This is a genomic window from Vibrio jasicida CAIM 1864 = LMG 25398, assembly GCF_000400365.1.
Classification (GTDB): Bacteria; Pseudomonadota; Gammaproteobacteria; order Enterobacterales; family Vibrionaceae; genus Vibrio; species Vibrio jasicida.
Map to the genome: position 1 here is coordinate 57,672 of NZ_BAOG01000036.1, position 56,221 is coordinate 113,892.

A 56,221-nucleotide genomic window follows, 5' to 3' on the forward strand; every position below is an offset into this window, starting at 1 on the left:
GTTGCAAACCCATTGGTGAACATTCACCTTCAAGGCCGCTTCGATGATTACCCGAAACGCCGTGGTGTGACTCGTGTGAAAGAAATGCTGAATGCGAACATCAACGTGTGTTTTGGTCACGATGATGTCTTCGATCCTTGGTACCCACTAGGCACTGCAAACATGCTACAAGTGCTGCATATGGGTCTGCACGTGTGTCAGGTGATGGGTTACGACCAAATCAACAACTCACTGGATCTGATCAGCACGAATTCAGCACGTACACTGAACATTCAAGACAAGCACGGCATTGAAACAGGTAAGCCAGGTAGTTTACTGATTCTTCCTGCAGAAAATGGTTTTGACGCAGTACGTCGTCAAGTGCCAGTTCGTTACTCTGTTCGTCACGGTAAAGTGATTGCAGAAACACAGCCTGCGACAACACACATTCACCTTGGTGAGCAAGAGCAAGTGACTTACAAACGCTAATCACTGAGCTTTTAAACAAAAAAAGGGTCTGATTGAATCAGACCCTTTTTTTATTTCTTCACGCGCTGTGTTAGGTGTCTACGGCAACTAATGACATTCCTTAGCAACGAAGGCGTATTCCCTAAATAAACAACCTTGCCATCTTCATCAACAATGGCAGGTACAACCTTTAAGCCTTTCATATCTGCGCCGTATTCCACCAACTTACGTTCTAGCTCATATAAATCCTGCATATCTCGGACTCAATTTATAATTATCAATTTTCGCGTGAATGCTATCCCTCTAAAGAGATATCAATACTGATCTGGATCATGAAAGATAGATCCTAATTATGGTGGGCTCAAACTTGAGACACTTCATGGTTTGAATGTGTTTTTGAATGTGAAATTTTGTGAATTGCATTCAAATTAAATTTCATAATATAGACAATTTGCGTAATAAATATTTGCACTCCTTCGTAACAAACACTAAAGTTAAGGAGTTAGTTGAGCTTTATACTAAAATGCCGCAAATCGCCCAAACACAGATTTAACACTAACAACGTCAAAATTAGTGCTTATAAAATAAAGAATAAAATAAAACCTAGGGTCAGCAGCAATGTTGACCCTTTTCTTTGCCTCCATCAAATCGAGCCAAACAGAAAAATTTTGAGCCTTATAGCAAACAAAACTTTTGCGTGATAACTGTCGGTTATCAGCGAGATAAGTAGATTCCTAATCAAACAGCGTTCAATAATAGCTTCGAACCAAACATCTCGGAGTGAAATACATGAACATTTTCAACAAAACTACATTGGTCGCGGCGCTATCTCTTCCCCTACTTGCAGGATGCGTGACTCCGGGAGAAGATGATCCAAACGCATTAACAAAACAAGGCGCTGCAGGTGGTGCACTTTTAGGTCTGACGATGGGCGCTTTGACGGGGGATGCTGAGCTTGCCGTGAAAGGCGCAGTTGCGGGTGGTGTCGCCGGTGGTGTCGCAGGTGCGGGCGCGGATATTCACAATAACCGTGACAACATTCGCCACGACAGCCGCAATGACGCGATTAGTGGTATTAACGGTGGTCAGAACACAGCAGCAACCAATGCCCCGCAACAGTGGCAAGAGATCGATAACTTTGTAGGTGATTGGAACGTAAATATCCAGAACCACAATCGCGACTTCAAAGGCTTAGAAGGTTTGTCGGCACACGGCTCGCTAGCAAAAACAACAGAAGCAAATGTTAAGGTGACCAACTCGCAAGGTGTTGACCTTAATGCCGCGTTCACGTTCGATCCACAAGCAGGCTACCAATTGACGCTGACCAATGAAGCAAAAGATGTATCGGTTGCTTTTGCTGGCGAACAACAATCACAAAACCATCGCTACAACTTCTACCCGATGAACATTAACGACGTCATTTACCAAGGTATTCCGACGGGTGATGTGCGTGTCGAGCTAGGTTTTGCAGGTCCAAACGTTTGGACCATCGATAGCTACGCTTACATCGACGGAGCAGAACAAAAAGTACAAACGTTCCGATTCACTCGCACCCTGTAAAACAACAAGGCTTTCTTCGCAACATCTCAATAACAACGCCTCATTTGGCAATTTAATAAAGGCTTAGGCATACTCTGTCTAAGCCTTTATTTTTTAGAAGAAATCCATGTCTCAACTCAACCTAGCAGAGCTCAGCCAATTTGAGCCCCAGTTCCTACAGTTTATGCTGCAAGAGATGCAAACTGATGCCGCTCACGACCTCAGTCACGTACAACGCGTAGTCAAAACCGCTCGTCAGCTAACAGAACAAGAAGGCGCAGATTTAGCCGTTGTATTACCTGCTGCGTATCTGCACGATTGCTTTACTTACCCAAAAGATCACCCGAACCGCAAACAAAGCTCAACGATTGCGGCAACCAAAGCGATTTCGTTTCTAGAAAGCATCGACTACCCTGCTCAGTACCATGACGCTATCGCCCACGCGATCGAATCTCACAGCTTTAGCGCCAACATTACACCAAATACGTTGGAAGCTCAGGTCGTCCAAGACGCAGACCGCTTAGACGCGCTTGGCGCAATTGGTGTGACACGTTGTATTCAAGTGAGCACGTTATTTGATGCCGCCTTATATAACGAACAAGACATGTTTGCAGAGCATCGAGAATTGGAAGATAAACGATTCACCATCGATCACTTCCAAACCAAATTGTTTAAAATTGTTGAGACAATGAACACCAAAGCAGCATATGAAGAAGGTTTGAAGCGTAAAGCGTTTATGCAGTCTTACCTAGAGCAGTTGCGCCAAGAAGTAGAAGGTTAATATGTCGGAAAGTCACGACCTAATTAAAGAGCTCAAACGCCAACTCAAGCAATCTGGCTTGCACTATGTCGATGTCGCGCAGCACTTGGAACTGAGCGAGGGCTCCGTAAAACGCTTATTGGCAGAAGGCAGTCAAATCAGCCTCGACCGCTTGGAGCGTATCTGTCAGCTGATTGGGTTAGAAATGGCAGAGCTATTTAAACTGGCAGCAGCACACAACAAAGGGCTGGAGTCGCTCACGCTAGAACAAGAAAAACAGCTGGTTGATGATAAAGGCTTATTGTTGGTTGCGGTTTGTGTGGTCAATGGTTATCGCTTCGAACAAATCATCGAGCAATACACCTTTGATGAGTTAGAGCTGATACAAAAGCTCGCCCAACTCGACCGCCTCAATATCATCGACTTGCTGCCAGGTAACAAGATTCGTCTGCGTATATCCCCGACTTTCAAGTGGCACACAGGTGGCCCTATTCAGCGTTTCTTCCAGCAACAAGTTCAAGAAGCTTTCTTCCAGAGCTATTTCTCTGCTGAAGATGAAAAGCTAGTGATGGCAACGGGCTTAATGAGCTTGCCAACCAACAAGAAGATGCAGCAAAAGCTACAAAAGGTCATTGATGAGTTTTATCAGATCTGTCAGAGCGACGATTCACTGGATATGAACGAGAAGCACGGTACCTCTCTGGTGATTGCGATGCGTCGTTGGACATTCCCGTTGTTTAACCCTTGGGAACGCAAATAGGTACTACCTGATGCTCGATAAACTCAAAAGCCTATCGGTCAAGACGAGACCTATTCTCCCTTTCTTCATACTCATCGCGTTTAGTGGTTTTGCGGTGTTCATTGCCACACTCTTGCAACTTTCTGATGTTGTTAAGGAGTCTTATCTTATTCCGAGTGGCGTAACTGCGTTGTGGGCGCTTGCCGCTTGGGTGATGATCTCAAGCTTTCAGCATGTTCCTGAACTTACACCAAGCCTCGGTTTTTTCAAACGAATGAAAGCTCGCTTGGTGCGTCTGTTCTTTTATTTGGTGACATTAGGCTTTATTGGACTCTCTGGTTTCATTCTGTTTGTCACATTGAGAATGCTCAGCGTCTGGTTTCGACACTAAGCTCATCTCGTAACGCATGAGAGCACCAATCAGTGCGATATCACAAAATCATGAAACCAAAAGTATCGCAAAGTGTTACTTTTGGTTTCTCATAACGTAACTCTTTTCTTCACACTCGCTTCCTAAAACGCAACCTTTAAAGTGCTCCCATCTCAACGCGATTTTTGCAATTACGGAGCCAGCATGTTTCTCACTAAACGATTCTTCCCCTATTTCGTGACTCAGTGCCTTGGTGCACTGAACGACAATATCTACAAGAATGTTCTCTTGTTGATGGTAACCTACAGCCAAATTGACTCACTACCGATGTCGGTTGACCTTTTTGTTAACCTTGCAGCGGGCTTATTTATTCTTCCCTTTTTTCTATTTTCTGCCCACGCTGGTGCGATTGCCGACAACATGGACAAAGCCAAGTTAATCCGCCGCTTAAAACTTATTGAATTAGTGATCATGAGTTGTGCAGCGACGGCTATCATGACGCAGAGTGCCATTCTAATGCTGGTTCTACTCTTCATGACTGGTACTCAATCGGCTTACTTCGGCCCTGTGAAATACGCTCTACTTCCTCAAGCGCTAAAATCTGATGAGCTAGTGAAAGGCAACGCTTGGGTTGAGATTGGGACTTTCCTTTCTATCCTGATTGGTACATTAAGCGCAGGTCTATTGCTTGCGATTCCAAATGGTATGCTTATCGCCTCTTGCATTGTGATTACGCTGTCACTACTGGGCTTTTTAAGCAGCGCAAACATCCCTTCTCTGCCAAGTAAGAAAAGTGACCAAGTAAAATTCGAACCTGTTACTGGTTTGAAGAAAACACTCAAACTGGCACAAAAACAACGCGGTATTTGGATGTCGATTCTAGCGATTAGTTGGTTCTGGTTTATGGGTGCGACTTACCTGACTCAATTCCCCAATTTTGCTCGTGAACACCTATTTGCAGACAGCACTGTGGTTTCTCTGTTGTTGGCTCTGTTCTCAGTTGGTATCGCGACAGGCTCATGGTTATGTGAAAAGCTGTCTTTCAATCAAGTTGAACTGGGTATTCTGCCATTTGGTATTTTGGGCTTAACGATTTTCAGTGTCGACCTACTATGGGCAGTACCTGCAATCGAATCTTTCCCAAGTCAGTATTACGACGTACAAAGCTTTGTTGCCCAATCTTCACATATTCGAGTAATGATCGACTTGTTCTTGGTTGGTGTGAGCGGAGGCGTATTTATTGTTCCCCTTTATGCGTTTATCCAATCGCGCTCAGAAGAGGGCGAATGTGCTCAATCTATTGCGGCAAACAACATCATGAACGCACTGTTTATGGTCGCTTCCGCTGCTGTTTCTATCTTGGTGTTAAGTGTTTTAGAGTTCTCTATTGTTGAGCTATTTGCCATTTTGGCAGTCGGTAACTTCATCGTGGCTATCTACGTTTACCGTCAAGTACCTGAGTTTACTCAGCGCTTTGTTAGCTACTTGCTAAGCCACTGTCTGTACCGAGTTTCGGTAACCGGTCGCCAGCATATCCCAGAGCAAGGCGCTGCGCTGATTGTGGCAAACCATGTGAGCTATGTAGACGCTTTGATTCTAATGGGCACATCAACCCGTCCTGTTCGATTCGTGATGGACAAATCAATCAGTGAGCTGCCTGTTCTTAAGCACGTTTTTCGTCATGCTGGCGTTATCCCAATCTGCTCTCCACGCAAATGCGCAGAGACTTACAAAAGAGCTTTCGAACAGATTGAGCAAGCTCTTAATAACGACGAGGTAGTTTGTATCTTCCCTGAAGGTCGTTTGACCTCAAATGGTGAACTGGGCGAGTTCCGACCGGGTGTTGAGAAGATTCTAAAACGTACACCGGTTCCAGTGATTCCAATGGCGTTAAAAGGCTTATGGGGCTCTTTCTTCAGCCACAAGAATGGACACGCGTTAACGAAGCGCCCTACTCGCTTTTGGTCTCGTATCGAAGTCAATATTGGTGAGCTATTGCAACCAACCACGTTAGATCGTCATTTGTTACAAAAAGAAGTGCAAGATTTGCTAATTCGCTGACAGTAGTCTCATGGATAATTTAGTAGGATAAAATCAACATCATAAATCTAGGAGGCATTATGAAAATCATCATCTTACATGGTCTTTATATGCATGGGCTGGTCATGCAGCCTCTTAGCCAAAAGCTGAGAAAACTGGGCTACGAGACCCAAGTATTGAGTTACAACACGGTTTCAATTAACGAAGAGTCGCTGTTCGATTCCATCGACAAAGCGCTTAATCCGCTGACTGCTAATGTGTTGGTGGGTCATAGCCTAGGTGGTTTGATGATTAAACGATACCTCGCGAGCAGAAAACCATCGACAAGTCTGGTGTCCCACGTTGTGGCAATTGGCTCGCCACTGAAAGGCGCATCTATCGTCACTCGCATTCAAGATTTGGGATTCGGTGCGATGCTTGGTAATTCACCGTATCACGGCCTTAACAAGCACGAAGATGTTTGGACTTTCCCACAAAAGCTCGGCAGCATCGCAGGCACAATGGGCATTGGCGCTAGGCCGATTCTAATGCATAAAGACAACACTATGTCTGATGGCACAGTGACCGTTGATGAAACACGTTTAGAAGGCATGCAAGATCATATAGAGACGAAACAGACTCACACTAGCCTTATCTACAACACCTATGTACCTGCGCAGATTGATCACTTTATCAAAACTGATCACTTCAGCCGATAGCGCACTTTTCCATCAAGTAGTTGCAATCTACTTTTCAAGCCAAGGCGTTCGCAGTACTATCTCTACTCCGACCACTCATTTGAGTGTCGGAGTTTTTTACTTCTAACCATATTGGTTGGATTCAATGTTCTCAGGGCGGGGCGAAATTCCCCACCGGCGGTATACTCTTTTGAGTGAGCCCGCGAGCGCTCGATTCGTCGAGGTCAGCAGATCTGGTGAGATGCCAGAGCCGACGGTTATAGTCCGGATGAAAGAGAATAAGAAAACATCAGCGGTTTCCTCAACGTTCTGTGTTGATGAACACTGGTGCACTTCTTTTTGGATCGCATTTTTATTGCGCGGGTTGTGCCGTCTTACAGTCGGTGGCTCAGTGCATACATAAAATGTGACGATCCCTCATACCGCCCTGATTCTGGTGATATTTAGGAGTTAACCATGAATCAGTCATCACTACTTGCCGAATTTGGCGACCCAATTACTCGCGTTGAAAACGCACTTATCGCATTAAAAGAAGGCCGTGGCGTGCTTCTTCTTGACGATGAAGATCGTGAAAACGAAGGCGACATCATTTATTCCGTAGAGCACCTGACTAATGAGCAAATGGCTCTGATGATCCGCGAGTGCAGCGGCATTGTGTGCCTATGCCTGACAGACGCTCAAGCAGACAAATTGGAACTGCCACCAATGGTTGTGAACAACAACAGCGCAAACCAAACGGCTTTCACGGTTTCTATTGAAGCGAAGCAAGGCGTAACAACTGGCGTTTCTGCCGCTGACCGTGTAACAACCATCAAAACAGCAGCAAACCCAAATGCAAAACCAGATGACTTAGCTCGTCCTGGTCATGTATTCCCTCTACGTGCTCGTCCTGGTGGCGTAATGACTCGTCGTGGCCACACAGAAGGCACTATCGATCTGATGCAAATGGCCGGTTTGCAGCCTGCAGGCGTGCTATGTGAGGTGACAAACCCAGATGGCACTATGGCAAAAGCACCAGAGATCGTCACGTTTGGTCGTTTACACAACATGCCAGTACTCACTATCGAAGACATGGTTACGTACCGTAATCAATTTGATTTGAAGCTAGCGTAATCAACACGCATTTGCCCTAGTCAAAAGCCGCTGAACTCAGCGGCTTTTTTTGATCGATTTGATTCCTTTGCGAGTAGCTATACTTAGTAAAAACAAAAGGAATCAACACCATGAAGGGAATCACTCGCAGCGCACTTGCCACAACACTACTCTCCGCTAGCTGTTTGGCTTTTGCATCGAGCTGTCCAGATATCTTGCAAGGAAAGCAAAGGCTTCTCAATTCAACGGAAGAAATAGAGCTTTGTGACGCCTTCAAAGGCAAAACGCTACTGGTCGTGAACACCGCAAGCCAGTGTGGCTTTACCCCTCAATTCGAGCAATTAGAGCAGTTGCATCAAACTTACAAAGACCAAAACTTTGCCGTTGTGGGCTTTCCAAGTAACGACTTTCGTCAAGACCGTGGCAGTGAAGAAAAAACCGCTAAAATTTGCTATCTCGACTACGGTGTTACCTTCCCTATGATGGCGCGAACCTCTGTTCTTGGCGAGGATGCAAACCCAGTATTTGCCGAGATCAGTACTCAAGCGGGCATTACTCCGAAATGGAACTTCTACAAGTTCTTGATCAACAAAGAAGGTAAAGTCGTTGCGACCTTCCCAAGTTCAACCTCTCCAACAAGTACTACGCTTACTAACATGATTGAACAGCAACTGTAAGGAAGGCTGCTATGACGACCACACGTACGACAATGCTGCAATTGGGTTATTTAGGACTGCTGCCCTTTCTGTTCAGCTTGGTTCTCATCGTTACAGAAAGGACTTTGTTTAACTTATCTGGGGAGCAGTTTTTTATTGCTTACAGTGCGGTGATTTTGAGTTTTCTTTCCGGGGTACTTTGGGGCAACGCCATTGATCATTTCTACCATCGATTGAGTCGAAATGCCTTGGTGCTAAGTAACTTATTCGTATTGCTTGCTTGGGGAGCATTGCTGCAAGGTAACAAGCATTATGTCACCGCGACTCTGTTATTGGCAGCTGGCTACATTGCCGTTTGGTACGCGGAAAAGCTGATTCGAAGAGTAGAAAAAGAAGCGGAGCCAAAAGGTTATCAGATGATGCGAGGCAAGCTCACGACAGGTGTGGTACTTATGCATGGGTTGGTTTTAATCGTTTAAACTGGTCTGTCCACCTACCAGATCACAAAATTAACCAAGTTATATAAAACAATGTTCATTTCGTGAAGTGCGCGTAATTTTGAACACCGTTTTGTTTTAATTATGAATGGATGGTCATATAAGTATCTCAAAAGCATTCACAAAGGATATGAATATGTTTTTTCGTAAACTTCTTTTTAGTACCGCAGTTATCAATGCAACAGCAGGTTGTGTGTCTTATCAAGCACAACAGGCTGCGGTCAATACGGTGAATACCACTGGAGTGGTTCTTAACAACGTAGTGAAAACCACCATCGCTCAGCCTTGTAACGTTGCCGTCACTGTTGCCAGCTTGTTTTATCCAAATGCGATCTTTATGACTGATATGCCAACCGCAGCTTGTACGGCTGTTCTCCGCTAACGCAAAATGAACATAAAAAATGGCGACCTCGATGGTCGCCATTTTTATTTTTCTCAAAAACTATAGTGTCAGTAGGTAATTCACTAACTCGTTGTATTCATCATAAGTACGAATCTCATTAGGGATAACGATGTACTTATCGTTGACCAATACACCTGGAACACCCGTTAATGTGCTTTGTTTGAACTGCTTATCAAAGCCCTTCTGCATTGAGTTAACGGCAAAGCTGTTGTAAGCCGCATCAAACTTCTTCGCATCGACGCCGTTATCAACGAAAATCTGCTTGAGTTCAGATTCATCTTTTGGCGCTTGGCGCTTTTGATGAATTTGAGCAAACATCGCCGGTACCATCGTCTTCTCTACGCCCAAAGACACCATTGTTGCGTATGACTTAGCCATTGGAACGGCCATATCGCTGCCCATAAAAGCAACATGAACTTTCTCAAAACTTGCATCTTTCGGTAATGCTGGCTTCATGTTGTCAATCACTGCTTCAAACTTGTAACAATGGGGGCAATAAAAAGAGAAGAATTCCGTCACTGTCGGTTTGCTGGCCTTGTCTACATCTAAGACCTTGTAGTGCTTACCTTCTTCAAATTGTGCTGCGTGGGCAGTAAATGCCAATAAAAGGGTGCTGCATAGCGCGAGTAGCTTTTTCATGTTTGATTCCTTTAGGCACACCTGTGCCATTCTCATTAATAAATAAAACGCCAGTTGGGCTGGTCAATGATTGAGGCTGGAATCAAACAATTGGAGGACGGTAAGGCTTATAAATAACGAGCACCGCTTTCGGTGTGAGCGCTTTGTCGATCAAAGCAAGACGATGAGGGAGTTGTATCTGTTCATCTTGCAAAAGGTTCGTGGGAATTTTAACGAGGCATGAAGAGGTACAACTGGTATGTGGTTGCTGTCCTTTCTCTAAGACATGCACATCTTGATGAGACTCAACACAATCCGTTCGTTCAGTACCTAATGGATGATGAAAGTCATCAGAAGCCGTTTGTAACGTATGATGTTCAATCGGTGCCGTAGCCGCACGTACACTTGACGCAAAACCAGTTAGCAGCATGGCCAACAAGCAAAGCATTGTCATCATTAATGTACGATTAAAACTCAACATACAACTTCTTTAAAATATGGTGAATACTCATCATACAGAATCCACTCTTTCATACAAGTTATCCGATGAGTAACACCCTCATAAACCAGAAGATTCTTACTTTCGTTACCGACTACGATTCCAATAAAACTTGAAATCACTATGAAACCTGAGTAATAGTTAGATCAGTTTTTGTACAAACAAGGAAAGATTAATGCTTAAAAAGAGATTCTTTAAAACAAAAGATGAAGTCGAAGTCACGTTCGAGCTAGACAAAAATCAGTGGGAGTCGATTCAAATTGCAGGCGATTTCAACAACTGGCAACCAGAACCAATGAAGCTCGTGAAGAAAAGTGGCCAATTTAAATTTAAAACGCGCTTGCCGACGGAACAAAATATCCAGTTCCGTTATCTATTTGACGAAGCTGAATGGGAAAACGATCCGCAAGCAGACGCATACGTGCCTAATGGCTTTGGTAGCGACAATAGCGTCGTTTGTACCCAAGAGCAGCCAGCTTAATCACTAAATACACAAACTAAGGTGCACTAGTGCACCTTTTTTATTGCCTAATTTTCATAAAGTTACCACCAATTGTTGTTATATGGAAACAGTGTTTTACCTAAAGCGATATATATCAACAAACACCATTTCCTTAATATATCCACATCGCAGCGAAACAGGTGTTCTTGACTAAAAGCTGCTCTCAAACGAAAGCAATTCTTAAAAAATTAAGGAAACAAAAGATGAAAAAACTGATTGTAATCACAGGTGCAAGTTCTGGTATTGGTGAAGCTATCGCACGCCGTCTAAGCGATGAAGGTCACCCACTTCTTCTTCTTGCTCGTCGTGTAGAGCGCTTAGAAGCACTAAACCTGCCAAACACGCTATGTGAAAAAGTAGACGTTACTGAAAAAGCTTCATTTGAAGCGGCAATTGCTAAAGCAGAAGAGAAATTTGGCCCTGCTGACGCACTAGTAAACAACGCAGGCGTGATGCTACTTGGTCAAATTGACACACAAGATGCATCAGAGTGGAAACGTATGTTCGACGTGAACGTACTTGGTTTGCTAAACGGCATGCAGTCTGTGCTAGCACCAATGAAAGCGCGTAACAGCGGTACTATCATCAACATCAGCTCAATCGCAGGTAAAAAGACGTTCCCAGACCATGCGGCTTACTGTGGTACTAAATTCGCGGTTCACGCAATTTCTGAAAACGTTCGTGAAGAAGTAGCAGCATCAAACGTTCGCGTAACAACAATCGCACCAGGCGCTGTAGAAACTGAACTGCTTTCTCACACTACATCGCAAGAAATCAAAGATGGTTACGGTGCATGGAAAGAAGACATGGGCGGCGTGCTAGCTGCTGATGACATCGCACGTGCGGTTCTGTTTGCTTACCAACAACCACAAAACGTTTGTATCCGTGAGATCGCTCTAGCACCAACTAAGCAACAGCCTTAATCTGTGCAATTTTAAGACGAACAAATTCAAAAAGCGGCTCAATGCCGCTTTTCTTGTTGCTGTAATCAAACGGACCCAAACGGCATTATTTCCTCGGTTTAATCGTTCGATAAGCCACATCAGTTAGGTAGTCATTGAGACGATGTGATGCCGCGACCGCTTCCTCGCCATCAGTATGGCTGACAGCACGTAAAACTGCAGCATGAAGAGAAGATGCTTCAACCAAATCTGAGTCTTGGTTTTTAAATGCAAACCAAAAGCGGCGGGATAAGCCTTGTAGTGGTGCCATTGCTAGCTGCAGATACTCATTACATGCAGCTTTGACGAGCAAGGTATGGATTTCTTTAAGTAAAGACGCGTAAAGCAGATCATCTTTGTTTTCTGCACAAGCTTCTAACTGCTCAGCCAACATTAACATCTGCTGTTTCTCTTCAACACTTGCTCGCGAGGCAGCGTAGTTGACACATAAGGCTTCAATGTCGCGACGGACTTCTAAGATCTTTAGTTGGCTCTCGACAGAGATTGCTGGGATTTGAATTCCACGTCGCGGGTGGATCTCAACCATACATTCATAAGCCAATCTTTGTAACGCTTCTCGAACTGGCGTTCGCCCAAGTTCTAATTCTTCTGCCAACTGTTTTTCACTGACCATACTCCCTGGTTCTAATTCGCGGAAGATGATCATTTTTTCAAGTTTGCTGTATGCAACTTCTGTCTTATTGACTGAATTTACGGTCATTCTCGTTCCTATTCCATTGATCAATCTTTTAGTGAGCAATCTCACGATAAGAAGTTTTGCCATTGTACCAAAAAAAGAAATCCGAATATATTAAAAACATACAACTGATATATCAGATGAACATCAGTAATCTATTAGTGAGGTAAGAATGAAATCTTGGAACATTATCCGTCGTTATGAACACACTCCTGACCTACCTGTTTTGGCTGAAGTAGAAGTGTTAGTTATTGGCGGAGGTCCTGCTGGTGTTGCCGCAGCTGAAACGGCAGGTCGTCTAGGTAAGAACACTTGGCTGATTGAGAAATACGGTTTTTGCGGTGGTGCTGCCGTCGCGGGCTTATCTGGCACTATCTGCGGTATGTACATGGCATCAGATGATGAAAATGCACAACCAGAACAAGTGGTATTCGGTTTTACAGAACGTTTTCGTCAAGCATTAGAAAACAAAGGTGGCGTCACTGCTCCACAGCGTTACGGTAAAACGTACACAGTGACTCACGATCCTTTGATGTGGCGTGAAGTTGCTGATGATTTCCTAGAGCAAGCAAATGTCAAAACTCTATTCCATACGTCAGTCACTGGCGTGATCATGGAAGGCGATGCATTTAAAGGCGTGATCATCGAATCAAACGCAGGTCAAAGTATCATCTTAAGTCAACAGATCATCGACGCTTCTGGTGATGCTGCTGTGGTAGCTCGTGCGGGTATGGATTATTACTTTGGCGACAATGGTCGTATTCAAAACCCAACCATGTTCTTCCGTTTTGGCGGTGTCGATATGGACACTTATCTCGACTACTACGGCAACGACACGATCTGCCCTACAAAAGTCACCGAAAATATTCTTGCAGCCAACCAGAGCGGTGAATACCAGTTGCCACGTCATAAGATTTGGATTTTTCCGACCACACGCGCGAATGAGCTGATGGTTAATGCGACACGCCTTGCAGGTCAAGATGGACGCATGCTGAACGTCATTGATCCTGAAGATTTCACAGAAGCCGAAGTGTTCGGTCGTCGCCAAGTTCGTGAATACGCCCGTTTCTTGAATAATTTTGTTCCTGGTTGTGAACAGGCATTCGTTGTCGACACCGGTGTAGAAGTCGGCATTCGTCAAACGCGTTCTATTGTTGGTATCGAAACGCTAACTAATGAAGACGTTGTTAACTGTCGCAAGCGTGAAGACGGTATTTGCCGTACCCCTTGGCCTATCGAATTGCACTCCGGCGACAAACCAAAACTGCACTGGCTAATTAACGATTACTACGACATCCCATTCCACACGCTAGTGCCAGTGGTTGGTGAAAATATCATTGTTGCTGGTCGATGCTTGAGCGCCGAACACGAAGCCCTTGCTTCTGCTCGCGTCACCGCGCAATGCTTTGAGCTTGGTCATGCAGCGGGCATTGCTGCTGCACAAGCGATTGATACAAATACGGCGATTCGTGACCTAAATGTCGCGGAGATTCGCGCCACCATGATTAAAAATGGCTCACGCCTGTAAGGACAGAAAAATGACCGATCTAAAAATTGAACGTGTAGAACTTTACGCTGTAGCAGACCGCGATGCAGCACCTGTACCATGGGCAGATAACCAAGAACCTTTGTTATACACCAATAACATCATCCGTCTAATTTGTAACGATGGTACAGAGGGGTTAGGCGCAACAATCAGCTATACAGAGAATGATTTTGACCGTTGCATTATCGAATCTCAACGCACCATAGTTCCAGGTTTACTGGGTAAAAATCCATTGGCAACTCAAGAGCTCTACAACTGGTTAATGGCGCGTTGTACTTGGGGTGGTCTGCCAGCTAAAGCGCCAATTGATATCGCAGCATGGGACATCAAAGGCAAAAAAGCGGGCATGCCTCTTTACATGCTTTTAGGTGGCGCTCGAAACAAAATGTTGTCTTATGCATCGACGCCAATGTTCGACACCGTAGATGAGTACTTCCCGTACCTAGACGACTGTATTGCACACGGCTTTAAAGCAATCAAGCTTCACTGCTACTGCGTGTACGAAAAGGACGTTGCCCTTGTTGACGCAGTTCAGGCTCGTTACGGGAAAACTGGCATTCGATTCATGCTTGATACGGCAACCTTCTACACGCCAGAACAAGCAATGGCAATGGCAAAACGTCTAGAAAGCTACCACTGGGAGTGGTTAGAAGCACCGGTTTCTGATTACGACTACAACACTTATAAACGCCTAGTTAAAAATACCGACCTTGAGATTTCTAGCCATGGTAACTGCTTGTTAACACTGCAAGAAGTGACCTATGCCTTATCACAAGAGATGTGGTCTGACATTCGCCAAGACGCGACGGTTTGTGGTGGTATTACGCCTCTAAACAAATGCTTCCACATTGCAGAGGGCTTCTCTAAGAACCTAGAGATCCAATCAATGGGTTACACGCTAACGCAAGCCGCAAACCTGCACGTCGCTCTTGCGCATAACAACTGTAAATTCTTTGAACAATTCTACCCTTACGAAGACTTTGAGCTAGCGTCGAAAACCGTTATCCGCACCGACAAAGAAGGTTATGTCCGTGCTCCTGAAGGCAACGGCTTAGGTGTTGAAATGGATTGGGACAAAGTGAAAGAAATGTCTGTGGCATCGTACGTGTTCGAATAAACCGCAGCTTCAAGACAAAAACAATTAATACAGAGACAGCAAAAGACTGACATCCCTCTAACCCTACACTGTCTGCCTTTCTAATTACTCGTATGGGAACGGGAGAAAGGCAGACGCCCTGAGTGTCAGTGACAATAAACAAGGCCGTCCGAGTATTCTCATTAATAGACAATATTGGAAAGTCACAATGAAATTGAATACTTCAGAAATCGACTGGAAACTTACTTTTGGCAGTTTTGGATTTGTACTGCTTCTAGGTATTCTTGCAGTGGTATACCCAGAAGCCGTAAAAAGCACCATGAGCGGCATGCTAGATTTTACCGTCATTAACTTCGGTTCTGGTTTCCTTTGGTACACACTTTTCGCAACAGGTGCCCTATTGTTCCTCGCCTTTTCTAAATATGGCGATATTCGTATGGGCGACACCAAACCTAAGTTTACGAAATTCCAACTGTTCGCAATGGCATTGTCTGCGGGCATGGGCGCAAGCACCATGTACTGGGGCTTTATTGAAGCGGTATACTACTTCATGGACCCTCAGTTCGGTATTACAGATAAAGCCATGGCAATGGAATACGCTACGGCTTACAACATGTTCCACTGGGGCGCTGCAGGCTGGTTTATCTACCTCATTGTAGCCATCCCATTCGCCGTCGTATTCTACCTAAAGAAAAGCCGACGCATGAGCCTAAGTGGTGTTATCAACTCACTTTTTAATGATCGCCTTCCAGTTTGGGCTCAGAAGTTTATTGACCTACTGTTCATCATCACCACGCTTGCCGCAACCGCATTAACATTAGGTTTGGGCATCCCGATGATTTCCTCTAACCTAGCGAGCTTAACAGGCATTCCAGACAATTTAATGTTGGGTATTGGCGTTATCCTTGGATTGTCAGTGATCTTCTCTCTCAGCTCTTACATCGGCATTGAGAAAGGCATGGCCCGCCTATCTAGTGCAACCATTTATATCTGTGCAGCGTTTGTTGGTATCATCTTCATCATCGGGCCATCAGCTCTGATCATGAACAACTTAACCAATGGCATTGGTATCATGTTGACTGAATACATCCGCATGAGCACCAACACAGATCCATATGGCACAACGTTGTTCCCTCAATACTGGACGGTATTTTTCCTAGCGAACTGGATTTCTTACTCACCGGGTGTAGGTGTCTTCATCACTAAGATCATCCAAGGTCAGAAGCTAAAAGACGTGGTTCTAATCCTAGTGATTGGCGGCACAATGGGCTCTGCGGTTATCTTCGGTGTATGTGGCACCTTCTCAATGGATCTTGTAAACAACGGCGTCGTTGATGGTGTCAAACTGATTGGAGAAGGTCAGCCAACTGAGTTGGTGAAGCAAGTATTTGACTCAACATCTATTCCAATGTTGCTAACTGCTATCTACCTAGTCACGATGATTCTGTTTACAGTAACAACACTAGATGGCACCTCGTATTCACTAGCAGGCATCGCAACTAAACAGCTAGATGAAGAAGCAAACGTAAACCCAATGTTTCGTCTGTTCTGGTGCTTATTGCTAACAGCACTACCAATCATCTTCTTACTGATTAATGCTGACTTGAATATCCTTAAAGCGTTCCCTGTACTGATCATCGTATTGATCGTGCCAGTGTTCTTCATCGCGGCGGTTAAAACACTCCAATACCTTAAGCAAAACTACGAACAAATTATGGAGCATCAACGCAAACAAGATGAAATCCTTGCCAAGGAAGTACAACAAGAACAAACCGAGGTTACCAACCAGCAACCTGCTCCACAGGCTAGTTAGTCACCTTTAGGCAATTAAAAAAGCTCCGAGTAATCTCGGAGCTTTTTTGTTTTGACTGACCCATCCTGAAATGTGTCTTCACATTGTGTGACGAATTACAACTACTTCACCCAGATCCTTGCAGCTTTATCATTGTAGTGACTTGAAGAATGCCAGATTCGTGTCCATCGGTAACAACCATAGTAATGGTGTTTACCGCGTTTTTTACCCAACTTGATTTTGTAGCCACGAGTTAGACGTGGAGATATTGTCATCGCGGAAAACATGTAGATGTAATTATCACTCAAGTCGTATACCGCTTTCTTTGGTGCAACGCATAAACGCTTACCTGTAAAGTCATCATTTTCGTAAAAACAGGCAAGATTATCATCAGGTTCAATCAATATCATAGATGTCTTATCATTCAGATACTTAACAAACCTTTCATCCTTGTAATAAGTCCTATATTTAGTTTTTCGACCAAATTCATAGTCAGAAACTAAAGTCACACGATACCCATTACGAATAGTGAAAGATGACGTGATGTCGTTAAAGTCAGCAGGAAGTTTCAAAGGTTTGTTTATATCTTTGGTGGAGTAGCAAAGACTTCGCCCTTTATAGTGTGCATGCTCGTAAAGACACAAGGCTGTCTCACCTACCCCATCATCAACTTGATACGAAGGAGAACAATCACTTACAAGAGTCGGATTACCAATTGAAAAACCACCCACAGCACAAGCTTTAATAGAGCTTGTTTCGTTAGTAACAGCTTTGCCTATCAATGTTTGTTCATCGACAAAATAACTAATCGTATTGTCCAGTACGCGTTCATTTTGATCCAAGTGCTCTTGGTAAATGAACGAAAACACTCCCGCCCCATCAATAGACTGAGAGTAGGACTCTGGTTGTACACCCACCATAAGGTTATCACTGTCAACAAAATCGATTTCAATACCGCCTGTATTCTCAATGATCTGTCTAGTACTTACAGGACTGCTCACATACTCAGAACACTGAACCTTCAAGTTGTTATCAATACAAAATCGTACTTTATTGGTTTCAATAGTGTTACTGGTTAAGTAAACTTTGCTACTCAGTTTGACACCATTCTCAGCTTGCCAGTAGATATCTTGAGAGTTCCCTTGTTTATCAAAGTTCGTCGCCAACTCACCATCAACATAGGAAAAAAGTACATACTGCCCAGATGTACCCATGCTTTGTCGCGTTATAGAGAAGCTTTCGGAGACTATTTCTAGATTACCTAAATTGTCTAGCGCTGATGCTGACGTTCCGGATAGTGCTTTCTGGGGTATTGAACCCACTAATATATAAAACAAAATAAATGAAAACTTTTTCATAATACCTTTCCGTTTGTTCGTTACCTTATTTCATTAAGTAATAGGTTTTTAAATCTTCTGATGAGTTATAATTAAGAAGCTCAGTTTCCTATGTTAAATGAAACAGATTAAAATTGGTTAGCAAGAGTTTAAAAAGTAAAAAATCTCGCTAACCAACACTTATTAAATAGAACAAACTATTGCTAGCATTTCTTGTAAAAATAAAGCAATAGTGCTAACAATAAATATTAATCCGTATTTTTCTTACAGATATAATATCCTTTATAGAAAGAGCGAGGTGCTTTTTGAACGGAAAGATCATCACTTAGCATAGTGACTTCTCCCCACCCACCAGTGACAGCGAAACCGGATTCGATGTGATTGCTTGACCAGTACCCTGTTTCTCCAGGCCAAGTCGCATCAATCTCATCCATATCTTCATTGACAAGGGTTTGCATATCGGCCGCAGAAAGTGCACTTATCTTGCCACCTAGTGCTTTACAATATGAATTTAGAAGATGCTCATCTCCTTCAAAAGACGGGGCTGCTGTGTAAGTTTTTTTCGCAGTTTTATCTGCATTCCAAACATCCTCTTCATGTTTGAACGATGTCGAAGGGAAAAGAACATCAAACTGTTGTTTAGTAGGTGGACGGCAGTACGGATCACAATCAGATTCAGCAACAATCCTCGTAGTACACGCATTCCAAGTTGTGTTACCTACATCAAAGTAAACATCCTCACATATCTCTACCACATTTACTGGAGCCAAATTAAGGCTCTTCAATTCGTAATATGCTTGAACGTCTACCTTTTTCCCACTTAGAGCCGGAGTATTGGTGCCCTCACTTACCTGAGTTGCTATAACTTTTTTATCAACTTTATCTTGTATCAGACTCAACCATAAGCCAATACCAACTTTTGAACCTTCTTCGTCATCCCCAGTAGGTCCGATATATGAAAAATCCACGGTAATGCCGATATCGCTATCTGCATTTAGTACAACATTATCTTGAACTGTTTGACTCACAGACCACCAGTCTCGATAATCAATAAAATCATTAGCAGTTCTTAACCGATCAGGAGAGTTCACATAAACGGAAGCAGAACACGATGAGTCTAAACATAGAGAAATGCTTCTCCCAGCATCAACTTGTTTCGGTGTATACAAGATACCATTCATCAATCGTTCGTTACTTGTAGCGTCAATCCAATAGTAATTGTTCCTCTCCCCCGTTGCAGAATAAAGGTTCAATCCCATGCTTCCATTAACGCTTCCCGTAATACTTTGCCCAACGTTAACAACTCCACTTTGATGCAAAGTCGGTATTTCAATTTTTTCAACTGACGCATTACTTTTCAGTGGTAAAAAAGAAGCTAAGAATAAAACTGGGACACTATACTTATGTTTGAATTTTTCTCTAAATAACAAATGCATTTACTAAATCTCATGTAACCAATGGAAATAGGAAATATTCATCATTACTTTATAATTTAAAAGTTCCCACCTCATAATTCTTCTTATACTATTTGATAAGAGAGCTAATTATTTTTAATTTTATGTCATTCATTCACACAATAGCTTGTCATAAATTACATATAAATGGACGAAAATCTCAGTACCATTTTTACTAATTGCATTAAATACTTTCTGATCACAATCCCATGCAGCCTAATAACGTAAATGCGCTTCCCTCTTCAAGTGATCTTACATCAAGCTCAACTTGCCAATTGATCAACGAACTAAGAAGTAAAAGAAATAGAATTAATATGAGCCAAGAAGACTTAGCGTCATTTTGTGATACATCAGCGAGCCATATCAGCAAGATCGAAAACCTTAGAGTTGTTCCTAGACTAGATACGTTTTTAAGAATGTGTTTAGCCTTAAACGTAGAAGTCACCATACTAACAAGGTAAAAAACTTTTAGGATAACAAGTCATCAATGCAAATGCGTTTATTGAAATCCCTGACAAATTTGTTTAAGTTTCAGGGATAATTCCTACAAGATGCATCACTGCTATGAACGTAATAGACACTAAGCAATCCCTTATCATCGTGGAAGATGACCCTAAATTGCAGGCTATGCTGAGCGAATACTTTGCAGAGCAGGGCTTTGACGTCAGTTGTTTCGACAATGGGACCGATGCACCCGAGGCAATTCTTGAAAGCCAGCCAGATCTCGTTCTTTTAGATTTGATGCTGCCGGGGCAAGATGGATTGAGTGTTTGCCGCCAGATCCGCGAATGCTATAAAGGCAAAGTGCTGATGCTTACCGCAAGTGATGATGATTTTGACCATGTTGCTGCGCTTGAAATTGGTGCCGATGATTTCGTAACTAAGCCGATTAAACCGCGTGTTCTGCTTGCTCGTATTCGTATGTTGTTACGCCGCAAGGAAACCACAGCTTCAGACTCCGATACCTGCCTTGAAATCGGTGTGTTATGCCTAAACCGATTACGCAAAGCTTGTAATCTAAATCATGAGCCGATTGCACTCACCGATGGTGAATTCGATTTACTTTGGGTACTCGCTAGCCATCCTGAACAAACCCTTTCTCGCGAGTGGCTTACCAAAACGTTGCGTGGAATCGAATACGATGGCACTGACCGTACGATTGACAACCGAATTGTAACGTTAAGGAAAAAGCTTAGCGATAGCACAACTCCCCCACAAAAAATCATTACTGTCCGTGGTAAAGGCTATCTCTTTATGCCTGATGCTTGGAACGTGTAATGAAACGAATTTATCTGGAAAGTTTTTTAGGTCTGATCATTCTTTTCGTTGCCAGTTTGGTTGGATATGAAGTCATTGTTTATCAACTAAATACGGACTATGACTACTTACTTGAAGAACACGAGGCACAAGCTTTCCATGAATTGATCTACCCTATTTACCAAGATAAAGGGGAAGATTACACCATTCAGCAACTAGAGAAGTTTGCGACATCAAGCCACATGTTGTTGATAGCGCAAGAGATGACGAGCCTCCCTCCTGAAGTTGAGAAAGTTTTTGATGAAGATCCTTTCGTTAATACGGCCTTCGATGATGAGAGAGATTTGTGGTTTCGCTTTGAGCCTGGATCCCCAATTTTTAAACTGAGCGAAAACCCCAACAGCCCTATCATTCAAGCCATTAACTTTGATGACAACATTGTTTGGCTTTTCTTTCTAGCTGGTTTCGCGCTTTACTGTGTCTTATTGATTTGGTTCCTAAGCCGCCGTGTTCGAGCACTTGAGAAGGTCACTGTCGATTTTGCCTCTGGTGATTTTAATGCTCGAGCTGATACGTCTAGTGCCAAATCCGTGGGTACTCTGAACAAAAGCTTTAACCATATGGCAGAGAAAGTGTCTCGCCTGATCACGACCAACAAGATGCTTACCAATGCTGTCGCGCATGAACTACGTACACCGATTTTCCGGCTACAATGGCAAGCGGATCTCTTAGCTGACTCGACACTTAACAAACAACAAGAGAAATACATCAAGAGCATCGTAGAAGACATTGATGAAATGGAAAATATGGTCGAAGAACTGCTCTACTATGCAAAAATGGAGCGACCAAATGCCGAGATTCAAACTTCCTCTGTCGCCTTATCAAGCTTTGCTAAATCGTTTTTACCCAAGTGGCAACGTGACACCCAACTTTCAATCTCGATTGACGACACAAGTTCTCAGCAGACGGTCATTGATGCTGACCCGAAACTGCTTAAACGTGCCTTAGATAACCTACTTCGCAATGCAATGCGTTATGCACAAAACCAAATCGTGCTAGAGATTGTAGAGACGCCTGAGAAGTCTTGTATTCGCATACACGACGACGGCTGTGGTGTCGAAGAGAAAGACTGGCCTCATTTGTTTGACGCGTTTTATAGTGCTGACAAATCACGTAACAAGAGCACCAGTGGCTTCGGTTTGGGGCTTGCCATCGTCAAACAGATCGTTGAATTGCAGAACGGCGAAGTCTATGTCTCACACAGCCCGTACGGCGGTGCGTGTTTTACAATCTGCTTTCCCAAATAAACTCATAAACTTATCAATACTCCCTTAAACGCCATTACAAAAGGCGACACTTCAATACAATTGGCCGACAGAGCACCACAATAAAACAGTGTACATTTAATCCATAAATTCACAGCAATAATGGATCAACGCAATGTATAAACCTCTTCTTCTCGTCACCCTTTCTTCCACACTTGCTGCTTGTGCTTACAACCAAGAACCTGTTGTCGATATGACCAATGTTGACCAAGCCCAATACGAACAAGATTTTACTTACTGCCAAGGTTACGCAGAAAAAGTAGATAAAGGTGAAGCCGCTAAAACGGAAGCACAAAATGGAGCCGTTACTGGAGCATTGGTCGGTGCCGTTGCTGGCGCATTAGAAGATGGCATTGGCGGGGCTGCTGTGGGTGCGGTTGCGGGCACAGCTGTCGGAGCAGGCGCCGGTGCTGTTGGTGGTGCTAGTGATTCAACCAAAACTCAAGCATTGGTTCTTCGTAAATGCCTAGCGAACAAAGGCTACACAGTATACGACCTTGAATCATAAAGTATAAATTCTCATCAATTGCATAAATAATTGAGTTTATAGCTGTGAATTTCACAAATGTTTCACGATCACTATTCTACTCTCCAACCGTAATTAGATGCCTTTTCTTTAAGGGGCTTGATCCCTCATTGCCCTCTCTTTTTTTGGCTTAGTCGTATAAGGCTCTCATTTTGAAACCAGGTAAAACAGGCATTCGCCGAATATTGGACGCAACCGGCTATTCACTTCAAGGATTGAAAGCAGCATGGACTCATGAAGCCGCTTTCAGACAGGAACTAGTACTCACTCTCGTACTTTCTATCTGCGCATTCTTGCTTCCTGTCACCACCTTAGAACGCATCATGATGATCAGCAGCCTTCTGTTGGTCGTGATTGTTGAATTGATTAATTCCGCCATCGAAGCGGTTGTCGATCGTGTCAGCGATGACTGGCATGAACTCAGTGGAAGAGCCAAAGACATTGGCTCCGCAGCAGTTTTTGTTGCGCTTTTTCTCGCCCTTTTTGTTTGGGCGTCGATTTTACTTTAGACCAACCGAAGAATGTCACTTATGAAGACAATTGAATCCCCAGCTAAAGGTATATCCTACATTACCTTTACGCTTTTATTAGCCTTGTATTTCGCTCTAGTCGTCAATATCCCTATCTACAAAGAGTTGGTTCATATCTTTGCGGATCTCGACCAGGTTAAGATCGGTTTCATCATTACGATTCCAATCTTCTTCTTTGCTGCGCTGAACTTCTTATTTAACCTGTTCAGTTGGCCCTGGATCGGCAAGCCATTCTTCATTTTCCTGCTTATCACGTCGGGCATGGTGAGTTACGCAAGCTACAACTACGGCACCTTGTTTGACACAGACATGATCACCAACATCGTTGAGACAGATACCAGTGAAGCCAGCTCTTACCTGAGTACCTATTCGGTCATTTGGACTGTCATCATGGGTGTCATCCCCGCTTTACTTGTTTTCAAACTGAAGTTCAAACCACTCAAAGATCAATGGCTTCGCTTTGCGCTAACCAAAATAGTATCTATGCTGGCATCGCTGGTTGTTATCGCAATCATCGCAGGGCTTTATTATCAAGACTATGCGTCGGTTGGTCGCAACAATAGTTACCTAAAAAAAGTCATCATCCCGACTCAATACGTGTACGCGATCTCTAGCTATGTAAAAGAAAACTACTTAACGACGCCAGAGCCCTATCGTGAGATTGGCACGGATGCGAAACAATCCCACCTTGCACTAGAGCAAGCAAAAGAGAAGCCGACGCTGCTTGTCTTTGTATTAGGTGAAACGGCACGAACTCAGAATTATCAAATCAACGGCTATGAACGACAGACCAACCCATACACCAGTAAGTTGGACGTTATCTCGTTCCAAGACGTTTCTTCCTGTGGTACCGCAACGGCGGTCTCTGTGCCTTGTATGTTCTCTCAATTACCACGCCACGACTTTGATCGCAGTAAAGCTGACAACCAAGATAACGCATTGGACATCATGCAGCGCGCTGGCATTGATTTGATGTGGAAAGACAACGACGGCGGCGACAAGGGTGTTGCTCATAAGATCAATAAGATGGATGTCGCACGCGGCAAACAAAACACGCTTTGCAACGGTAATACCTGCTACGACATGGCGCTGCTAGACAATTTGGACGACCAAATCGCGAGCATGAAAGGTAACCGAGTTGTTGCACTTCACCTGATTGGCAGCCATGGTCCGACTTATTTCCAGCGCTACCCGAAAGACAAAGCGTTTTTCCAACCAGACTGCCCTCGTGCAGATATTGAAAACTGCAGTGTGGAGCAAATTGTTAACTCTTATGACAACACGATCCGCTACACAGACTTCGTGTTGGATCAAACCATTGCGAAACTGAAAACGTTGGAAGATAAATACAACACGGCGATGATCTACGTCTCTGATCACGGCGAGTCTCTAGGCGAAAACGGGTTGTTCTTACATGGTATGCCTTATGGTTTAGCACCGGATTTCCAAAAGCGTGTTCCTATGATGCTTTGGATGTCACCAGGCTTTAAACAAGCCAAACATGTCAACACCGATTGCTTGGAACAAGAAGCGCAGCAAACCGCAACGCACTCACACGATAATGTCTTCCACTCGTTGTTGGGCATTATGGATGTAGAAACCAATGCATACGACGGCGCCTTAGATATCTTTAAGACTTGCAGAACATCTTAGTCGAAAACAAATACCTAAAAGCCTGACACATTAACGTGAGTCAGGCTTTTTTATGGCATTTCACTCCCAAAAATCATTCTTGTTCCAGTTATAATATTGGTCTTGCTAACAAACAAAGTAGAACCAGATGAAAATTGGCATCATTGGCTTGGGCGACATTGCTCAAAAAGCTTACCTTCCTGTTATCACTCAAATTCCCAATGTTGAGTTGGTATTTTGTACCCGCAATGCAAACGTACTCAGCGCGCTCGCTCAACAGTATCGAATCGCAGAAACCTGCCAAGACTATCAACAACTGGTTGGTATGGGCGTAGATGCGGTCATGATTCACGCCGCTACTAGCGTTCACCCTCAAATAGCGTCTTTCTTTTTAGAGCAAGGCATCCCGACATTCGTTGATAAGCCTTTGGCAGACAGCGCTGCTGAAGTAGAAAAGCTATATGAACTGGCAGAACGCGTGAAACAGCCTCTGTATGTTGGTTTCAATCGCCGTCATATCCCGCTCTACAATCAACATATGCCGAGCATCCAGAAAGGCGAACTTTCAGGCTTGAAATCTCTGCGTTGGGAGAAGAACCGTCATCAATTACCGGGGGATATCCGTACCTTCATTTTTGATGATTTTATCCATCCTCTTGATAGCGTGAACATCACGGCCAGAGCAGATCTGAAAGACGCTTACATTACACATCAAATGGATGGTGACCAACTGGCTCGTTTAGATATCCAATGGCAGCATGGTGAGACACAACTTCATGCATCCATGAACCGCCATTTTGGAATCACCACTGAACGTGTCCAAGCGTGCTATTCAAACAAAGCAATGGAGTTTGATTCGTTTGTTGAAGGGAAACTGTGGCAAGACAATCAAGAGCAGAAGTTGAGCTTAAAAGATTGGACGCCAATGCTGACCAGTAAAGGCTTCCACTCTATGCTGTTGGATTGGTTTGAAGTCATCCAGTCAGGCAAAATCGCTTCTGAAATCGTAGCGCGTAATATCGCTAGCCACCAACTTGCCGAAGCGATTTGTCAGAATATTGTACAGTCAGTGCGTCGATAATTAAGCACTAAAACGAGCGCGGAACGCTTTGGGAGCCAATCCCATAGTTTTGATAAACACTTTGCGAAACGCGCTCGCGTCTTGATACCCAACTTGATAAGCGATGACTTCAAAAGCTAAGTTGCTCGACTCTAATAAATCACACGCCTTTTGCACACGAAGATGCTGCAGATACTGATTCAAATTCAAACCTGTCGCTTTTTGGAAACGTCTCTGAAGCGTGCGCTCAGTTAAACAACTGATCTCCGATAGAGCTTGGTTTGAAATCACATGTGAGAAATGATCGGCCATGTAGTGCTGAGCACTAAGAACGGCACTATCACCATGTTGAAAGTTAGGTGTGAATTGCTGATAAAAACGCTGCTCTCTGGCACCTGTATCGACCACCAGCATCTTTCCCAACAGACGCATCACTGCAGATGTACTTAGCTGAGAAACCAGCTCCAACCCCAAATCAAGCCAAGACATCATGCCACCAGCGGTAATGATACTGCCCTCGTTGATAAGGATGGACTCGGGCTTAAGCGTCACGTTAGGAAACCTGTCTCGGAATAACCCTGCCAACCCCCAGTGTGTCGTGCACGCTTTGTTATTCAACAAATCAGCGTGAGCGAGAACAAACGCGCCTGCACATGCAGACGCCACAACCGCACCAGCTTTGTGCTGCTCAAACAACCAAGACGTTAATGCCTCACTTGGCGAAAGGTAATATTGCTCCGCACCGCTTGGCGGCAGTATGACGACCGTGAACTCATCAGCTCGAATAGCCTCTTCTTTCCAATCAATGATGTCCGCATGAAAGCGGCATTTGACATCCAGCTCAATCGAAGCACGGTTTGCCATCTCAAACAGCTCCTGCAAACCATAGACTGATGCTTTTGAAGCCCCCGGATAGTTCACAATAGCAATGTTTATCTTGTTCATTCCAATTGTCGATTTTGGCCTATTTTTTGTCATTTTAGACACTGAGCAAGATAAAAGAAAGCACGCATAATAGCTCACATACCAAAGCAACACATTCACTGAAAACAAAAGGAAAACACCATGAGCCAAGCAGCACTTCTTGTTATCGATCTACAAAACGACTACTTCCCTAACGGTAAATTCCCGCTATGGAATACAGAAGCAACACTAAACAACATCAAGAGCGCAATTGCTAAAGCGAATGAGAAAAATATTCCTGTCATTCATATTCAGCACATCGCCGACCCAGCAATGGGCATAGCGCCGTTCTTTAATGAAGGTTCTGAAGGCGCTGACATTCACCCTGAGATCTTAACGCTAGCGCCAAATGCCGATGTGGTTATCAAACACTTTGCAGACGGCTTTGAACAAACAAACCTTGAAGAAGTACTGCAAAAACATGGGGTAACAGAGCTATTAGTAACTGGCATGATGACGCAAAACTGTGTCACTCATACTGCGATTTCTAAAGCGGCAGAAAAATACGAGGTATCAATTCTTATGGACTGCTGTACAACGGTCGATGAAATGATCCACAACATCGCACTGCACGCTGTATCAACTCGCGTCCCACTAGTAACCGCAGAACAAAAACTGTAAGCCTGCGAGCATCCACTATACTGTCTTAATTAGAACGACCCGATGCGCCACTCGTCGGGTCCTGTTGGTTGGCACTGACTCTCATTAACTCTATAGGGACAGCACAATGAAGTGGATGTCAGTTTTATCAATTATCACCTTATCGAGCGCACTCTCCGGCTGTGGAGGGAGCGATTCCTCAGATCCAGAGATTGCGGTAAGAGCTCTCAACTTTCAGACCGTTAACTTCGTCAACCAAAACCCGAGCGGTGTTTCAGATATCAGTGTTCAAGCCAACTATGGCAGCCTGCAAGAAGATATTTATTCCAATCTGCCACTTTATGGTGCGACAGAAACAGGCTTGCTGTTGATTCAAGAAAACGCCAGTACTTTTGATATCACGTTTGATTTGATTGAAACCAATAGCCAGCAAACCTTAGTCAGTGAGACACGTTCAATTGCTGTCTCTAATCCTCAAGTAATCTTTGCTTTTGGTGACGCTAACACAGGATTTTATGACCTCGTCTTCCAAGACAAGCCCGACACGAGCAGCACAACCAATACTCAAGTCTCTGTATTCGTTATGGATGCTAGCCAACTACAAGGCGGTATCAACAGTGATGTTTGGGTGGATGGGTCCCAACGGATCTTTAATCTGAGCAAAAGAACCTTGTCGAGCCAGATCATCGTAGGTGCGAATACCGCAAATGTTCCGATTGAAATCAGAGAAACAGGCACTACAACGGTGATAGACACGTGCAGTATTTCTACCGAAACCAGAGCCATCATGGTGATATTGGATCCATTGGGCAACTGTCGAGTGCTGTCTGTTTTAGATTCTGTTTTTTAAGCCAATTGTTGGTATTTTGGACACTCAATAAGGTATGCATAAAACGCATACCTTACTTCACTTTTTATCATTTGTGTCATCACAGACTTGTCTCTACACTTCGCGCTCTTTTTTCTACTTGAGCGCACAATGCATGCTTTTTTCTCAAACCATTTTCGCTCAGGTGCTGAGAATGTCCGTCATGTTGGGCCTGTCGTTAATCATCGTCCATAACTCACCTAAGTTATTGGAAATATTAGCAGAGCAAGCCATCAACAGCGGTTGCCATCAAACCACTGGCGACGGCGAACACCAGGATCACTCTCATCACCACCATCATCATTAATAAGAGCAAATTATGAGTATTTTCCGATTTCCAATTCTTGTTTGGCTTGGAATAGGGATTTTGATTATCTGTCTAGGGATCAGACAATCGTTCGGCATTTTTATGATGCCAATTTCAGACCACTTCCAAACGGGCCGTGAGTTCTTTAGCTTTGCTATTGCCTTGCAAAACCTGTTGTTTGGTGTGTTCCAACCATTCGTTGGTATGGCGTCAGACCGTTGGGGCGCGAAGCGTATAATCATTTTAGGTGCCATTTCTTACGCTTTGGGTCTTTACCTGACTTCTATCGCAGTTGAGCCAACCATGATGTATTTGTCGCTGGGTGTGCTAGTTGGCTTCGGCTTAAGCGCGACCAGTTATGTGATCGTGCTAGGCGCAGTGTCGAAAGTGGTCCCTGCCCAACACGCAGCAAAAGCATTTGGTTTGACAACTGCTGCGGGCTCATTCGGCATGTTTGCGATGATCCCCGGCGCACAAGCGTTATTAAGTGACTTTGGTTGGCAAGGTGCGCTTCAGGTGTTTGCCGTGTTGTGTAGCTTTATGGTGATGTTTGCGTTGTTCATGAGAACAGCAAAACCACAAGCCAACAACGCAGCAAATACTCAAGAAGATACGCAAACTCTGAAAGAAGCGTTAAAAGAAGCTTTCGCACACAAAGGTTACTGGTTGATCCACGCCGGTTTCTTCGTGTGTGGCTTCCATGTCATGTTTATCGCCACTCATTTACCAAGTTACTTGGCAGATAAAGATTTACCGGCTTCGACAGCAGCGATGGCACTGGCGTATGTTGGCATCTTCAACATCTTTGGCTCTTACTTCTGGGGTGTGATGGCCGATCGCTTTAACAAGCGTCACGTTATGTCTGCTCTGTACTTAATGCGTACGGTGGTGATTGGTGCTTTTGTGACTTTACCTGTCACCGAACACACTGCAGCCATCTTTGGTGGTGCTATCGGCTTCTGTTGGTTAGGCACGGTGCCACTGACTTCCGGCTTAGTACGCCAGATTTTTGGTGCTCGTTACCTTTCAACCTTGTACGGCTTAGTATTCTTCACTCACCAAGTAGGCAGCTTCTTGGGGGCTTGGGTTGGTGGTCGCATTTACGATTACTACGGCTCTTACGATCCAATCTGGTGGTCAACGGTTGTGTTGGCATTTATCGCGGCTCTTATTCACCTGCCGATCAATGACAAACCGGTACCACGTTTGAACTTGGCAACCGCGTAATCTAAGAAGGCTCTTAACGTTATAGCTAGGAGCCTTTTCTCTTTTCTCCCCGCAACATGCTTTCTGTTTTCCCTCAATCGAATAGGCATTCTCATCAATGATTGCTTATTTAAGATAAAGTGCGTCCATTCATCCTCTGTTAAGATTCGTGTGACATACTTAACACAACGCTATAAATCAAAAAGGGTTTTAAATGAGAACACTCGGCAACATCATCTGGTTTGTATTCGGTGGCGTATTCATGGGTTTGCTATGGTGGTTCTTCGGACTGCTGGCTTTCATCAGCATCATCGGCATTCCATGGGGACGCGCTTGTTTTGTGATGGGTAACTTCTCGTTCTTCCCATTCGGCAAAGAAGCGGTTTCACGAGATGAACTGACCAATGAAATGGACATCGGTACTAGCCCGCTTGGCGTGATTGGTAACGTGATTTGGTTTGTATTTGCAGGTATTTGGTTGGCAATCGGCCATATACTTTCTGCCGTAGCATGCTTTGTAACTATCATTGGTATTCCGTTCGCACTTCAACACCTGAAACTTGCGGTTATCTCTCTGGCTCCGATTGGTAAAACAGTCGTAACAACAGAAGAAGCAGCAATGGCTCGCTACAACATCAACCGTTAATTTTGTCGCCCTCTGAGCATCCTGCTTAGAGGGTTATTCCTGTCAAAAGTAAGCCCATAATCGCCACTGCATACTCAAGAATAATGGATTGAAAGTTCATACTCCCACCTTAGTTAAAAGTTAAAATTAATACCTAGTTCTACGCTGTTCTCTTCACTTATCTTGGTCGAGCCCGGCGAAACTCGATGCTCACCAAATGTGTACTTCACATAAGGCTCTACCCATTTTGGCTTTAAAGTAATACGTACTTCGTGATTGGTTCGATGACCGCCTTCTGTGAGTTTTTTATCGTAGTTATACGAATAACCAAGCCGGATAAAATCAATCGGTGTATAGCTTGCACCAACGGTGTTTTTCCACTCTCTCTCTGTCTTTTCCAATAATGGGAATGACTTACCGATTGAGCTGGTTCTCCACTCATGAGAGCTGTTGGCGAAAACCATCCAATCATCCCCTAATGCGGTTCCGGTAAATACTCCCGCATCATACACATCGAACAGATCTGCACGGCCATAGCTCACAAATGCTTCTGTATAGAACTGTCCGAGCATCACGCCATATCCCGTCCCAAATTCTAAATACCCCGTAGAATCCACTTCAGCAGAAATGTTCCATTCTTCCGTTGCTTGTAAGTACCCTGAAGCAGTCACAATCCATTCATCATCTGTATTGGACACGTCTAAACCAAACCCTGGCATTTTGTAGTCAGCAGAAAAACACGGCATGGCAAAGAGCGCGCAAAGCAGCGTCAGAGATTTATTCATTGGAATACCTATCAGAAAGATTCGAAAAGAAAAAAGGAGCCACTTAAATCAAGCGGCTCCTTGCTACTTACCCTTATGCGATTTGGTTTACGAGCGCTCAACGCGGTCGCGAATCGCTCTTTTTATTTCCTGACGTTGCTCTTGTGATAGGGATTGAACCTTTTGTTTCAGCTCTGCACGCTGTTCTTTGGTTAATTGGTTTGTAGGCAAATTAGTGACATCTTCGATTGGGTGACTAATTTCTGGTTCGATTGGGTTAATTGGCGACGGCAGTTCAATCGGATGCATTGGAACCCCTTCAATTGGGTGGCTAATATCTGGACGGTTCGTGACTCCGGCAAATAAACGACCATCCTCGTTGCGGAATACCACCTCTGTGCCATCTTCTAAACGCACGATGTAGTTATCCCCTTCTTTTGATGTATGACCTACAATGTCACCGTCTTCATTTCTAATCTCGCTATCATTAACGGTGTAAAAAGCACCTGAATCACCAACAACAATGTTTACAGTGTCTGTTTCATCTTTACTGATGAATACATGATTCCCATTGTCACCAACGATTACTGCCGCACCTTCAAGTTCAATGATGTCACCATATGTCGGAACAACACCGCCTCCAAAGTCAGGATCTACATCTTCTTCAATAGGATGTTCAATCTTAGGTTTTACTTCTTCCACCACCAATCGACCATCTTCTACACTCAAGTGCACAAAACCCTTGTCATTCACAAACACCAACTCGTTATTGCGAACTTCGATATTACCAACCACATTACCTGAAGCATCTTTCACGACATCACCGTCGGTGAAGTACAGTTCACCACCGACATTAAATACGGTGTTACCTTCTACGCCACGGATTGCGACTGTGTTGTACTCACCATTGTCGCCTTGAATTGCCATTCCATCGAAATGTTCACCTTCGAAGGTTTGTACCGATGCCACACCTGCTGGCTCACTAGGGGAGTCCGAAGAACTTGATGATGAACAACCGGCTAGAAAAGATGCTGCGATAACTGCACTCAGTAATTTAACTTTCATGATTTACTCTCTTAATTTGTCGAAATTCAGGGCTGCCTCTTGCAGGTTCTGTGGACTCCCTGCCCGATGAAGAGAAGTATATTGAACAGTGTTTTTTGGTACTAATTGCTTAAAAGAAACCCGCACTTAACGGCGGGTTATTAATAAACAGAGGTATAAGGCGTGATAACTGAGGGTTATTATTGTTACGACTCTCGCTCTAGGTGTCCGGTAATAATCTCCGTTACAATATTGCGCAACCAGTGCACCATCTCATTATGTCGATTCTTGTGGTGGTAGTAAGCCAGCAGAGACGGTTCGATCACCATACCATCGAGCTCAATATCAAGCCTACGGAGCTTATACAACTTATCGACATTCACGGTTTTAGACGCCGGAAACACCATATCTGAATTTGCGACCACATCAATAATTGCTGACGGGAGTTCCGAGCGAAACGCAATGTTTGGCTCTACCCCTTTGATCTTCATTATTTTTTCTGAAAATGAGATATTAGAGTTCCAGTCAGCGGCAATCACGGTCGCAAACTCAAGATGCTGGCAATCTGACACTCGTAGGCGATCACCTTGCAAGGGGTGGTCTTTTCGAACATAAGCACAAAACGCATCTTTTACGATTTCTTTCGTCAAGAGCTCTTTGGGAGCGTGGTTGATTTCGTAGTTCACACCAAGCAGAACTTCATCCTTAATAATTTCATCCATGGTAGAGCGCGACCAGTTCAGTAAATGAATTTGCACATTGGGTGCCGCCTGTCTGATTGCTTGAAAAATTTCGCTTGCATAGGAACTAAGGATAAAAGGGGCTAACGCAATCTTGACCGTCCCATTCATCTCTAATGGGTTAAAGTCTTTTGAGCCATTTAACGTCATCGATATCTCATCAAGTAACGGCGCTAAGCTTTCCGCTAAATCATTCGCGTACTCGGTAGCTCGCAAGCCATGATGGGTTTTCACGAACAGCTCATCTTCGAAATGGTCTCTTAAGCGCTGCAGTGCTTTACTTACAGCCGGCTGCGAGACAAATAAACGCTCAGCGGCTCTACGCATATTGCGTTCTTGATGGAGGATAATAAACGTCCTCAACAAATTGAGGTCGAGATTAGAGAAAAGATCTTTGGCCATATTCCACATCGATAATAACTTGAGGTTATTATTCAGCATAAGAACAGATTTGTGCACTTTCCAATCTCAACCTATGAATTATTTGCACTCTCTACGCCTCTATGACGAAAAAATAACAAAGATTGAGATCTAGTTGGCGTTTATAAATTTTTAATCAAGCAGTTTGAGAGAACAATCAGGTCATTGTCGACCTTATACGACCTCCACCTCTTCTTAATATATTCACCAGAACAATTACACTCAATAAGCAGAAGAACGACAATGCTTGTTTCTTTTGCCTTGCATTACCACTCTAAATGATACGCTAGATAGAAGTTCCTTTGCAGGCACAACCGTACACTTGCTTTGCCCTCGTTTTTATACGTTTATTCTCAATAAGTAGAGTAAAAAACCTAGTACATTAAAGAAGGTATCAACTACCGATATTTTTAGTGGAGAACATCTACTTAAGCAGGCTAATTTGCTCATCTATCGTGGGTAAAACTTGGTTTTTTATTTAACCAAGTAAAAGACGATACCTATGGTTATTTTTCATATCTCATTGAAAGTGATTTTAACTTTCCAATGTTCAATCACTAAAGTAGATAGGATAAGGTTTATGGGTTACAGTTTCTTACAACAATCAAAGTCTTTCATTCTTATACCAAAAATGGTTTAGACGCATAGCAAGGATTCCTATGATAAATAAAAAAGTATTGATTCTCTTTGCGCATCCTTCCCAGCATCGCTCAGAGGTGAATGCTCCCCTTTTTAAAGCAGCTAATACAATTGAAGGTGTCACTTGTGTCGATCTCTACGCCGAGTACCCACACTTCAATATCAATATTGACCGAGAACAACAGCGTTTACGCGACCACGATGTGGTGATTTTTCAGTTTCCGCTGTACTGGTACTCCACACCAGCCATTCTAAAAGAGTGGCAAGATCTGGTTTTAGAATACGGATTTGCTTATGGCTCAGAAGGTACAGAGCTGCATGGCAAAACCATGCTTTGTGTCTTATCCGCAGGTGGTAAAGAAGAGGCCTATAAAGCTGAAGGCTACAACCACTTCACCATCCGTGAGCTATTAGCTCCTATCGAGCAAATGTCGGCATTGACCGGGATGAACTACATCGCTCCACTTGCGTTGTTTGGCTCCCGTACCGCCCAAGAAGAAGACCGAATTCCACAGCATGTCGAACGCTACAAAACGCTACTCAATGCGCTCGTCAATGACACACTTGATCTTGAAGCAGCGGCATCGCTCATCAAACTCAACAGTGCATTACCACAACTGATTAAGGAAGCATCATGACAGGGATATTCTTACAAGCCTTTGTTTACCTTATTGCCGCTGTCGTCGCTGTTCCTTTAGCAAAACGTCTAGGCTTAGGCTCGGTATTAGGTTACTTGATTGCGGGTGTGGTCATTGGTCCTATTATCGGCCTCGTAGGTGAAGAAACCACAACAATTCAACACTTTGCTGAATTTGGTGTGGTTATGATGTTGTTCCTCGTTGGTTTGGAACTTGAGCCTAAGATGCTGTGGGCAATGCGTAACCGCTTAATGGGCTTAGGTGGCTTACAAGTTGGTGGTACTGCCGCACTGATCATGGCGATTGCCCTGTACTTTGGCCAATCTTGGACCATAGCATTAGCGATCGGTTTGATCTTCGCGCTTTCTTCTACGGCGATTGTTCTGCAAACCTTTAGCGAGAAAGGACTGACCAAAACAGAAGGTGGTCAGAACGCGTTCTCGGTGTTGCTTTTCCAAGATATCGCCGTAATTCCAATGTTGGCGTTTATTCCGCTGTTGGCATTGCCAGAGTTGGTAGAACAAGCACAATCGGCAGCGCAAGCAGCTGCAGAACATCATGAAGAACTTAGCCTAGTTGCTGGACTTCCTGGCTGGGCTTACGGTCTAGTGATTACGGCTTCTATTGCTATCGTCGTTGTTGGCGGGCATTTCCTCAGTCGTCCACTGTTCCGCTACGTAGCAAGCTCTGGCCTACGTGAAATCTTTACTGCAACTGCGTTGATGCTGGTGATAGGCATTGCAGCTTTGATGAGCCTAGTGGGTCTGTCTCCGGCTCTGGGTACGTTCTTAGCAGGTGTAGTACTGGCGAACAGTGAGTTCCGCCATGAGTTGGAATCAAACATTGAACCGTTTAAAGGCTTGCTACTTGGCTTGTTCTTTATCACGGTAGGTGCTGGCATCGACTTCTCAGTGCTGTTCAGCGACTTTGGTTTGATCATCGGTCTAACGCTAGGCGTGATGATTCTGAAAGCAGCGATTCTATTCGCACTTGCGTTCATCTTCCGTATCAAAGGCAGTAACCGTTGGTTGTTTACTTTGAGCTTGGCGCAAGCGGGTGAATTCGGCTTTGTGCTATTGAGCTTCTCGGTACAAAACCATGTAATCCCATTCGAGCTTTCACAAACGCTGGCATTGGTTGTTGCGATCTCTATGTTCCTAACGCCGGGTCTGTTCATTCTATTTGATAAGGTGATTCTTCCTCGCTTTGAAAGTGAATCGAATGAGCGCGAAAGTGACACCATTGAAGAACAAGGCACTGTCATCATTGCAGGTATTGGTCGCTTTGGTCAGATCGTAAACCGCTTGTTGGTATCTAATGGCGTGGAAACGGTTGTACTCGACCACCAAGCAAGCCAGATTGATAACATGCGCCAAATCGGAACACGCGCTTACTTTGGTGATGCGACTCGACCAGACATGCTACACACGGCAGGTATTGAGCATGCCTCTGCACTTGTCGTCGCGATAGATAATCAAGAATCGAGCGTTGAGTTGGTCAAGTACGTAAAACACACCTATCCAAACGTGACAGTGATTGCGCGTGCATTTGACCGTGGGCATGGCTACCTACTACGCCAAGCAGGCGCAGATATCATCGAATCAGAAACTTACCATTCTGCATTGGAGATTGGTGGTCACGCAATGAAAGCCATTGGTATTCATCCGTTCTTCACTGAGCAACAAAAATCGACTTATCGCCGCGTTGAAGATCGCAAATCCAACATGCTTTATGAAGCGTGGGTCGATGACTCAGAGGGTGAACGTTACGACAACAACTTCCGTCAACTATTTATTCATCTTGAAGAAAAAATGGCAGAAGAGATGCAAAAAGATCGTCACGACAAGCTCTCCCGTTCTGAACGTGGTTGGACACCGCCACCAAAAGGCTATGCCGACGACTTCAGCGAAGAAAACGTCCAAGAGCTGCATCCACCAAAAGAAGACGCTCAATAAACGCGAAAACCTCCCACTGGGAGGTTTTTTATTGCCGGTGAAAAAGCAGAGCTACATGAGATCACTCATCAATGTCTCATACTCTTCATTCGCTTCATCCACTAAATGCGACAGTTCTAATGCGTCGGTCTTGGCTAGGTTGAACTGCCATGGAACGGTGTCTTCTTTACCGCAAATACGCGTTTGAGCGCCACTACTTTCAAAAGAAAGATCATCAAACTCGGTGGTGTGGCGTTCTTGAAGCTCGACAATTTCAACTTCCAATTTACCGACGGGATTGACTTCAACATGGGCGTGTAAATCTGGGCTATTCGATAAGCAATACTCTCGATGAACTGCAATCATGGCTGCCTCCTTGGTCTGCCAACTGACAACTCATCAAATAGTGTAGACGAGGCATTTTGAACGTGGGGTGAAATAATAATGAAGATTGATCCTGAATAAAAATTCATCAATTTTAATTCCAAACCGACTCTGAGTGTTCGCCCCGCTAACCGTCAGTTTTTACATAAAATGACTTCGTTAATGCGCGATTCAATCGCCTTTATTGCTATTGTCACTGCCATCGGCACATGAGCTTGGTAGGGATGCAATACATAAATTGGATTCACCTTTGACGCTTTCGCACCAGGTACAGGTTCAAGAAGCGAGTTCGACTCCAACATAAAATCAGGCAAAATCCCAACACCTAGCTCCATTTCTAACAGACTGGCCACATCAAAGACAGTATTCGCTCGGTGCTTCACTGGATATTGAATTTGATGTTCCGGCTCCTTGGAGGCAAACACATGGACCACAGGTTCAAGCTGCCAATGTTGAGCAATATAAGGCGCACTTTCAAAATCAGTATGCGCTCCTTTCGCACGACACAAGACGTCACAAAACTGCCCTACTTTGCGCTGCTTAATGTTTGAATCGCCAGAAGCCCCTACTCGTATGGCAAGATCGATATCCTGCTGAACAATATCCACATGCTTATCATCACTGATCAAATTCAACTGCACATCAGAGTAATCAGCAAAAGCACTCGTTAAAGCTGGCAACACTATCGAGCGCATTAGTGCATGTGGCGCTGTGACGGTAAGCCTTCCCGTTGGCACTTGCTTTAACTCTGTGGCTTCTAACCACGCGGCCTCTGCTTGTTTTGTCATTTGGGCGCACTGCTCGTAAAAGCGCTCGCCCGTCGAGGTCAGAGTTTGCTTTCTGGTCGTACGTTTGAGTAAACAAGTATCCAGCTCTTGCTCTAGTTGCTTCAAAGCAGAGCTCAACACTGACTTAGAAAGCTCTAACTTATCGGCAGCTTTGGAGATTGAACCACACTCGACAATATGAACGAACAGAGACATCAAACGCAGTTTATTCATCGCCCTTCCTTATTGTTCTTTTTTACAGAACATTCAATTCTTATTACTTTGTTTTTCTATCTCAATTCTAACCCTATGATTACTCCATAAACAAACACCAATCACAGGATATTCAGGATGACTCAATCAGTTTTAGAACGCGCTCAAGCAGGCATCTCAGCATGGCAAATCGCTTTCAACAATCAAGACGCTGCGGGCTGTGCAGCACAATACGCAGAAGACTGCATTATGGTAGCTAAGCCATTTGGCACTTTTGAAGGGCGCGAAGCAATCCAAGCATTCTGGCAAAACATCATGGACCAAGGTTTTAACAGCGTGGACTACACCAACACTAAGTGGGAGCAAGACAACGAAAATGGCTACATTCTTTCTTCAGATTGGACGATGAACAAGGCGTTTGGTGTCGTGCACAAAGAGTTATGGGAAATTCAAGAAGATGGTTTGTCTCGCCTAACGTACGATGAGTTTGAAGTGCTTGGTGAACGATAAGCTTTAAGTCTTTCAGAATAAAAAAATCCCCAAGCCGAAACTTGGGGATTTTTGTTTTTCAGTTTACTTAATTACATTAAGCAAAGATGAAGGTGTATAGGTAACCTGCGCCCATTGCCATCGTTAAGATAACGAATAGGAAGGCTGCAATCATTTGGTTCTTAAAGATTGATTTCAACAAAATCACTTCTGTAAGACTTGCGCCTGCGCTACCAATGATAAGTGCCATTACTGAACCCAGAGCCATACCTTTTTGTACTAGTGCCGCACTTAGTGGAATAACTGCCTCTGCACGGATGTACAGTGGAATACCAATAATTGCTGCTACTGGAATCGCGTACCACTTCGCTTCACCTGCGTACTCCGCGATAAGATCCGTTGGGATGAAACCGTAGATAAATGAACCAATCGCAATACCCATCATTAGGTAAGGGAATACTTGTTTAAAGTCTTTCCAAGTTGAATGCCAAATACGTACCCAGCGGCTAGGCTCTTTTTCTTCCACGATGGTCGCTGTTGCACTACCGCCTGATGAGCAGCAAGACACTTCCACTTTAGGCTCTGCTTTTGGCGCGCTATCACCACAACAAGATGTTTTCGCTACCACAGGCTCTGGCTCACTGCAGCATGATGTTTTTGCTGCAACTGGTGCAGGTTCACCACAAGCGCTGGTACCACAGCTTGATGCAGGTTTCGCTTGTTCTTTTTTCTTGCTTGAATCACCGCAAGATGTACCACATGAAGAGGTGCCTGCTGCTTCGTACGCTTCTGGTTTTACGTAACGTTCAAAGCCCAGCTTTTCAAGAACATAGCCTGCAACCACAGACACCGTCATCGCGATAGCAAAGTAGAATACCGCTACCTTCCAACCAAAGGTCACTACAAACAAACCAATGATTACAGGGTTAAGCAGTGGACTTGCAAATAGGAACACCATCATAGGTCCAAAACCTGCTCTTGCACGCAATAGACCTTTCAAGAAAGGAATGGTCGAACACGAACAGAAAGGCGTAATCGAACCTAATAGCGCAGCAATGAAGTAACCTTTACCCTTTTTCGAGCTCAGGATAGATTGGATTTTTTCTGGCGTTAGAAAATCTTGCAACACACCCACGATGTAGCTAATCGCTAGGAATAGGATGATAAGTTCGGTTGCTAGAAACGCAAACATATCAAGCGCTTCCTTAGCCATGGTCATGATTTCTGGATTCATATTGATTCTCCTACTGATGTCACATCAGTAACTGTAAATTTCCTAATGAAGCTGAACTCTTCATTTCTACTTTTCTCGAATTATAGAATTAAAAATCGATGCGTCAACCATTATATTTCGATAAATATCGAAATATAATTTAAAGTCTTAATAATCAATTAATTAACTAAGGGATTTTTCTTGTTTGCTATTCACCCACACTTTCACTATCATCGAAATGTATTTATCGTCTGTCATTCCAAGAGGTCAGTATGGAACTCGAAGCTGTAGCAAAAGCGCTCAAAGAGCTAGGACACCCTACCCGTTTATGTATCTATAAAGAGGTGGTCAAAGCAGGCTATGAAGGAATCGCGGTTGGTGGCGTACAAGATAAACTTGGTATTCCAGCCTCTACCCTTTCTCATCACATTTCGAGCCTAGCCTCAGCCGGCTTAATCAGTCAGCGTCGTGAAGGTCGTACTTTATATTGTGTTGCCGAGTATGAATGCTTAGATACGGTTATTGGTTTCTTGCGTGACGAGTGTTGCATCAATGAAAACTGCTAACCTCGAATCAATTTGGAGCGAATACGAACACGCTATTCATGCGTTCTTGCGCTCTAAAGTCAGCAATGAAGATGATGTAGACGACTTAAAACAAGAGATCTTACTTAAGACTTATCAAAACCTTGCGGATATTCGTGATGTATCTAGCGTCAAATCTTGGCTCTTCCAAATCGCTAATAACGCCATCATCGATTTCTACCGTAAACGTGCTCGAAATCAGCGTGATAATGACCTCGTTGCTAACGATCTTTGGTTTGAAGAGCAAGAATCAAACCTGAAACAAGAACTGTCAAAGTGCATTGCGCCGTTTGTGCAAGCATTACCAGATGAGCAATCGCAACTGCTCTCTTCTATTGAGCTTGAAGGCATGAGCCAGAAGAAGTTGGCCGAAGAGCAAGGTATCAGCTACTCAACCCTCAAATCGCGCGTACAGAGAGGACGTGTCGAATTGAAAAAGCTATTTGAAGAATGTTGTAGTTTCTCGTTCGACAAACAAGGTCGTATGACAGATTGCAACCAAAACGGTACTTCTTGCGATAGATGTTAATCCCTCGCTGAATTCCCACCTCACAATGAACACCGATAGCTTGGCGGCTCGTTATTGAGTCGCCTATCCATGAACTCAATCACAGCTTTATCTCTTCATCCGCTCTCTCATTTGCTATCTTGCTGAATAGTAAGCTTTACTTTTTCTGCTTTAAGGAAGAAGGAAACTCATTTTTATGATCTCATTAAGAGAACTCACCAAAGAAAACTATCTAGATTGTATTCGTCTCAATCTTCACCCAGAACAAGAAGAAAACCTTGCCGCCAACGCGATTACGATTGCTCAGTCACGCTTTGAAACCGACTACCGATTGAAAGTGATTTATGAGCAAGAGACGGTGATCGGTTTGCTTGCGTTTTGCCATGAAGACGAGCCGCTTGATTACTCCATTTACTGGCTGTTCCGCTTTATGATCGACAAAGATCACCAGAACAAAGGCTATGGAAAGCAAGTACTTAGTTTGCTCGTTGAAGAAGTGAAACAACTTGGCGGGAAAACCTTACTCACGATGCATAAACCCTCCAATCAGCAGGCAGGCCAGCTATATCGTGCTTTCGGATTTCAAGAGAATGGCGTACTCGATGATGGTGACATCTCACTACGATTAGTGCTTTCTTAATCCAGTACGAATCCAAAATGGAGAATTCTGGCTTTTACACCTGTTTATCAAACCATTCGGTCACCAACGCCACCAGCTTTTGATGTACGGGGCTTAACGTATTGCCTCGCTTTAGTAGCACATAGCCAGCACGACCTTCGTTTGCCATAAAATCGATGTTTAACGGGACAAACTCGCCTTTCTCATCATGAGCTTGCACTAAATGATGAGGAAGCAAGGCAAAGCCATCATTTTTCAATAATCGCATCAACACATCGATGTTACTGATTCGAGAAATGTTTGGTGACATCACCTGTTGATTACCAAGTGCACTGGTGCTGAAATTCTCTGCAATGTATTGATGATGTGACGCAAGATCCTGCAGAGTCACCACGGGTTTCTGCGCTATTGGGCTTTTCTGATGCGCATAGAAGGTAAACCTTGGATAGCCCAAGTTAATAAAAGACATCCCTTCGGTTGGGAACGCTTTGCCGCTGTTAAGTACCACCGCAAAATCCGCTTGTTTCGCCATAAGCATTTCTAACGCTTCATCTCGGCTGCGATGTAACCAATGAATCGCTGTACTCTTGTATTGCTTACGCAAAGACAGATCGATGTCCGCGATGGCATCACACGGTACCGACATGTCGTGACAAATCGTTATCTCCGGAACATCCCCTTGAGAGTAGCTGTCGCAAGAAAGCTCTAAAGACTGCATTTGGTAAAGAATATGCTTGGCTTGGGTAAGTAACGTCGTTCCTACTTCCGTCAAGACTGGTGTTCTTCCTTTACGTTCAAACAAGGTCACATCCCAATCAATTTCGAGATCGCTGACTTGGTGATGCAGCGTCGCTCTGTCTTTCCCGATTACCCTTGCGGCTTGGCTAAATGATCCATGCTCTGCGACAGCGACAAATGCAGTAAGTTGGTCAAAACTGGCTCTGGGCATTGGAAGGTCCTCAAACAATAAACCTGTTTATCTTAGCTCAATCTAAACTGTCTTGTTGCAAAATCTGCAACATAACTGAGATTACATGGTGAATATTAAACGTAATAATGACCTCGTATTGAAACGTTACGAGGGCAATTCAATGAAAGGTTTTAGCAAAAAAGTACTTCTAGCAGCATCAGTCGCAATGGCAGTTGGCAGCATCTCTACTGCAGCAAATGCGTGTTCACGTTTGGTTTGGGAGACTCAAGACCACGGTGTATTTGTCTCTCGTACTATGGATTGGATGGAAGCCAATCAACCAACCATTGATGTTCGTCACGCAGGCCAAACATACCGTGGCTACGATAAAGACGATGCGCTTACGTGGACATCGAAATACGCTTCTATCGGTGTAAGTATTTACGGCGTGGGCACTATTGATGGCTTTAACGAGAAAGGCTTTGCGGCGAATGCCCTGTTCTTGGATGAAGAAAACCCAGGCGCACCACAAGCTGGCAAACAACAAATCGAAAACTCGCGCTTTGTCGCCTATTTGATTGATAGCTTTGCATCCGTTGATGAAGCATTGAAGAATCTAGATTCAATCCAAATCCAACAGTTCAGCCACAATGGCATCGAAATGAAGGGGCATTATTCATTAGAAGACGCAAGTGGTGACTCTGCTGTATTGGAATACATCGACGGCGCTTGGCAAGTGCATCATGGCAAACAATATGACGTGATGACTAACAGCCCAGAGTACGCGCAACACTTGAAAAACTGGCAAGAAACGCAACCCAAAGCGAAGAGTGATGTGAATGGTGAGTTCCCGATCCCGGGTAACATTAATTCTGCTCAACGCTTTATCTGGAACAGCTACATGAAGGACCAGCTTAAAGAGCCTAGCAGCTACACCAATGGCATTGCGAAACTCGACAGTGTGACCTACAAAATCCCATTGGATGCGGCAAACCGCCCAGTAAATGGCGAAATGCGTGGCTATGCAACCATCTATGGTTTGGTGTACAACCTAGACCAAAAAGTGATGAACGTGCGTTACCAGTATGACGACAGTTACACGCAGTACTCAGTGGACTTTAACAAGTTGAATGACGGACATAACTACACCATCAAAGCCGATTTACCGGATCTGTTTGGTGACATTTCATCTCGCTTAGAAAAAGGCGATGGCGTCATGGGTCAACACTTAGTGAAATAGCTTAAACAGCAGAACTTGAAAGGTGTTTGGACAAACATCTACCAAAGGCGCCGACTTACTCGGCGCTTTTTTTATACTCACAGCACATAAATAAGATAATAACTCAATTTGGATTACATAAGTTTATGAATATGAGAACAAATGATAATTTTTGAAAGCATTGCCTTAAGGCTAATATACGTGGAACAAAATGAAGATTTCCAACTATTCTAACGTTATTAAGCCATATAACTCGGTGCTTTATGCCCTTAGAGGAAAAGAATGAAAGCGATCACTTACCAAAAAGATCAAGATACCTTTACCTATACCGACATCGACACTCCAGCGCTTGCGAGTGGGTTAGATGTGTTAGTAAAAGTTCATGCCGTTGGGCTCAACCCTGTCGATGCGAAAGTGAATCTTTGGCACGAGATGGTCGATGGCATGGACGATACTTTCGTCGGTGGCCTCGATGTTTCGGGGGAAATCGTTGCCATCGGTGACAAGGTATCGGGTTGGCAGGTAGGTGATCGCGTTCTCTATCATGGCAACATGCGTCGAATGAGCGGTGGTTTTGCCGAATACGCAATTCAAGACTCACGTACGTTAGTTGCGCACCCTGATGTCGCTCCAGAAGTCGCAGCCGCTTCACCTTGTGCGGGCTGGACGGCTTATCGAGCGCTCATTGATAAACTGAACATTTCTACACGTAAGAGCATTTTTATTGCTGGTGGTTCTGGTGGCGTGGGTAGTTTTGCCATTCAGCTCACTCGCTTCTTCGGTGTAGAAACCATCATCACTACAAGCTCTGCGGCAAACCACGAGTTTGTACGTTCGTTAGGTGCAACACACGTCATTGACTACAAACAAGAGGATGTACGTGAACAAATCATGGCTATCACTGAAGGCTTTGGCGTAGAGGTATCATTGGACTGCGTTGGTGGCGACAACGACATTCTGTGTGCTTCTGTGCTTGGTTTTGAAGGTGAAATGGTAGAGCTAGTAAGAACAACGCGTGCAACCGAATACCCAGGAGCCTTTTTGCAAGGGCTCACCTTCCACCAACTGAGCTTAGGCTCTGGTCATGTTCACGGTGAAAAAGGTTTTGCTTCTATCGTTAACGCTGGGGTGGAATTCTCCCACATGCTAGAACGTGGTGAAGTCATGGTGCCTAAATTGGAAGTCGTCGCATTAAAAGACGTCGCTCAAGCTCTAGTGTCTATTCGTCAGCAACGAACGGTCGGAAAGATCGTCGCTAAACTCGTCGACTAAATCCCAAGCGACAAATAAGGAAAAAGAAGCGCAAACTCCAAAGCTGTTTGCGCTTCTAAGGGGTATTACTTTTCTACAAGCAGCATTGCTGATTTCGCCGCCACTTTAATCTCTTCACCGCTAGGCACTTCTTCTCCGGTCATCATATCAACCAGAACCTTGTTCACTGTCAGTTGCAGTGATTGCGCTCGCGCAGATTTGTTGAGTACCAAGATGCCCTTTTCGCCGCGCTGAAGTACCAACATATCGTCGTTACCTTCTAGTACCGTCATTGGCTCGCCATGAACAAGATTATGGAATGCCACCATCTTTGCCATACGTACGTCTTTCCACGCATTCTGCCATCTTGGTTTGCCATCCACACCCTTGATACCACTGGTATCCAAATCCGTGTAAATCAGCGGAACACCGCCATCGCGTCCCAGAATGTAGGCATACGCTAGCCATTCGTTCTCTTCATCCATGACCAAATCTAAGAACACATCATTGTTTGGAATATCATGAGTAATCGCGAAAGTAATAGCTCGACGGTTAGATAAAGCCTGACCAAAACAGTACGGGTCGATCAAAGACTTAAAACTGCCCTTCTTCGAGAACGCCTTAAAGATGGTTGAGAACAACGGAAAATCGTATGCACCTAACCGTGTTTCTTTCAAATACGGTTCTAGGAACAGCTCATATTCTTCTTCTGTCGCGCCACCATCTGTGATGATTTCACCAAAGATATGAACGTCTTGAGTAATGTCTTCGGTCCAAACCAACTTTAGGTGTTCTAGCGTCATGTGCTTTGCGGCATCAATACGGAAACCTTTCACGCCTAAAGCCTTAAGCGCTTTCAGGTAAATACGTTGCTGCTCAACAACATGCTTGCACACACGTAAAGTCGGCAACCCAGGATCGGTTGGACCGCCCGAGATTCGACCATTTTGAACTTCCCACTTGTCTTTCCAATCTTTAATGCCAAAAGCTTCAACGAAGTCATTCTCATCAAACAGCGGCTCTGACAAGTCACCGAATAGAGTCAGATTTTGATACTTGCTTGCATTTTGCTGGTAATCGTCCATCACGGCTTGGCGCGGATACTGTAAATCCGAGCGTAAATGAGCTTCGTTCGCCATGTGATTAAAGACGACATCGGCGTAAACCAATACACCTACACGGTCGAGTGCTTCAACCATGTATTTAAAATCTGTGGTATTACCGAGCGCATTGTCGATAACACGATAATCTTGAGGTTGGTAACGCTGCCACCAGCGTTCGTCTTGTGCGCTTTTCATCGGTGGAGAAACCAATACCGAGCCATAACCTAGCTCGCTGATCTCCGCCGCGCGTTGGGCAATGTCAGCATACTTCCAATCAAAAGCGTGCAAGATAACATTTGCACCTGTTGATTGTGTTTCCTGTAAGCCACTCATGTTTCTCTCCTCGTCGCGTTCGCTCACCCATTGTTACTCGTATTCTTCGTGAGCGAATCCAATAGCCAAAATTATAAGAACTATTAGCGAACCTCCCTCACCCCTTTTGCGTTTCTGCTAGGTGGAAAAACAAGGCGTAGCTCATCCCCAGTTAAGGTTTAAACGTCCGTTTAAAAGTATTCAAACGCCGAAGCCAAAACAAAGATCGCAAGGATACCGATTTAAACACCTGTTTTATAAGCATTTTGCAGATAAACCATTCTGAACGCGCCTACTCTCACTATTACGCCTTTTCTCAGTAAGAATGTGAATATGGGGCAACAATTCGATATGTAACAAATATTTAAGAAAGCGAAACTGCTGCTCACGTCACAGTTGGTGCGGTTTATAAATTGATAGGAAAGGAGAGGAAGACTCGAAATGATGACGACAGGTGCGCGAATAAAGAACGCTAGATACAAAAATAGCGCGATAAACGCGCTATTTTTTAAGTGCGGTATAACACCTTAACAACGTGCCAACCGAATTTGGTTTTGACTAGGTGTGGAGTAAGAACCTCACCAGAAAAACAAACTTTGTCGAACTGTGGCACCATTTGACCGCGGCGAAACTCACCTAGGTCGCCACCACGTTTACCAGATGGGCAAGTCGAGTATTTCTTTGCCAATGTCTGGAATTTAGCACCTTTTTTAAGCTGCTGGATGATGTCTTCAGCTTGTTCTTTATGCTTTACAAGAATGTGTAAAGCGGCTGCTGTATTTGCCATGTGTCTGTCTCTCACTGTTCGGGTGGCGCAAGTTTACCGAATCGCTTCAATATCGCAATAATTTCTCTAATGCAGTCCTTATCTTCATCTTTTGATATTCGGTTCTATCTAACAATTTGATGAAAACTTGGCCGCTCACCGATTCAATTTCACCTTTAATTTGCGCTATTTCCTAAAAAGCTCACTTTTCCACGCTCTACGGTTGAAGCGGTCGCCTTATAAGATTAGATTAGTTACATAAATCAGTGATATTGATAAGGTTATTTTCATGGCAAAAGTCGCGAGTAAAGCGAACCAATCTCAAGGCATGTTGGTGTTTAAACTCACCCTGCAACAGAACTTCGCAATTGGCACACTTAAAGTCCGTGAAATTGTACCTTACATGCCGACCACCAAAATTCCCTATTCGCACCATCATGTAATTGGCACTGTGACGATTCGTGATTTGACGGTGCCAGTCATTGATATGGCGGCAGCAATTGGATTCCGTCCTATCCAAGAGGAAGAATACAAAAATTGCTATTTGATCGTGACCGATTGTCTACGTACCGTGGTGGCATTTATGGTGCGAAGTATCGAGAAGATCATTGAATGTGATTGGAAATCTATCGAAACACCGCCATCAAGTGCGGGTCATAATATCTTTGTAACGGGTATTACTCGCTATGAAGAGAAGATCGTACAAATGTTGGATGTGGAACTTCTACTATCGAAGATCTACCCGCAATACGAGAATACCAAGATTCCAATGCTTACAGACATCGAGCGCGAGCGTTTGAAAGCCTTGAATATCCTTTTGGTCGACGACTCTTCTATCGCTCGCAAGCAATTGAGCGACGCGCTAGACCGCATCAACATCCCGTATCAAATCCGTAAAAACGGCTCAGACGCACTCGACTTGATGAAGCGAGATGCAGAAGCAAACCGCCCAATTGACCTTTTAGTGAGTGACATTGAAATGCCAGGGCTGGATGGTTATGAACTTGCGTTTGAAGTTCAAAATGATTCTGCGCTTAACAACTCCTACCGTATTCTTCACACGTCTCTATCAAGCGAAATTTGTGTTGACCGAGCTCACCAAGTTGGCGCTCATGAGGCACTAGAGAAATTCAACGCTGGGGAATTGATTGAAGCGATGCTGCGCGGTGCAAAAGAGCTAGAAGCAAAAGCGATGGCTTCTTAATCATATCTAATAAGTTTGCTTGATCTGGTATACATCAATAACTTTTTCGGCAGTGAACAAACTCGTGATACTCGCTACCGAACATGAAAACAGTGCAACAAAGACGAACATTTTGATGTGACTATTGAGCAATAGCCCTCCGCCGAAGAAATACAGTCCTATCGCGATAACCGTTGGCATAATCAATGCGGGGCGACACACCAATTCCATTGCAAGGGAGAAAAAGTAAACCTCCTCCCTTTTCGTAATCGAATACCAGTTGTAGAAAATAATAGAAGCTGTCGCCCCCACCGCTAACGCTATAGCAATCAGAACACTCGAAAAATGCTGCCCTGCAAACAACACAAACCCCGCTCTGATAGACAATACCGCGCAAAACAGCCAGACCAATAAAGGCCCCCCAACAACTAAACCCATCGTTTCTTTCCTCTGAATCAATTTTAATCGTTATTCAAACAAAGGCAGAAAGATGGGTAAAGGTAATCAAAGCACTCGAATGAGAACTCTGCGACGGCTAGCTTAAAGTCATTAAATTCAGACTATTAGGTGATATTTGGCCTATTTACTTGGCATTGTGTAGCTGCGAGACACAAACTCAGTTTCTTCGACTTGATAAATGTGGTTGATATAAGACGCAAGACTGTAGAGCACATTCGCGAGCAGGTTTGAATAGCGAAACAAAATCGGAGCGGGTTGTTTCTTACCTGAATGCTCAACGGCAACCAATGCACGAACCACCTTTTTTGCTTGGCAACGACACAAATGCAGTTGGCTTGACGTTGGGTGGCCGCCAGGAAGCACAAACCCTTTAAAGCCGCCATCGATACGAGCCTTAACTGCATCGTAATCGGCTTTTAGCTCATCGACTTCCGCTTCTGTAATCGCGAGTTTTCCGCGGATAGAGCCATTTACATGATATACGTTGGGCTGCATTCGAGTCAGTATGTCACGGCTAAAGTCATCGAGTTCCATCGATAGAACCAACCCAATTTTGCTACACAACTCATCAGCAGTGATTTCAAAGTCACATACTGGGCTGTCTTCATAGATGAATGGGTAACAAATCTCGCCAAGTTCCTTGCTTACTGGTCTCATGCTCTTTCTCTGTGCTTTGGTTCTAATAAAAAAGGGAGTCAGTATAACCTAACTCCCTTTCGGCATTCACATCCGTTTAGACGATCATAAGTTAGAAAATCGGCTTATGCGTTTTCGATTTTCTTATGACCTTCTTGAAGGTGAACGAAATCAACCAGATCATCGCCTGATACTTGGTAAGCTTGACCAAAGCCTTTTACGAATAGACCTTGTTCTGCTTTTAGGTTGAACAGAACGAAGTCTTCTAGTTGGCTCAGACCATCGATGATCTCACCAAAACGATCTTTCATTTGGCCAACTACTTGTTGCCACATTTCAGTATCACGCTCAACAACGGTTGCAACCGCATCAAACGTTAGACGCTTACGAGCGAACAACTGCTTCGACGAGTCTTCGTCTTCAATCATCATCAAAGATACGTTTGGATTCTCTAGTAGGTTGCGTGCGTGACGAGCAATCTGAGAAATAAGAACGAAGTAACCTTCCTGGTTTTGAACGTATGGTGCGTAACTTACGTTTGGACGGCCTTCCGCATCAACGGTTGCTAATTGAATGGTACGACGCTCCTGACGAAATTCCTTGATTTCTGGTCCTAGACGACCTTGTAAACGCTCTTGTTTAACTTGCTGATCCATTTTGATACCTAACTTTACTTGTTTGTTGTTCCGAGTTTTAACTCGGTTATTCTTTAATAAAATGACACTGCGCTAACGAATTAGTGCAGTGTCATGCTCATTCGAGACTACTTGTTGAACTCTGCTTGCATTGCACGGAATGCTGTTACTTGATCTTCGATTAGCTCACGCTTCTCGTTGCGGCCTAGGTAAATCTTAAAGATGTTGCTGCCACACTCAGAAAAGAAACCAAAGTAATGGCTCTCACGTCCCATAAACGGTTTACTTACTAAGGCAATGTTTTTCACGTTATCCAGTTTTAGGTGGCCATGAAGCTCACCTTCTTTGCCCATAAGGTTGTAGTAACCACGAGCAACTTTACCTTTCGGGAACGGCGCTTTTACTTCAAAGATAGAACCAAAAGAATGAACGATAGTTGTTACTGGGCCAAAACCAACAAGACCTTCTAAAATGCTTTGTGCTTGCTCACCAGGAGCTACTGCAACCATCTCTTGAGGAAGTGCAGCTACCACTTCAAACTCTGATACACCAAGGCGCTCAGCCATTGCTGCTGGAAGTAGTTGCGGTTCTTGTTCTAGTAGGGCTTCGACCTGTTGCTTAATTGATTCCATTGTTTTTTCCATTTCTTTCAGATTAATTGTTAGATACTTTTGGTACGTTTTCGTTCATTTCAGAAGTCAGTACTTGAATACATGCCTGAGCCAGAGACACAGCCCAGAAGCTACCTGCTAACGTCAGAACTAAACTGCGCTCTTGTAACTCGACCAAACCTTTGTCATGCCAAACTTTGAATAGTGGCATCAGGAAACTGAAGGTGTCTTCGCCCATAAATGCTGGCAGCTTACTCGCCTGAACAATGCCTCGATCAAAGCCGGACTTCAGTGCTGCGAATAGCGGCTCAAGTGGGCTTTGCTTCATCATCATTGCGATGGTGCTCTGCCCTTCATTTACAGCTTTAACGTAAGTGTCTAGCGTGCGGTGCTGCATCATGCCGTAACCACCGATGTTACCGCCTGCGCCACAACCGACAGGCAATACTTCTGCATAGGTCTTCGCTAAGCTGTTGTATAAGCTGCGTTCACGGTTATCGATCGCCCAGTGGTTCACGCTAAGCTGCTTCATGTGATGCTCTGCCATAAACTTAGCACCAAGCTCGTACATGCCTGCTTTTTCCGGTGTCGTTGCAGGTGGCGGCATTTTGCCTTTTTCAACCAAATTGAGCATTGGCGCTGTACCGCCAACTACTAGCTGATAAAGGTCCAAGCCATGAGCGCCTGTAGACACGAAGTCCTTAAGATCTTGCTCTAACACTTCTTTTGTTTGGTAAGGCAGGCCGTAAAGTAAATCAATGATGACAGGAACCTTGTCTTCTTTTGCCAACTCACTAACGCGATTCAATACGTCTTCGCGATCATCCAAACGCTTAGCGCTGCGACGAACTTTAGTATTAAAGCTCTGCACACCAAATGAGAAACGGTTGAATCCGCCGTCTAGCGCACCTTGATATAACTCGTCAGAGAATCGGTTGATACGACCTTCAAGTGTAATTTCGCAGTCAGCTGCTAGAGGGAAATAGTCGTGAATGGCCTGACCAAGAATGCGAACTTGTTCTGGTGCCAGATCCGTTGGCGTGCCACCGCCGATGTAAACCGCATGGAAGATGCCACTTTGCGTCCACGGCATCGCCGCTTTCTCTTTTAGCTCTTTCATCAGAGCATCAAAGTATTCATCGACTAACTTACGGCTGGCAGCATTTTGGAAGAAGTTACAGAAAGTACAGCGCACTCGACAGAATGGAACATGAATATATAAGCAGCGCTTATTGTTCTTAGTCGTCGTTTCCGAGGTGATTCTCGATAGGATGTCACCTTGTTGTGGCGGCGGAACTGGCATGCTACTGCCACCCGCATGCGCAGAGTGTTTTTTCACAAAAGCAAAGCGCAACGGATCGGGGCTATCACTCCCAAGGATTGATTCGTCAAATTTATAAATATCGACGGTCATATTTACTCACTTAAAGCCCACCACACAAAGGATTGAGGCTCATTTCAAAAAAACTGCAAAGATCATAATTTGGCCGTAATGATAATGCAATTGATAATTGATCTTATTTCTTTTGTAAGTGATAATCAGTCCAAGTTGATAATGATTAGCAATACCGAGATTTACCCGTGAACGTAAAAAGATATGTCATTGCCGGAGGCGCCTCTTTAGTGGTGCACGCTGCACTGCTTTTTGTCTCTCAAGAGACGAAGGTGTTTGCAATGCCTGCAGGGAATCCTACTAGCTCGGTTAGCCTCAATTTAGTCTCGGCTCCCAAACCAGTCCAAGCTGAACCGACACCACAAGAAGTGGTAGAAGAGAAGCAACCAGAGCCACAAAAAAAGCCTCAACCAAAGCCAGAGCCTAAACCGGTTAAAAAGACGGTAGAAAAGCCAATCGTGAAGAAAGAAGCGATCAAAAAGAAACCTGTCGAGAAAAAACCGAAGCCAGTCAAGAAGCCACAAACATCTAAGCCTGTTGCCAAGAAAGATCCACAGCCAAAAGAAAAAGTGGAAAAGAAAGTGGCAAAAGAGCCAGTACCGCAGCAAAAAGCAACGCCGACGGAACAATCAAAAGGCACAACGTCTCAGCCTGTGATGATTGATCAGCCTGCTTTTGTTTCCCAGCCTGTTCAGCCTCGTTACCCTCGTTCAGCTCGTAAGCGTGGTATCGAAGGCGTGGCACTTTATGAGGTTTGGTTGGACGAAAATGGCAACCAAGTAAAACTAGTACTTATCGAATCTTCCGGTGCAGAAATGCTCGATGTTTCAGCACTGCGTGCCATCAAACAATGGCAATTCTCACCACATATTTCTGGCGGGCAAAAAGTTGCTCACCGAGTTCAAATCCCAGTTCGTTTTAAGTTGGATGGATAATGGAACAGCTACAACATTTACAAACCCAATTTGGTCTTATGACTTGGCCTTTAGTTATTTGCTCTGCACTTACAGTCATGATCATTGTGGAAAGACTCTTTCAAGTATTCATCAGTCTAGGCGTAGGCAAACGCGCAATTCGTCAAAAGCTGAATAACCTTGATCCGACCAACAACAAAGATATCGAAGCGCTAGCGGATGAACTTTCTGGCAAACGCCCTCTTCTTTATCGTGGTGTTGCAATGTTGCTAGCGCATCACTCGTTCTCTAAATCTTTGCGGGAAGATGCGGCGGGGATTTGGCTACAAGAAAAGCGCCATCAATTGCACTCAGGTCTTCGTTTATTGACTCTGATTGGCGTGATCAGCCCGCTTATCGGATTATTAGGTACGGTACTTGGCCTGATCGATATGTTTAAAGGCATTGCTTCCTCTACAGGTAACATCACGCCAAACGACTTGGCTGATGGTCTAGGTCTCGCGATGCGCACGACCGCAGCAGGTTTGATCATTGCATTACCCGCAATTTCTGGCGCGCAACTGATTGGTCTTTGGGCTGACCGCGTTATCGCTAAGCTTGAGCACACACTGAACTATGTAAACCTCTGGCTAGAAGGCATTTCTTTGCAACACGTTTCTCCAGAAAACAACAAAGAAATCGCAACGGTTGCTGATCATGTTGAAGCGAGAAGCTCATGATTAAAGCACCTCAAGACAATAGCAGCCATGGTTTAACACCGGACCTAACCCCGTTACTGGATATTATCTTTATTGTAATGGTGTTCTTGATGTTGACTGCGGCGGTCAAGCTCGACTCTTTGGATGTCAACCTTCCAAGCACTGATTCCCAAGCCGTTGCCGAAGTTGATAAACAATCAATTACGGTCAACATCCTTAAAGACGAACCGCACTGGGCAATCAATGGCAAGTCTTACATCGATTGGGAAAACTTCACGATTGCTCTGCTAGAAGAAAGTAAATCAACAGATAAACCGATTGTGATTGGCGCTGAAAAAACCGCCGATATTCAGTCACTGGTTAAGCTTCTTGGCTTTTTACAAGAAAACGGAATTCAAGCGACTCAATTGCTCACTGAAGAGTCGCAATAAAAGAACATAAGATTGAGAACATCCTAATGAATAAAACACTATCTCCAGTTCGCACCGCCTTAACAGCAGCTGTCACTATGCTGGCAAGTGCGAGTCTTTTTGCCAATGAAGCCCCATCTTCTGAACGTGTTGTTAGCGCGGGTAGCGCTGTCACCGAATTGCTTATCGCGCTTGATGCAAAAGACAGCCTTGTTGCTGTTGATGTCACCAGCCAACTGCCAAAAGAAATGGAATTGCCAAAAGTGGGTTACCACCGTCGTCTGTCTGCTGAAGGTTTGCTAGCACTTAGCCCAACTAAAGTGATTGGTTCTGATGAAATGGGCCCGAGCACAACACTTGAGCAACTAAAGTCTGCTGGTGTAGATGTAGAGATTGTAAACACAGAAGCAAATGTTGAAGGTCTTGTGGATCGCATAGACCAAATTGCCAACATCATGCATCGTGAAACTCAAGCAACAGCGCTAAAAACAAAAGTTGAAACGCAAGTAAAAGCGCTTGAGAGCAACCAACCAGCAAAAGCTGACAAAAAGAAAGTCCTCTTCCTTCTTATTCATGAAGGCCGTCCTGCAAACGTCGCAGGTTCAGAAACCACGCCAGATGCCATCATTCAACTTGCGGGTGGTGAAAACCCAGCGGCAGGTCAGTTATCTTCATACAAACCTCTATCTACAGAGGCCATGGTTGAAATGCAGCCAGATGTGATCCTAGTCAGTGGCCGCAGTTACCAAACAATGGGTGGTGCAGATGCCATTTTGAAAGCAATGCCATTGCTTGCTGCTACGCCGGCTGGGATGAACAAAAACATCGTGACGATTGATGGCCACGCACTCGTAGGTGGTTTGGGACTAAAGAGCCTTTCTGAAGCGAAGCGCTTGAATGAGCTGCTATACCCGTAGAGAGATTCAATGCTATTAAGACGTACCCCTTTACCTACTATTCTGCTTGCTTTATCCGGCATCTTAGCCTTTATCGCAGTCGCTTCAATTACTGTAGGTCCAATGAATATCAGCTTCGCAGACAGCCTGCGAAGCTTAACAGGGGCAAGCTCTGATCTTGCTCCTCACATCCAACTGGTTATCAACGAAATACGACTTCCTCGCACCATTCTTTGCATGTTTATCGGTGCCATTCTAGCAATCTGTGGTGTCGTCATGCAGGGCTTGTTCCGGAACCCGCTCGCTGAGCCTGGCATCATCGGTGTCTCTGCTGGTGCGGCGCTGGGTGGTGCATTTGCTATCGTTGTTTTCGCGGATTTCAGCCAAAACTATCCAACATTAATGAACCTAGCAGCACTGCCTTTCTTTGCTTTCTTAGGCGGTGCAATCACTACTGTTTTAGTTTACTGGTTAGGGACAAGTAAGTTTGGTACATCCGTTACCATCATGCTTCTCGCTGGTGTTGCTATCAGTGCCTTATCAGGGGCTGCAATTGGCTTCATGAACTTCATCGCAGACGATCAAATGCTGCGTGACTTAACACTGTGGTCTATGGGGTCACTAGCAGGTGCGAATTGGTCTGGTATTGGCTTAGCGGCCGTGACATTGTTATTACTGATGTTCTGGTTCCAGAAAAAAGCGATGTCGCTAAACGCTCTCCTACTGGGCGAATCTGAAGCAAGGCATTTGGGCGTTCCCGTTCAAAAGCTAAAACGACAGCTCATTTTGTTATCTGCGGTAGGTGTAGGTATTACCGTGAGTATCTGTGGCGCTATTGGCTTTATCGGCCTTGTTATTCCTCACTTAGGTCGTATGCTCGCAGGTCCTGACCATCGAACTCTGCTTCCTATTTCTGCTTTGATGGGCGCATTACTTCTTACGGCAGCAGATATGTTTGCACGTGTCGCAGTTGCACCAGCAGAATTACCAGTAGGTATCGTTACTGCACTGATTGGTGCTCCATTCTTTATCTACTTACTGTTCCAACAAAAAGGGAAAATCCTGTAATGAATAACACCGTTTTGTCGGGCAGAAATATTTCGATGCGATACGGAAGCCGTGTCGTTCTGGACGACATCAGTATTGAGATTCGAGCTGGAGAAGTCACAGCATTGCTTGGTCCGAACGGCGCCGGTAAGAGTACTTTGTTAAAGCTGTTGTGTGGCGAAATCCCATCTCAAAATGATATCGAATTCTTTGGTACCCAA

64 protein-coding genes and 1 riboswitch (2 of these 65 only partly in view) are annotated in these 56,221 nt (G+C 44.3%); of the genes, 43 read left to right on the forward strand and 21 right to left on the reverse strand.

Annotated features, from left to right (window positions below; translation table 11 throughout):
* On the forward strand, positions 1-468 hold the 3' end of the coding sequence (locus VJL_RS10235) for a cytosine deaminase (RefSeq protein ID WP_038877668.1). 810 nt of this gene lie to the left of the window's left edge; the window shows 468 of its 1,278 coding nt (coding positions 811-1,278); its start codon lies off the left edge, out of view; the stop codon is at positions 466-468.
* A 50-nt stretch (positions 469-518) separates the two neighbouring features.
* Here VJL_RS10235 and VJL_RS10240 read toward each other — a convergent pair whose 3' ends face one another.
* Positions 519-701: a hypothetical protein gene (locus VJL_RS10240; protein WP_009704791.1), complete on the reverse strand. Its 183-nt coding sequence runs from the start codon at positions 699-701 to the stop codon at positions 519-521.
* A 535-nt stretch (positions 702-1,236) separates the two neighbouring features.
* Here VJL_RS10240 and VJL_RS10245 point away from each other — a divergent pair.
* The 10 genes from VJL_RS10245 (at position 1,237) to VJL_RS10290 (ending at position 9,199) form a co-directional block, all read left to right on the forward strand.
* The gene (locus VJL_RS10245) at positions 1,237-2,007 is read left to right on the forward strand and encodes a YMGG-like glycine zipper-containing protein (RefSeq protein ID WP_038877670.1); all 771 of its coding nucleotides are present in this window, start codon (positions 1,237-1,239) and stop codon (positions 2,005-2,007) included.
* Positions 2,008-2,113: 106 nt separating this feature from the next.
* Positions 2,114-2,767, forward strand: a complete 654-nt coding sequence (locus tag VJL_RS10250) for an HD domain-containing protein (protein ID WP_038877672.1) — start codon at positions 2,114-2,116, stop codon at positions 2,765-2,767.
* Between the two features lies 1 nt (position 2,768).
* Entirely contained in the window at positions 2,769-3,506 is a 738-nt protein-coding gene (locus tag VJL_RS10255) for a helix-turn-helix domain-containing protein (RefSeq protein ID WP_009704793.1), read from the forward strand.
* Between the two features lie 10 nt (positions 3,507-3,516).
* Positions 3,517-3,876 carry a hypothetical protein gene (locus tag VJL_RS10260; protein ID WP_038877674.1) on the forward strand — a complete coding sequence of 120 codons (360 nt, stop codon included), beginning with the start codon at positions 3,517-3,519 and terminating at the stop codon, positions 3,874-3,876.
* 183 nt (positions 3,877-4,059) lie between these two features.
* Complete coding sequence (locus tag VJL_RS10265) at positions 4,060-5,916, forward strand: MFS transporter (RefSeq protein ID WP_038877676.1); 1,857 nt, start codon at positions 4,060-4,062, stop codon at positions 5,914-5,916.
* Positions 5,917-5,975: 59 nt separating this feature from the next.
* Positions 5,976-6,593 carry a PGAP1-like alpha/beta domain-containing protein gene (locus VJL_RS10270; protein WP_005442468.1) on the forward strand — a complete coding sequence of 206 codons (618 nt, stop codon included), beginning with the start codon at positions 5,976-5,978 and terminating at the stop codon, positions 6,591-6,593.
* 122 nt (positions 6,594-6,715) lie between these two features.
* A riboswitch (FMN riboswitch) is annotated at positions 6,716-6,856 on the forward strand.
* Between the two features lie 172 nt (positions 6,857-7,028).
* The gene (ribB, locus tag VJL_RS10275; protein ID WP_038877678.1) at positions 7,029-7,685 is read left to right on the forward strand and encodes a 3,4-dihydroxy-2-butanone-4-phosphate synthase; all 657 of its coding nucleotides are present in this window, start codon (positions 7,029-7,031) and stop codon (positions 7,683-7,685) included.
* A gap of 110 nt (positions 7,686-7,795) precedes the next feature.
* Positions 7,796-8,341, forward strand: a complete 546-nt coding sequence (locus VJL_RS10280) for a glutathione peroxidase (RefSeq protein ID WP_038877679.1) — start codon at positions 7,796-7,798, stop codon at positions 8,339-8,341.
* Between the two features lie 11 nt (positions 8,342-8,352).
* Positions 8,353-8,799: a DUF3429 domain-containing protein gene (locus VJL_RS10285; protein WP_038877680.1), complete on the forward strand. Its 447-nt coding sequence runs from the start codon at positions 8,353-8,355 to the stop codon at positions 8,797-8,799.
* 154 nt (positions 8,800-8,953) lie between these two features.
* The gene (locus tag VJL_RS10290) at positions 8,954-9,199 is read left to right on the forward strand and encodes a hypothetical protein (RefSeq protein WP_005433479.1); all 246 of its coding nucleotides are present in this window, start codon (positions 8,954-8,956) and stop codon (positions 9,197-9,199) included.
* A 60-nt stretch (positions 9,200-9,259) separates the two neighbouring features.
* Here the strand turns inward: VJL_RS10290 and VJL_RS10295 are convergent, their stop codons facing one another.
* Both VJL_RS10295 and VJL_RS10300 read right to left on the reverse strand, forming a co-directional pair.
* On the reverse strand, positions 9,260-9,859 hold the full coding sequence (locus VJL_RS10295) for a thiol:disulfide interchange protein DsbA/DsbL (RefSeq protein ID WP_038877682.1): 600 nt from the start codon (positions 9,857-9,859) through the stop codon (positions 9,260-9,262).
* 82 nt (positions 9,860-9,941) lie between these two features.
* Positions 9,942-10,319, reverse strand: a complete 378-nt coding sequence (locus tag VJL_RS10300) for a hypothetical protein (protein ID WP_038867315.1) — start codon at positions 10,317-10,319, stop codon at positions 9,942-9,944.
* Positions 10,320-10,512: 193 nt separating this feature from the next.
* On the opposite strand from VJL_RS10300, the gene VJL_RS10305 reads away from it, so the two are divergent.
* Together VJL_RS10305 and VJL_RS10310 are read left to right on the forward strand one after the other, a co-directional pair.
* Complete coding sequence (locus tag VJL_RS10305; RefSeq protein ID WP_038877683.1) at positions 10,513-10,818, forward strand: isoamylase early set domain-containing protein; 306 nt, start codon at positions 10,513-10,515, stop codon at positions 10,816-10,818.
* Between the two features lie 224 nt (positions 10,819-11,042).
* On the forward strand, positions 11,043-11,762 hold the full coding sequence (locus VJL_RS10310; RefSeq protein WP_038877685.1) for an SDR family oxidoreductase: 720 nt from the start codon (positions 11,043-11,045) through the stop codon (positions 11,760-11,762).
* An 85-nt stretch (positions 11,763-11,847) separates the two neighbouring features.
* On the opposite strand, the gene VJL_RS10315 is transcribed toward VJL_RS10310, so the two are convergent.
* Positions 11,848-12,501 (reverse strand): GntR family transcriptional regulator, encoded by a 654-nt coding sequence (locus tag VJL_RS10315; RefSeq protein WP_038877687.1) that lies wholly within the window; start codon positions 12,499-12,501, stop codon positions 11,848-11,850.
* Positions 12,502-12,649: 148 nt separating this feature from the next.
* Here VJL_RS10315 and VJL_RS10320 point away from each other — a divergent pair, with 148 nt between their 5' ends.
* From VJL_RS10320 to VJL_RS10330, 3 genes are all read left to right on the forward strand, one after another.
* Positions 12,650-14,005, forward strand: coding sequence for an FAD-dependent oxidoreductase (locus VJL_RS10320; RefSeq protein ID WP_038877689.1), 1,356 nt, complete (start codon positions 12,650-12,652; stop codon positions 14,003-14,005).
* Positions 14,006-14,015: 10 nt separating this feature from the next.
* The gene (locus tag VJL_RS10325) at positions 14,016-15,140 is read left to right on the forward strand and encodes a mandelate racemase/muconate lactonizing enzyme family protein (RefSeq protein WP_038877690.1); all 1,125 of its coding nucleotides are present in this window, start codon (positions 14,016-14,018) and stop codon (positions 15,138-15,140) included.
* 187 nt (positions 15,141-15,327) lie between these two features.
* A complete protein-coding gene (locus VJL_RS10330) occupies positions 15,328-16,932 on the forward strand; it encodes a BCCT family transporter (protein ID WP_038877692.1) in 1,605 nt (534 codons plus the stop codon).
* Positions 16,933-17,033: 101 nt separating this feature from the next.
* Here the strand turns inward: VJL_RS10330 and VJL_RS10335 are convergent, their stop codons facing one another.
* The gene (locus VJL_RS10335; RefSeq protein ID WP_152436641.1) at positions 17,034-18,269 is read right to left on the reverse strand and encodes a hypothetical protein; all 1,236 of its coding nucleotides are present in this window, start codon (positions 18,267-18,269) and stop codon (positions 17,034-17,036) included.
* 227 nt (positions 18,270-18,496) lie between these two features.
* Positions 18,497-19,684, reverse strand: coding sequence for a hypothetical protein (locus VJL_RS10340; RefSeq protein WP_038877696.1), 1,188 nt, complete (start codon positions 19,682-19,684; stop codon positions 18,497-18,499).
* A gap of 227 nt (positions 19,685-19,911) precedes the next feature.
* Between VJL_RS10340 and VJL_RS30475 the strand changes: the two genes are divergently transcribed.
* The 7 genes from VJL_RS30475 to VJL_RS10370 all read left to right on the forward strand — a co-directional run bounded on the left by VJL_RS30475 (position 19,912) and on the right by VJL_RS10370 (position 26,053).
* On the forward strand, positions 19,912-20,163 hold the full coding sequence (locus VJL_RS30475; protein WP_080774282.1) for a helix-turn-helix domain-containing protein: 252 nt from the start codon (positions 19,912-19,914) through the stop codon (positions 20,161-20,163).
* Positions 20,164-20,266: 103 nt separating this feature from the next.
* Complete coding sequence (locus tag VJL_RS10345; protein WP_038877697.1) at positions 20,267-20,980, forward strand: response regulator; 714 nt, start codon at positions 20,267-20,269, stop codon at positions 20,978-20,980.
* A complete protein-coding gene (locus VJL_RS10350) occupies positions 20,980-22,266 on the forward strand; it encodes an ATP-binding protein (RefSeq protein WP_038877698.1) in 1,287 nt (428 codons plus the stop codon). Before VJL_RS10345 ends, VJL_RS10350 begins: the two co-directional genes overlap by 1 nt.
* Before the next feature lie 133 nt (positions 22,267-22,399).
* A complete protein-coding gene (locus VJL_RS10355; protein WP_038877700.1) occupies positions 22,400-22,792 on the forward strand; it encodes a glycine zipper family protein in 393 nt (130 codons plus the stop codon).
* Between the two features lie 170 nt (positions 22,793-22,962).
* On the forward strand, positions 22,963-23,319 hold the full coding sequence (locus tag VJL_RS10360) for a diacylglycerol kinase (RefSeq protein ID WP_038867306.1): 357 nt from the start codon (positions 22,963-22,965) through the stop codon (positions 23,317-23,319).
* 21 nt (positions 23,320-23,340) lie between these two features.
* Positions 23,341-24,993 (forward strand): phosphoethanolamine transferase, encoded by a 1,653-nt coding sequence (locus tag VJL_RS10365; RefSeq protein WP_038877701.1) that lies wholly within the window; start codon positions 23,341-23,343, stop codon positions 24,991-24,993.
* Between the two features lie 127 nt (positions 24,994-25,120).
* Positions 25,121-26,053 carry a Gfo/Idh/MocA family protein gene (locus VJL_RS10370; protein WP_038877703.1) on the forward strand — a complete coding sequence of 311 codons (933 nt, stop codon included), beginning with the start codon at positions 25,121-25,123 and terminating at the stop codon, positions 26,051-26,053.
* Here VJL_RS10370 and VJL_RS10375 read toward each other — a convergent pair whose 3' ends face one another.
* Complete coding sequence (locus VJL_RS10375; protein WP_038877705.1) at positions 26,054-26,977, reverse strand: GlxA family transcriptional regulator; 924 nt, start codon at positions 26,975-26,977, stop codon at positions 26,054-26,056. It lies immediately after the preceding gene.
* Positions 26,978-27,097: 120 nt separating this feature from the next.
* Between VJL_RS10375 and VJL_RS10380 the strand changes: the two genes are divergently transcribed.
* From VJL_RS10380 to VJL_RS10395, 5 genes are all read left to right on the forward strand, one after another.
* On the forward strand, positions 27,098-27,616 hold the full coding sequence (locus VJL_RS10380) for a cysteine hydrolase family protein (RefSeq protein ID WP_038877708.1): 519 nt from the start codon (positions 27,098-27,100) through the stop codon (positions 27,614-27,616).
* Positions 27,617-27,722: 106 nt separating this feature from the next.
* Entirely contained in the window at positions 27,723-28,445 is a 723-nt protein-coding gene (locus VJL_RS10385; RefSeq protein WP_038877710.1) for a hypothetical protein, read from the forward strand.
* Positions 28,446-28,617: 172 nt separating this feature from the next.
* Positions 28,618-28,770, forward strand: a complete 153-nt coding sequence (locus VJL_RS28970; RefSeq protein ID WP_005535284.1) for a hypothetical protein — start codon at positions 28,618-28,620, stop codon at positions 28,768-28,770.
* A gap of 12 nt (positions 28,771-28,782) precedes the next feature.
* The gene (locus VJL_RS10390; RefSeq protein ID WP_038877713.1) at positions 28,783-29,997 is read left to right on the forward strand and encodes an MFS transporter; all 1,215 of its coding nucleotides are present in this window, start codon (positions 28,783-28,785) and stop codon (positions 29,995-29,997) included.
* Positions 29,998-30,190: 193 nt separating this feature from the next.
* Positions 30,191-30,622, forward strand: coding sequence for a YccF domain-containing protein (locus VJL_RS10395; protein ID WP_009704819.1), 432 nt, complete (start codon positions 30,191-30,193; stop codon positions 30,620-30,622).
* Between the two features lie 113 nt (positions 30,623-30,735).
* On the opposite strand, the gene VJL_RS10400 is transcribed toward VJL_RS10395, so the two are convergent.
* The 3 genes from VJL_RS10400 to VJL_RS10410 form a co-directional block, all read right to left on the reverse strand.
* On the reverse strand, positions 30,736-31,386 hold the full coding sequence (locus VJL_RS10400) for a hypothetical protein (RefSeq protein ID WP_038877715.1): 651 nt from the start codon (positions 31,384-31,386) through the stop codon (positions 30,736-30,738).
* An 87-nt stretch (positions 31,387-31,473) separates the two neighbouring features.
* A complete protein-coding gene (locus tag VJL_RS10405) occupies positions 31,474-32,430 on the reverse strand; it encodes a hypothetical protein (protein WP_038877717.1) in 957 nt (318 codons plus the stop codon).
* Positions 32,431-32,615: 185 nt separating this feature from the next.
* Positions 32,616-33,551, reverse strand: coding sequence for a LysR family transcriptional regulator (locus tag VJL_RS10410; RefSeq protein ID WP_038877812.1), 936 nt, complete (start codon positions 33,549-33,551; stop codon positions 32,616-32,618).
* Between the two features lie 677 nt (positions 33,552-34,228).
* Here VJL_RS10410 and VJL_RS10415 point away from each other — a divergent pair.
* The gene (locus tag VJL_RS10415) at positions 34,229-34,846 is read left to right on the forward strand and encodes an NAD(P)H-dependent oxidoreductase (RefSeq protein ID WP_009704823.1); all 618 of its coding nucleotides are present in this window, start codon (positions 34,229-34,231) and stop codon (positions 34,844-34,846) included.
* On the forward strand, positions 34,843-36,801 hold the full coding sequence (locus tag VJL_RS10420; RefSeq protein ID WP_038877719.1) for a monovalent cation:proton antiporter-2 (CPA2) family protein: 1,959 nt from the start codon (positions 34,843-34,845) through the stop codon (positions 36,799-36,801). The genes VJL_RS10415 and VJL_RS10420 overlap by 4 nt, the downstream gene beginning before the upstream one ends.
* Before the next feature lie 51 nt (positions 36,802-36,852).
* Here the strand turns inward: VJL_RS10420 and VJL_RS10425 are convergent, their stop codons facing one another.
* Both VJL_RS10425 and VJL_RS10430 read right to left on the reverse strand, forming a co-directional pair.
* Positions 36,853-37,146 (reverse strand): hypothetical protein, encoded by a 294-nt coding sequence (locus tag VJL_RS10425; protein WP_038877721.1) that lies wholly within the window; start codon positions 37,144-37,146, stop codon positions 36,853-36,855.
* A 152-nt stretch (positions 37,147-37,298) separates the two neighbouring features.
* Entirely contained in the window at positions 37,299-38,165 is an 867-nt protein-coding gene (locus tag VJL_RS10430) for a LysR family transcriptional regulator (protein ID WP_038877722.1), read from the reverse strand.
* Positions 38,166-38,282: 117 nt separating this feature from the next.
* Here VJL_RS10430 and VJL_RS10435 point away from each other — a divergent pair, with 117 nt between their 5' ends.
* On the forward strand, positions 38,283-38,654 hold the full coding sequence (locus tag VJL_RS10435) for a YybH family protein (RefSeq protein ID WP_038877723.1): 372 nt from the start codon (positions 38,283-38,285) through the stop codon (positions 38,652-38,654).
* Between the two features lie 76 nt (positions 38,655-38,730).
* On the opposite strand, the gene VJL_RS10440 is transcribed toward VJL_RS10435, so the two are convergent.
* A complete protein-coding gene (locus VJL_RS10440; RefSeq protein WP_038877725.1) occupies positions 38,731-39,867 on the reverse strand; it encodes a permease in 1,137 nt (378 codons plus the stop codon).
* Positions 39,868-40,118: 251 nt separating this feature from the next.
* Between VJL_RS10440 and VJL_RS10445 the strand changes: the two genes are divergently transcribed.
* The 3 genes from VJL_RS10445 (at position 40,119) to VJL_RS10455 (ending at position 41,578) form a co-directional block, all read left to right on the forward strand.
* Entirely contained in the window at positions 40,119-40,412 is a 294-nt protein-coding gene (locus VJL_RS10445) for an ArsR/SmtB family transcription factor (RefSeq protein WP_005433559.1), read from the forward strand.
* Positions 40,399-40,959, forward strand: coding sequence for an RNA polymerase sigma factor SigZ (gene sigZ / locus VJL_RS10450; protein ID WP_038877727.1), 561 nt, complete (start codon positions 40,399-40,401; stop codon positions 40,957-40,959). Before VJL_RS10445 ends, sigZ begins: the two co-directional genes overlap by 14 nt.
* A 175-nt stretch (positions 40,960-41,134) precedes the next feature.
* The gene (locus VJL_RS10455) at positions 41,135-41,578 is read left to right on the forward strand and encodes a GNAT family N-acetyltransferase (protein ID WP_038877730.1); all 444 of its coding nucleotides are present in this window, start codon (positions 41,135-41,137) and stop codon (positions 41,576-41,578) included.
* 34 nt (positions 41,579-41,612) lie between these two features.
* On the opposite strand, the gene VJL_RS10460 is transcribed toward VJL_RS10455, so the two are convergent.
* Positions 41,613-42,506, reverse strand: coding sequence for a LysR family transcriptional regulator (locus VJL_RS10460; protein WP_038877731.1), 894 nt, complete (start codon positions 42,504-42,506; stop codon positions 41,613-41,615).
* A gap of 85 nt (positions 42,507-42,591) precedes the next feature.
* Between VJL_RS10460 and VJL_RS10465 the strand changes: the two genes are divergently transcribed.
* Positions 42,592-43,707, forward strand: a complete 1,116-nt coding sequence (locus VJL_RS10465) for a linear amide C-N hydrolase (RefSeq protein ID WP_038877733.1) — start codon at positions 42,592-42,594, stop codon at positions 43,705-43,707.
* Between the two features lie 261 nt (positions 43,708-43,968).
* A complete protein-coding gene (locus VJL_RS10470; protein WP_038877736.1) occupies positions 43,969-44,958 on the forward strand; it encodes a zinc-binding dehydrogenase in 990 nt (329 codons plus the stop codon).
* A gap of 65 nt (positions 44,959-45,023) precedes the next feature.
* Here VJL_RS10470 and VJL_RS10475 read toward each other — a convergent pair whose 3' ends face one another.
* Both VJL_RS10475 and ppiC read right to left on the reverse strand, forming a co-directional pair.
* A complete protein-coding gene (locus tag VJL_RS10475) occupies positions 45,024-46,373 on the reverse strand; it encodes an alpha-amylase family protein (RefSeq protein ID WP_038877737.1) in 1,350 nt (449 codons plus the stop codon).
* Positions 46,374-46,860: 487 nt separating this feature from the next.
* Positions 46,861-47,154 carry a peptidylprolyl isomerase PpiC gene (ppiC, locus tag VJL_RS10480; protein ID WP_223976268.1) on the reverse strand — a complete coding sequence of 98 codons (294 nt, stop codon included), beginning with the start codon at positions 47,152-47,154 and terminating at the stop codon, positions 46,861-46,863.
* A 253-nt stretch (positions 47,155-47,407) separates the two neighbouring features.
* Between ppiC and VJL_RS10485 the strand changes: the two genes are divergently transcribed.
* Positions 47,408-48,322: a chemotaxis protein gene (locus VJL_RS10485; RefSeq protein ID WP_038877739.1), complete on the forward strand. Its 915-nt coding sequence runs from the start codon at positions 47,408-47,410 to the stop codon at positions 48,320-48,322.
* A gap of 6 nt (positions 48,323-48,328) precedes the next feature.
* On the opposite strand, the gene VJL_RS10490 is transcribed toward VJL_RS10485, so the two are convergent.
* The 5 genes from VJL_RS10490 to hutW form a co-directional block, all read right to left on the reverse strand.
* Positions 48,329-48,739: a hypothetical protein gene (locus tag VJL_RS10490; protein ID WP_038877741.1), complete on the reverse strand. Its 411-nt coding sequence runs from the start codon at positions 48,737-48,739 to the stop codon at positions 48,329-48,331.
* Between the two features lie 141 nt (positions 48,740-48,880).
* Positions 48,881-49,417 carry an ATP:cob(I)alamin adenosyltransferase gene (locus VJL_RS10495; protein ID WP_038877743.1) on the reverse strand — a complete coding sequence of 179 codons (537 nt, stop codon included), beginning with the start codon at positions 49,415-49,417 and terminating at the stop codon, positions 48,881-48,883.
* A gap of 104 nt (positions 49,418-49,521) precedes the next feature.
* Entirely contained in the window at positions 49,522-50,052 is a 531-nt protein-coding gene (gene hutZ, locus VJL_RS10500; protein ID WP_005441121.1) for a heme utilization protein HutZ, read from the reverse strand.
* A 107-nt stretch (positions 50,053-50,159) separates the two neighbouring features.
* Positions 50,160-50,663, reverse strand: coding sequence for a heme utilization cystosolic carrier protein HutX (gene hutX, locus VJL_RS10505; protein WP_020194073.1), 504 nt, complete (start codon positions 50,661-50,663; stop codon positions 50,160-50,162).
* Between the two features lie 22 nt (positions 50,664-50,685).
* Positions 50,686-52,056 carry a heme anaerobic degradation radical SAM methyltransferase ChuW/HutW gene (gene hutW, locus VJL_RS10510; RefSeq protein ID WP_038877746.1) on the reverse strand — a complete coding sequence of 457 codons (1,371 nt, stop codon included), beginning with the start codon at positions 52,054-52,056 and terminating at the stop codon, positions 50,686-50,688.
* 167 nt (positions 52,057-52,223) lie between these two features.
* Between hutW and VJL_RS10515 the strand changes: the two genes are divergently transcribed.
* The 6 genes in view from VJL_RS10515 to VJL_RS10540 are tightly spaced (at most 26 nt apart) and all read left to right on the forward strand, a layout consistent with a single transcriptional unit that may run on beyond the window.
* A complete protein-coding gene (locus VJL_RS10515) occupies positions 52,224-52,970 on the forward strand; it encodes an energy transducer TonB (protein ID WP_038877748.1) in 747 nt (248 codons plus the stop codon).
* Entirely contained in the window at positions 52,970-53,668 is a 699-nt protein-coding gene (locus tag VJL_RS10520; RefSeq protein WP_038877750.1) for a MotA/TolQ/ExbB proton channel family protein, read from the forward strand. Before VJL_RS10515 ends, VJL_RS10520 begins: the two co-directional genes overlap by 1 nt.
* A complete protein-coding gene (locus tag VJL_RS10525) occupies positions 53,665-54,078 on the forward strand; it encodes an ExbD/TolR family protein (protein ID WP_005441127.1) in 414 nt (137 codons plus the stop codon). Before VJL_RS10520 ends, VJL_RS10525 begins: the two co-directional genes overlap by 4 nt.
* 26 nt (positions 54,079-54,104) lie before the next feature.
* Positions 54,105-54,974 (forward strand): heme/hemin ABC transporter substrate-binding protein, encoded by an 870-nt coding sequence (locus tag VJL_RS10530; protein WP_038877752.1) that lies wholly within the window; start codon positions 54,105-54,107, stop codon positions 54,972-54,974.
* A gap of 9 nt (positions 54,975-54,983) precedes the next feature.
* Positions 54,984-56,021, forward strand: a complete 1,038-nt coding sequence (locus VJL_RS10535; RefSeq protein ID WP_038877753.1) for a FecCD family ABC transporter permease — start codon at positions 54,984-54,986, stop codon at positions 56,019-56,021.
* Positions 56,021-56,221, forward strand: partial view of a heme ABC transporter ATP-binding protein gene (locus tag VJL_RS10540; RefSeq protein ID WP_038877755.1) — the beginning only. It continues 582 nt past the right edge of the window; only the first 201 of its 783 coding nucleotides appear in the window; it begins with the start codon at positions 56,021-56,023; its stop codon lies beyond the right edge, outside the window. The genes VJL_RS10535 and VJL_RS10540 overlap by 1 nt, the downstream gene beginning before the upstream one ends.

Excerpts from the sequence above, each read along its gene's own strand:
- VJL_RS10240 (WP_009704791.1), bottom strand. The coding sequence starts at position 701 with ATGCAGGATTTATATGAGCTAGAACGTAAGTTGGTGGAATACGGCGCA.
- VJL_RS10245 (WP_038877670.1), top strand. The coding sequence starts at position 1,237 with ATGAACATTTTCAACAAAACTACATTGGTCGCGGCGCTATCTCTTCCC.
- VJL_RS10250 (WP_038877672.1), top strand. The coding sequence starts at position 2,114 with ATGTCTCAACTCAACCTAGCAGAGCTCAGCCAATTTGAGCCCCAGTTC.
- VJL_RS10255 (WP_009704793.1), top strand. The coding sequence starts at position 2,769 with ATGTCGGAAAGTCACGACCTAATTAAAGAGCTCAAACGCCAACTCAAG.
- VJL_RS10260 (WP_038877674.1), top strand. The coding sequence starts at position 3,517 with ATGCTCGATAAACTCAAAAGCCTATCGGTCAAGACGAGACCTATTCTC.
- VJL_RS10265 (WP_038877676.1), top strand. The coding sequence starts at position 4,060 with ATGTTTCTCACTAAACGATTCTTCCCCTATTTCGTGACTCAGTGCCTT.
- VJL_RS10270 (WP_005442468.1), top strand. The coding sequence starts at position 5,976 with ATGAAAATCATCATCTTACATGGTCTTTATATGCATGGGCTGGTCATG.
- ribB (WP_038877678.1), top strand. The coding sequence starts at position 7,029 with ATGAATCAGTCATCACTACTTGCCGAATTTGGCGACCCAATTACTCGC.
- VJL_RS10280 (WP_038877679.1), top strand. The coding sequence starts at position 7,796 with ATGAAGGGAATCACTCGCAGCGCACTTGCCACAACACTACTCTCCGCT.
- VJL_RS10285 (WP_038877680.1), top strand. The coding sequence starts at position 8,353 with ATGACGACCACACGTACGACAATGCTGCAATTGGGTTATTTAGGACTG.
- VJL_RS10290 (WP_005433479.1), top strand. The coding sequence starts at position 8,954 with ATGTTTTTTCGTAAACTTCTTTTTAGTACCGCAGTTATCAATGCAACA.
- VJL_RS10295 (WP_038877682.1), bottom strand. The coding sequence starts at position 9,859 with ATGAAAAAGCTACTCGCGCTATGCAGCACCCTTTTATTGGCATTTACT.
- VJL_RS10300 (WP_038867315.1), bottom strand. The coding sequence starts at position 10,319 with ATGTTGAGTTTTAATCGTACATTAATGATGACAATGCTTTGCTTGTTG.
- VJL_RS10305 (WP_038877683.1), top strand. The coding sequence starts at position 10,513 with ATGCTTAAAAAGAGATTCTTTAAAACAAAAGATGAAGTCGAAGTCACG.
- VJL_RS10310 (WP_038877685.1), top strand. The coding sequence starts at position 11,043 with ATGAAAAAACTGATTGTAATCACAGGTGCAAGTTCTGGTATTGGTGAA.
- VJL_RS10315 (WP_038877687.1), bottom strand. The coding sequence starts at position 12,501 with ATGACCGTAAATTCAGTCAATAAGACAGAAGTTGCATACAGCAAACTT.
- VJL_RS10320 (WP_038877689.1), top strand. The coding sequence starts at position 12,650 with ATGAAATCTTGGAACATTATCCGTCGTTATGAACACACTCCTGACCTA.
- VJL_RS10325 (WP_038877690.1), top strand. The coding sequence starts at position 14,016 with ATGACCGATCTAAAAATTGAACGTGTAGAACTTTACGCTGTAGCAGAC.
- VJL_RS10330 (WP_038877692.1), top strand. The coding sequence starts at position 15,328 with ATGAAATTGAATACTTCAGAAATCGACTGGAAACTTACTTTTGGCAGT.
- VJL_RS10335 (WP_152436641.1), bottom strand. The coding sequence starts at position 18,269 with ATGAAAAAGTTTTCATTTATTTTGTTTTATATATTAGTGGGTTCAATA.
- VJL_RS10340 (WP_038877696.1), bottom strand. The coding sequence starts at position 19,684 with ATGCATTTGTTATTTAGAGAAAAATTCAAACATAAGTATAGTGTCCCA.
- VJL_RS30475 (WP_080774282.1), top strand. The coding sequence starts at position 19,912 with ATGCAGCCTAATAACGTAAATGCGCTTCCCTCTTCAAGTGATCTTACA.
- VJL_RS10345 (WP_038877697.1), top strand. The coding sequence starts at position 20,267 with ATGAACGTAATAGACACTAAGCAATCCCTTATCATCGTGGAAGATGAC.
- VJL_RS10350 (WP_038877698.1), top strand. The coding sequence starts at position 20,980 with ATGAAACGAATTTATCTGGAAAGTTTTTTAGGTCTGATCATTCTTTTC.
- VJL_RS10355 (WP_038877700.1), top strand. The coding sequence starts at position 22,400 with ATGTATAAACCTCTTCTTCTCGTCACCCTTTCTTCCACACTTGCTGCT.
- VJL_RS10365 (WP_038877701.1), top strand. The coding sequence starts at position 23,341 with ATGAAGACAATTGAATCCCCAGCTAAAGGTATATCCTACATTACCTTT.
- VJL_RS10370 (WP_038877703.1), top strand. The coding sequence starts at position 25,121 with ATGAAAATTGGCATCATTGGCTTGGGCGACATTGCTCAAAAAGCTTAC.
- VJL_RS10375 (WP_038877705.1), bottom strand. The coding sequence starts at position 26,977 with ATGAACAAGATAAACATTGCTATTGTGAACTATCCGGGGGCTTCAAAA.
- VJL_RS10380 (WP_038877708.1), top strand. The coding sequence starts at position 27,098 with ATGAGCCAAGCAGCACTTCTTGTTATCGATCTACAAAACGACTACTTC.
- VJL_RS10385 (WP_038877710.1), top strand. The coding sequence starts at position 27,723 with ATGAAGTGGATGTCAGTTTTATCAATTATCACCTTATCGAGCGCACTC.
- VJL_RS28970 (WP_005535284.1), top strand. The coding sequence starts at position 28,618 with ATGTCCGTCATGTTGGGCCTGTCGTTAATCATCGTCCATAACTCACCT.
- VJL_RS10390 (WP_038877713.1), top strand. The coding sequence starts at position 28,783 with ATGAGTATTTTCCGATTTCCAATTCTTGTTTGGCTTGGAATAGGGATT.
- VJL_RS10395 (WP_009704819.1), top strand. The coding sequence starts at position 30,191 with ATGAGAACACTCGGCAACATCATCTGGTTTGTATTCGGTGGCGTATTC.
- VJL_RS10400 (WP_038877715.1), bottom strand. The coding sequence starts at position 31,386 with ATGAATAAATCTCTGACGCTGCTTTGCGCGCTCTTTGCCATGCCGTGT.
- VJL_RS10405 (WP_038877717.1), bottom strand. The coding sequence starts at position 32,430 with ATGAAAGTTAAATTACTGAGTGCAGTTATCGCAGCATCTTTTCTAGCC.
- VJL_RS10410 (WP_038877812.1), bottom strand. The coding sequence starts at position 33,551 with ATGGCCAAAGATCTTTTCTCTAATCTCGACCTCAATTTGTTGAGGACG.
- VJL_RS10415 (WP_009704823.1), top strand. The coding sequence starts at position 34,229 with ATGATAAATAAAAAAGTATTGATTCTCTTTGCGCATCCTTCCCAGCAT.
- VJL_RS10420 (WP_038877719.1), top strand. The coding sequence starts at position 34,843 with ATGACAGGGATATTCTTACAAGCCTTTGTTTACCTTATTGCCGCTGTC.
- VJL_RS10425 (WP_038877721.1), bottom strand. The coding sequence starts at position 37,146 with ATGATTGCAGTTCATCGAGAGTATTGCTTATCGAATAGCCCAGATTTA.
- VJL_RS10430 (WP_038877722.1), bottom strand. The coding sequence starts at position 38,165 with ATGAATAAACTGCGTTTGATGTCTCTGTTCGTTCATATTGTCGAGTGT.
- VJL_RS10435 (WP_038877723.1), top strand. The coding sequence starts at position 38,283 with ATGACTCAATCAGTTTTAGAACGCGCTCAAGCAGGCATCTCAGCATGG.
- VJL_RS10440 (WP_038877725.1), bottom strand. The coding sequence starts at position 39,867 with ATGAATCCAGAAATCATGACCATGGCTAAGGAAGCGCTTGATATGTTT.
- VJL_RS10445 (WP_005433559.1), top strand. The coding sequence starts at position 40,119 with ATGGAACTCGAAGCTGTAGCAAAAGCGCTCAAAGAGCTAGGACACCCT.
- sigZ (WP_038877727.1), top strand. The coding sequence starts at position 40,399 with ATGAAAACTGCTAACCTCGAATCAATTTGGAGCGAATACGAACACGCT.
- VJL_RS10455 (WP_038877730.1), top strand. The coding sequence starts at position 41,135 with ATGATCTCATTAAGAGAACTCACCAAAGAAAACTATCTAGATTGTATT.
- VJL_RS10460 (WP_038877731.1), bottom strand. The coding sequence starts at position 42,506 with ATGCCCAGAGCCAGTTTTGACCAACTTACTGCATTTGTCGCTGTCGCA.
- VJL_RS10465 (WP_038877733.1), top strand. The coding sequence starts at position 42,592 with ATGGTGAATATTAAACGTAATAATGACCTCGTATTGAAACGTTACGAG.
- VJL_RS10470 (WP_038877736.1), top strand. The coding sequence starts at position 43,969 with ATGAAAGCGATCACTTACCAAAAAGATCAAGATACCTTTACCTATACC.
- VJL_RS10475 (WP_038877737.1), bottom strand. The coding sequence starts at position 46,373 with ATGAGTGGCTTACAGGAAACACAATCAACAGGTGCAAATGTTATCTTG.
- VJL_RS10485 (WP_038877739.1), top strand. The coding sequence starts at position 47,408 with ATGGCAAAAGTCGCGAGTAAAGCGAACCAATCTCAAGGCATGTTGGTG.
- VJL_RS10490 (WP_038877741.1), bottom strand. The coding sequence starts at position 48,739 with ATGGGTTTAGTTGTTGGGGGGCCTTTATTGGTCTGGCTGTTTTGCGCG.
- VJL_RS10495 (WP_038877743.1), bottom strand. The coding sequence starts at position 49,417 with ATGAGACCAGTAAGCAAGGAACTTGGCGAGATTTGTTACCCATTCATC.
- hutZ (WP_005441121.1), bottom strand. The coding sequence starts at position 50,052 with ATGGATCAGCAAGTTAAACAAGAGCGTTTACAAGGTCGTCTAGGACCA.
- hutX (WP_020194073.1), bottom strand. The coding sequence starts at position 50,663 with ATGGAATCAATTAAGCAACAGGTCGAAGCCCTACTAGAACAAGAACCG.
- hutW (WP_038877746.1), bottom strand. The coding sequence starts at position 52,056 with ATGACCGTCGATATTTATAAATTTGACGAATCAATCCTTGGGAGTGAT.
- VJL_RS10520 (WP_038877750.1), top strand. The coding sequence starts at position 52,970 with ATGGAACAGCTACAACATTTACAAACCCAATTTGGTCTTATGACTTGG.
- VJL_RS10525 (WP_005441127.1), top strand. The coding sequence starts at position 53,665 with ATGATTAAAGCACCTCAAGACAATAGCAGCCATGGTTTAACACCGGAC.
- VJL_RS10530 (WP_038877752.1), top strand. The coding sequence starts at position 54,105 with ATGAATAAAACACTATCTCCAGTTCGCACCGCCTTAACAGCAGCTGTC.
- VJL_RS10535 (WP_038877753.1), top strand. The coding sequence starts at position 54,984 with ATGCTATTAAGACGTACCCCTTTACCTACTATTCTGCTTGCTTTATCC.